Source organism: Peptoniphilus sp. HMSC062D09, from assembly GCF_001811425.1.
In the GTDB taxonomy this organism is placed as follows: domain Bacteria; phylum Bacillota; class Clostridia; order Tissierellales; family Peptoniphilaceae; genus Peptoniphilus_A.
Genome location: NZ_KV804746.1, coordinates 7,412 through 65,082, shown reverse-complemented (window position 1 = coordinate 65,082; position 57,671 = coordinate 7,412). Strand labels below are relative to the sequence as shown.

Genomic DNA, 57,671 nt, shown 5'->3' with positions numbered 1-57,671 from the left:
AAGGATGCAAGGGAAAAAACGGAATATCGTTTCAATCACACAAGTTATATTCCAGACAATGACGAAGATTTATTCTTTGACAATGTCCTTTGCTATATTGCTACTCACACTTCACTTATGAGACATATTGGTCACATAAAAAAAATTAAAACTCCTACTAGGACGATTTACGAGCAATACGGAAAAGATTTGAGACCGGCTGAAATGTTTATCGGAACTGGTGGATCGCTTATTAATTCTAATGAGCCGAAAAAAATTCTCTCAGCAATAGAGGATTTAGACGATAAATATTTAATCAATAGGAAGATAAAATATTATTTAGATAAAAATTATATTTTATCATCAGCTGGACTAATCTCTACTGTAGATGAAGAAGCTTCCTACAAATTATTAAATAAATATTTAAAAGAATTATAAAATACTTTGAGAAGTTGTCATTATGGCAACTTCTTTTTCTTGCAATAAAAAATTTTTGAAAGAATAAAATTTTCTTGAAAAATTTATTTTTTACTGAAATAATTATTTTGGGTATAAAAAACTTGGGAGGTTTTTATGAAACTTAGAAAAATTTTTGCTTTGACGTTTTTACTTTTCTTGGTGCCAGCTTTTGTATTTGCAGAAGATTTTAAAGAAATTAGCCTTGATGTAAGTATAGATAAAAAGGGCATAGGAGAAGTAAAAGAAGTTTGGAAAATTGACGAAGACAATGAAGATTACACAGAGAGATATAAAGCCATAAACAATTTGCAGGGAATTAAAATTGAAGATTTTTCTGTTAATGCTCTTGGAAGAGATTTTACTGAACTCATGCCCTGGAATATTGATGCAAGTTTTGAGGACAAGGCATACCGCTTTGGAAGAATTGACAAGGATGAAGGAGTGGAACTAACATGGGGCATCAGTGAATTTAGTGACAACACTTATAACTTGTCCTACAAGATAAATCCTCTTGTAGTGGGACTTAATGACAGCGACATGTTGTTTTTTAAATTCGTGGGAGAAAATTTTGACCCGAAACCTAAAAACGTGCAAATAAAAATTAAAGGCTTTGAACCCTTTAAGGATGTAAAAATGTGGGGCTTTGGCATGGAAGGAGAAATCCACAATGTTGATGGAGAAATCCTCATGACTTCATCAGGCTATGTTGACTATGCAACGGTTATGCTAAAATTCCCAAAGGGTTATTTTAATACAGCCTATAAGATTGACAAAAATTTTGAAGATTATGCAAACATGGCTGCCAAGGGTTCTGATTGGGAAAATAGAGAAGGAGAAGCTTACCAAAAGCCAATGTCATTTGCAGAAAAGTCATTCCTTGGCGGGATAGCTTTTGCAGTTGTTTTGGTTATTTATTATCTTGCTCGTGCCATTAGTCTTGGTTTTAACAAGAAGAAAATTCAAAACAGAAAAGATCTTCCTTTTTTAAGTGATTTAGAGGGAGAATATTTTAAAGATGTACCTTACCATGGACCAATTGAAGATTTGGCATTTTTTATCAGCCAATCTCATTTAGTTATGGATGATTTAGTTGCAAATTATATTAATTCATACATTTTAAAATGGAATCTCCAAGGGGCAATAGAATTTGTTGAAGAAGGCAGTAATTTTTCTAAAAACAAAATAAAAATTATTTCAGTTCCAAAGGATATGGGGCCGGCAGAAGAGGAACTTTTTGAAATGATTTCTAAAGCAAATAAATTAAATGACGAAGAATATATGACAGCTAAGGATTTCAAAAAGTATGTCAAAAAGAATAAATCTCTAATGGAAGATTATTATAATGAATTTGAAGATAAGTCTATTGAAGCCCTAAAGGCAGGGGGTTATTTAGAAAATTATAGGTATGAAAAGAAATTTTTATTTTCTAAAAAAACTGGAACAGAACTTAGAGTAACAGAAAAGGGAAAAGACCTTTGGGAAAATCTCATAAAATTCAAAAATTATTTGGAAGAATATGGAGAAGATGTTGCAAAGGAAGTTGATTTTAATAAGTGGCAAGAATTTTTAATTTATTCATCAATATTTTTCTTAGATGAAGAATTTGCAAGAGGAGCAGAGAATTATCCAACATATATAAATAATTATGCTCTTTATAATACTCACATATTGGCTTCAAGAAATTTTTCTAAAACTATTAATAAAACTTATCAAGATGTAACTGGTTATAGTAGTTCGGGTGGAGGTGGCTCTACTTCCTTTGGCGGAGGCGGTGGATCCTTCGGCGGAGGCGGCGGAGGCGGTCGCTAAAGGAAATTAAACTCTTGGCTGTTAAAATTTGCAGCCAAGAGTTTTTTTATGTACTGAAAAATTTTTTATAATGAAAATTAAAACAAAAAATTTTTATAAATCTAATTTTTCTAATTTGTGTAGACTATTAATAATAGGGTAAATAATAAATATGTTAAATCAATACATTGTTAGATTGTAGGAGGTAAAAAATGGCTGACGATAAAAAGAAAATGGACCCTACTGAAAAAAATAAGGCTGGAGACCCAATCCCTAGCAGAAACGAAAATGTTGATGAGGATCCTACTCTCAGACGAGCTGGTGGACAAGTTGTTGATAATGACGAAGATTCCATGACAGCAGGTATGAATGGTCACCTTTCCATTCAAGATTTGTGGCTTTTTGAAAAGCAAGCCCATTTTAACAGGGAAGTTATACCTGAAAGAAGAATGCACGCTAAAGGCTGGGGTGCTTGGGGTGAATTTACTGTAACTCATGATATTACAAAATATACTAAGGCAAAAATATTTTCTAAAGTTGGCAACAAGTGCAAAGTATTTTCAAGAATGTCAACTGTTGCTGGTGAAAGAGGAGCAGCTGATGCTGAAAGAGATATTCGTGGCTTTGCTGTAAGATTTTATACAGAAGATGGCAACTGGGATGTAGTTGGAAATAACACTCCTGTTTTCTTCTTCAGAGATCCAATGAAATTTATAGACTTAAATCACGCTGTAAAAAGAGATCCAAAGTCACATTTAAGAAGTCCAAATACAAACTTCGACTATTGGTCATCTTTACCTGAATCACTACTTCAAACAACTATAATAAATAGTGATAGAGGTATTCCTTCTTCCTTTAGATATATGCACGGATTTGGTTCACACACTTACTCTATGTATAACGAAGAGGACACAAGAGTTTGGGTTAAGTTCCACTTTAGAAGTCAGCAAGGTATTTTAAATTACACTGACCAAGAAGCTGAAATGGTAAATGGTAAGGACAGAGAATCTTCTGGTCGTGATTTATACGAAGCAATTGAAAATGGAAATTATCCAAAATGGAAGATGTATATACAAGTTATGACTGAAGAAGAAGCTAAAAATCATCCAACAAATCCTTTTGACTTGACTAAAATGTGGTTAAAAAAAGATTTTCCACTTATTCCAGTGGGCGAATATGTGCTAAATAAATATCCAGACAACTTCTTCCAAGATGTTGAACAAGTCGCCTTTTCTCCTGCAAATATTGTGCCAGGAATTGCACTTTCTCCAGATAGAGTTCTTCAAGCAAGAGCATTTTTCTACTCTGATGCACAAAGATATAGACTTGGCGTAAATCACCACCAAATTCCTGTAAACTCACCACTTGGTGTAGATCATCCTCACGACTATCACAGAGATGGTCAAATGAGAGTTGATGGAAATAAGGGTGCAGAACTTCACTACAGACCAAATTCCTATGGCGGATGGCAAGATAATCCAGACCTAGAAATACCTCACGATGAAGGTGGAGAAGTTAAGAGATATGACTTTAGAGCTGATGACCACGACTACTTTACTCAACCAGGCATGCTTTTTAACAGAATGACAGATGAACAAAAATTAGTTTTATTTGAAAACACTGCGAGAAATATGGGTGACTCAACTATGCAAATCAAGCATAGATATATTAGAAATTGTTATGCGGCAGACCCAGAATATGGCAAGGGAGTAGCAAAGGCTCTTGGCATTGATATTGACACAGTTGATCTTGAAATGATAGAGCCAAAATCTCGCCAAGAGTGGGAAAAATTAAATGCAAGGGATGCTGACTTAAATTATCCAACAGAGGCAGCTGAACCAGAATCTGCAAAGGACCTTCCACCAGAAGGAAGAGATACAAATGCAAAAGACCCAAAATCATTAATAGATTGGGAAAACGACCCATATCTACTATAATTAATATAATTAAATGCTGGGAAATCTTAGTTTTTTCTCAGCATTTTTTTATTGATAATATTTTACTTAAATAAAGTCTTCTTAATCTTTTAAAAACTTAATAAATGGTGTAAAATAACTATAAGGAGTTTTGTCGTGGAATATTGGGATGTATATGATAAAAAGGGAAAATGGAAGAGGCGCGCCATAAGAAAGGGCGAAAGGCTAAAAAATGATGAATACCATATTATCGTAGAAGGATGGATTTTGCGAGATGACGGAAATTTTATAATCCAAAGAAGGGCTCTCGATAAAAAATCCTTTGCTGGCATGTGGTACTGTTCTGCTGGTGGATCTGTTATTTCAAGAGAGACGCCAAAGGAAGGCATGGTGCGCGAGTTCAAGGAAGAACTTGGCATCGACATCAGTGAAGAAGAGCTTCATTTAAAGAGGATTATCACAGAAAAAAACACAATTTTTTATATTTTTCTAGTTCGCAAAAATATTTCCCTTGATGAGATTAAACTGCAAGAGGAAGAAGTCATGGATGTTGACCTTGCAGATCCAAATAAGATAAGAAAAATGGTAGAAGACAAAACTTTTATAGGACTTGATTACTACGAAAAATTTTTCAAAGGTATATAATCGTCTCACAGGAGGCGTTTTTTTATAGGAGGATTTATGAAATTATACAATACTCTAAGTAGAACAAAGGAAGATTTTGTGCCAATTAAAGAGGGCGAAGTTGGGATTTACAACTGTGGTCCAACTGTTTATAACTTCATTCATGTTGGCAATGCAAGACCCCTTGTTGTCTTCGACACCCTAAGAAGATATTTTACTTACAAGGGAATGAAGGTAAAATTTGTTGTGAACTTCACTGACATTGACGACAAGATGATAAATAAGGCTAATGACGAAGGTGTCAAGGTTTCTGACATTGCTGAAAGATACATCAAGGAGTTTAAACAAGATGCAAATGGTCTTCACCTTTACGATTATGAAACCCTAAACCCTAGAGCAACAGAGCACATAGATGAAATTATTTCTTTTATCAAGACTTTGATAGACAAGGGCGCTGCCTATGTTTCCAATGGCGATGTTTACTTTGACATTAATTATGCCAAGGACTACGGCAAGCTTTCTAAGAAGAACATTGAAGATTTAATTTCTGGCCACAGAGTTGACATTAACGACAACAAAAAGAATCCAAGTGACTTTGCCCTTTGGAAGAACAAAAAGGAAGGGGAGCCTTTCTGGCAAGCACCTTGGGGAGAAGGTAGGCCTGGCTGGCACATTGAATGTTCTGTAATGGCAAAGACATTAATTGGCGACAACATAGATATTCACACTGGCGGCGAAGACTTACAATTCCCTCACCACGAAAATGAAATTGCACAATCAGAAGCTTGCAATGGAGTTCCCTTTGCAAATTATTGGCTCCACAATGGCATGATAACTGTTGACAACGAAAAAATGTCTAAGTCCAAGGGCAACTTCTTTACTGTAAGAGAAATTGCAGATGAATTTGACCTTGAAGTCTTGAGATTTTTCCTATTGACAACTCAATATCGTTCACCAATTAACTTCTCAAGAGAAGTAATGGAACAAACTAAAAATTCCAGCAAGAGACTTTACAATGCAAAGTATAAGCTTGAAGATGCAATTGAAAAGTCTAGTGTAGATAAAATCACTGATGAAGAAGAAAAATTATATAAGTCTTTTGACAGGCACATTGAAAAGTTTGAAAATGCCATGGATGACGACTTAAATACAGCTGATGCCATTACTGCAATCTTTGATTTAGTTAAGGACATAAACTTAAACCTTGATGAAAGTAATTCTAAGGAGATGTTAGAAAAGACTCTTGAACTTTTGAAGAAACTTACAAGAGTCCTTGGCATCATGGAAGGTGAAAGAGAAGAAATTTCTGAAGACATAGAAGGTCTTATTGCTGAGAGAAATGCTGCTAGAAAGAACAAGGACTTTGCCAAGGCTGACGAAATTAGAGACAAGCTTAAGGAAATGGGCATTGAAATAGAAGATACGAGAAGTGGAACAACTTGGAAGAGAATTTAAATTTTTTAGAAGTTAAAAACTACACAGAGGCAGAGGTTAGGGAGCTAAGTCCCCTTGCCCTTGCCTACATAGGTGACGCCTGCTTTGAAATTTTAGTTAGAAGTGAAATTTTAGATGTAAGGAAAAATCCCAACAAGCTTCACAGAGAAAGCATAAGATTTGTCCGTGCAAAATCCCAGAGAGAACTTTTTGAAAAAATAGAAGAAAATCTCACAGAAGAAGAGATTAAAATTTTTAAGAGGGGGAGAAATGCCAAGTCTCACACAGTTCCCAAAAACGCAGATCCTATTGACTATAGGATTGCGACGGGAGTGGAGGCCCTTTTTGGCTACCTCTATCTTTTGAAAAGGTATAATAGAATTAGAGAAATATTTAAGGAGATGATCAGATGAAGGTAAAAATTATTTCACACACAATGGATCCAGATAAAACCATTGCTGCAGCTGCAAAACTTTGCTATTCAAGAGTTGGTGTTGAAGAAATCACAGAGAATTTGACAGAAGAATCTACAGAGAAGTTTTTAAATAGACTTATGTCCTTTTCTCACCTTTCACCTCTTGAACATGTGAGCTTTACCTTTGCCATTGAAGGTGTTTCTAGGACACTTACTCATCAACTTGTGAGACACAGAATTGCCTCTTACTCACAACAATCACAAAGATATGTAAAACTTGACAGCTTTGAATACATTATTCCACCTCAAATAGAAAAAAATGAGGAAGCCAAGAAAGTTTTCCTTGAAGCTATGAGAAGAGACCAAGAAGATTACGACAAATTAGTTGAAATTCTTGTAAGGGAAAATGCAAGACCTCTAATAGAAAGTGGAATGGAAGAAGAAAAGGCAAAAAAGGCAGTGGAAAAAATGTCCATAGAAGATGCAAGATATGTCTTTCCTAATGCTTGCGAGACAAAAATTGTTGTCACAATGAATGTAAGAACTCTTCAGCATTTCTTCACAGTTAGATGTTGCGAAAGGGCTCAATGGGAAATAAGAGAGCTGGCAACTGAAATGCTAAGAGAGGTTAAGGAAGTTGCTCCCCTTTTATTTAGAGACGAGGGTCCAGCTTGCGTTAAGGGTCCATGTCCAGAAGGCAAGATGACTTGTGGTAAGGCAGCAGAAATTAGAGAGAAGTTTAAAAATCTAAAATGAAATATATATATGGAAGGGGCCCAGTTATTGAGGCCCTAAAGAATGAAGAAGTAGAAAAAATTTATGTGGGAAAAAATGCCACAGGTTCCATAAAAAAAATTATTGCCATGGCGAGAGACGCAAAAGTTCCCGCAGTTACTAGCGACAATGAAAAGTTGGAAGAACTTGCTGGCACAAAAAACCACCAGGCAGTTGTGGCTCTTGTAAGTGACTTTGTCTACCTTGAACTTGAAGATCTTATAAATAAACTAAGGGACAAGGAAGATGCGAAAATTTTTATCTTAGATAAAATTGAAGACCCCCACAATTTTGGTGCTATAGCAAGAAGTTCAAACTTCTTTGGCGTAGATGGAATTATTTTTCCAAATAGGAGGGCAGCTACTGTTAATGACACAGTTGTAAAGTCCTCTGCTGGTGCAATTTACGACATTGATGTTTCAAAAGTTACAAATATTTCTCAGGCAATAGAAAAATTAAAGGAAGCTGGATTTTGGATTTATGCCACAGACCTTGAAGGAGAAGACATAAGAAAGTGTGACTTCTCTGGCAAAGTTGCAGTAATTATTGGCAACGAAGGCAAGGGAGTTTCAAAAAATATTTTGAAAAACTCTGACAAAATAATAACTATTCCAAATTTTTCTGACTTTGATTCCCTTAATGCCTCAGTTGCAGCTGCAATAGTAATGTACGAAATTTTTAGATAGTTTTTTAAAATGAAGAGACAAAGAAGTAGGTATAGAAGAGATGTGTCCTATCTCTTTGTAGATGGATACAATATTATAAATTCCTGGCAAAATTTAATAAAATTAAAAAACATTTCTCTTGAAGACGCAAGAAATGAACTCATAGATACTATGGTTGAATTTTCTCACAGCACCAAAGAGCACATAATACTTGTCTTCGATGCCTACTTGGTGAAAAAATCTGGCGGCAAGAATTACCACAGGGATGGAATCGATATAATTTTCACTAAGGAGTTTGAGACGGCAGACCACTACATTGAGAGGCAACTTGACGAAATAGGAAAGCTTACCAATGTGCGGGTGGCAACAAGTGACAACATTGAGCAGCAAATCATTTTGTCTCGGGGAGGCACGAGAATTTCTGCAAGAGAACTTGAAGCTGAAGTACTAAATTCAAAAAATAAAGTTTCTCATGTTGCAAAAAAATTAAAGGAAGAGAAGGTTACTGCTCTCGATGAAGAAATTATTCATAAGCTAAAAATTTTTCGAAGAGATATTTCCAATAAAAACAAAAATAAAAAATAGTGAGGAGGCTTATAAATGAGATGTAAGAATTGCGGAAAAGAAAATGCAGAGGGCGCCCTATTTTGTATGGAGTGTGGCCAGCCTTTGAGAGAGGACATGGATTTTTCCAAGACTCAAAAAATAAACAGAGATTATGACTATGAAGACGAAGAAAAAATCATAAAAAACAATTCCTTTAAAGATGATTCCATGGGAACAAAGCAAAAGGGTCTAGTCTTTGGATTTGTCATCCTTGGCTTAATAGCCTTTTCTCTCTTATTTAATTTTGGCTTTGGGAAATATAAATTTAACAAATTGGAAAGTTCTGCAAGGGCAAATTTAGAAGCCAAGAACTATAAGGAAGCTAGAGAAAAATTTAGCCAGCTTTACGAAAAATCTTCTGACAAAAAATACTTAGATGAAATAAATAAAATCGACAAGAACCTTGAAGCCAAAGATACCTTTAACAAGGCCAATCAAAAATTTGAAGGCAGAGACTACGAGGCCTCTCTTGCTTATTTAAAGGACTTAGAAAGTGACGACGATGAATTAAAAGAAAAGAAGGACTCCCTTATAGAGAAAAACTATTCTGCAATTAAGGCTGAAATTTTACAGCTAACTAGCAGCAATAATTATGAGGGTGCAATTAAGAGGCTCAATTCTTATTTGGCAGTGGACCCAGAAAATGCTGACTTCAAAAAAATGTTAGAGGACATAAATGCGCAAAAGTTAGACAGTGAAAAGAAGGCAGAAGAGGAAAGCGAAGCCTTAAAGGAAAAGGCAAGGGCTGACGAATTAGAAGAGCAAATTGCAAAATTAAAAAATGCAGAGGCATCAAACTTAATTGGCACTTATCAATTTGTAACTTCAGGCAGAGCCAATGTAAGAAGTGGACCAGGATTTGACTATGGAGTTGAATTTAGCCTCTTTAAGGGTGACCCTGTCTATGTCTATGACACTAGAAGAGCCGATGGAAGAACTTGGTGTAATATAGGCAACGGCTGGATAAGTTATAGAACCCTAAATGGGGAAGCAAAATAAAATAAATTAAGGCAGTCTTAGGACTGTCTTTTTTAATGTTTTTTTAGAAATTTAATCCTACAGCTTATCAAAAATGAGTGAGATAAAAAATTTAATAGGAAGTATATAAAGATTATAATAAAAAATTTTTAATGATGAGAAAATCCTAAAAGAATAGAAAAATAATTTTAAGAAGTTAATAGATCAAATTTTTTATTTTAAATAATCTTAAAAAGATTTAAAGCAATTCTCTTAATATTTTTAAAAGAAAAATATGGGTAAATTGATTTGAATTTTCAATTAGCTGTGTTATAATGAATTAAGAAATTGATAATCAAATTCAAATATTGAAGTCATTTAAAAAATTGAAGTCAATTCAATTATAAAAGTCAATTCACATATATTTTTAGTTAGTTGGTGTTAATATGCTTAGTTTAATAATGGCGCCCTTAAATGTTAATTTTAAAATTTTAAGAGTTAAGACTTTAAAAAATAGCAGCGTCACTGAATCCCACCTTGCAAATCTTGGTTTTGTTAAGGGAGCGGTAATAAAGGTTGTAAACGAGAACGATGGTAATTTAATTGTTTCTATTAAGGATGCAAGAGTTGCAATTGGCAAAGATATTGCAAAGAAGATTTTAGTTGAGGAGATGTAAATTTGCAAACATTAAGAGATGCAGTTGTTGGTAAATACTACATAGTAAAAAAGATAAATGGTTCAGGTCCATTAAAGAGAAGAATAATGGACATGGGCATCACAAAAAATGCTGAGATATACATAAGAAAGGTGGCACCTCTAGGGGACCCCGTACAAATTAATATTAGAAATTATGAACTCAGCATAAGAAAGGCTGATGCTGAACTTATTTCAATTGAAGAGATAGAAAAGAAGGAGGACTAAGATGGCTATTACTATTGCACTTGCCGGAAACCCCAACAGTGGTAAGTCCACTCTTTTCAACAATTTAACAGGCTCAAACCAATATGTTGGTAACTGGCCTGGTGTAACTGTTGAAAAAAAGACTGGCAAGTATAAAAAGGATAAGGAAGTTCACTTCACAGATTTGCCTGGCATTTATTCTCTTTCGCCTTACACTTTGGAAGAAGTTGTTTCAAGAGATTATTTGGTAAATGAGAGACCAGATGCAATTATTGATGTTGTGGACGCTACTAATATTGAGAGAAATTTATTTTTGGCGACTCAGCTTGTGGAACTTGGCATTCCTGTTGTCCTTGCTCTTAATATGATGGATGTCGTAAGAAAAAATAATGACTTCATAGATATTAAGATGCTAGAGGAAAAGCTTGGCTGCAAGGTTGTTGAGATTTCTGCTTTAAAAAATGAAAACATTGATAAGTTAATTGAGACGGCAAAGGAAGCTGCCCACAAAAAAAATACTCATTATCACGAATTTGACCCTGATATTGAAAACTACATCAAGGAAATTGAAAACTTCAGCGTCATAAAAGACAATCCAGCTAAGAGATGGCTTGCTGTTAAATTTTTTGAAGAAGACGAAAAAATTATCGAAGAGTATCCTCTTTATGGCAAGGAAACTAGAAGGCTTAATGAAATTATTGAGGAAGCTGAAGAAAAATATGACGACGATGGCGAAGGCATAATCACAGATGGAAGATACAATTTTGTGTCTGAAGTAACTAAGGATGCTGTCAAAAAAGGCAGAAAGGGAATGACTACTTCTGACAAAATTGACAGGGTAGTTACTAATAGATTTTTGGCTCTTCCTATATTTATTGGCGTCATCACTTTAGTTTACATTTTGGCAATAAATTATGTTGGCGGACCTGTAACGGACTGGGTAAATGAAAAATTCTTTACAGAAATTATTGGCGAAAACTTTAGAGGTTTCTTGGAAAATGCTGGCACATCAGAATTTTTGACATCTCTTTTAGTTGATGGAATTATCGGCGGCGTTGGTGCTGTTCTTGGTTTCTTGCCAGTTATTGCTACTTTGTTTTTATTCATAGCAATCCTAGAAGACATTGGATATATGTCAAGAATTGCCTTTATCTTAGATAGAATTTTTAGAAAATTTGGCCTATCTGGCAAGTCTTTCATTCCGATTTTAATGGGAACTGGCTGTTCAGTGCCTGCCATTATGGGAACGAGGACCATTGAGTCAGATAACGACAGAAGGATGACTATTATGACTGCATCCTTTATGCCTTGCGGTGCCAAGCTAGATGTTATTGCAATGTTTGCTGCCTTCTTGGGTGGCAGCTGGTGGTATGCACCTCTTTGGTACTTTGGCGGAATCCTTGCCGTTATAGTATCAGGAATTATTTTAAAGAAGACAAAATATTTTTCAGGAGATCCTGCTCCTTTTGTAATGGAACTTCCTGAGTACCACATGCCAAGTGCCCACAATGTTTTAAAGGCAACTTGGTTTAGATGTAAGGCCTTTGTTGTAAAGGCTGGAACAATAATTCTTCTTGCAACAGTTGTAGTTTGGTTCTTGCAAAGTATTTCTGTTACAGGACACTTCATGGACTTCAATGCAGATCCTGAAGATTCAATTCTTGCAGTAATAGGAAAAGCTATTGCACCAATATTTGCTCCTCTTGGCTTTGGCGATTGGATAGCAAGTGTTGCTACAATTCTTGGACTTGTTGCCAAGGAAATTGTAGTGGGAACTTATGGAGTTCTTGCAGGCATTGGAGAAGTTGGAGCAGAAGATGCGCCAATGGTTGCACTTGTAGCTGAAAGATTTACAACAGCATCAGCCTTTGCCTTTGTTTTCTTCAACCAACTTACAGTTCCTTGCTTTGCAGCAACGGGAGCTATAAAGGAAGAAATGGGTTCAAAGAAATGGTTTGGTTTAGCAATAGGCTATCAAATCTTGTTCTCCTACACAGTTGCCTTTATGATTTATCAATTTGGCAGATTATTTGAAGGTGGATCCTTCAACCTAATGACAGCCTTGGCTATACTTGTTCTATTTATCTACGGCTATCTCCTATTTAGAAAGGATAGGTCAAAGCTAAATGAAAGGGATTTTGAAAAGAATAAGGATGAGGTGGTAAAGTATGAGTCCAATTAATATTTTAGTCGCCCTTGTTATAATTGCTGCAATTGCCCTTGCAGTTAAAAAAGTAATGCACAAAAAGAGCGGATGTGGTTGTGGCTGCCAGTCATGTCACAGCACCTGCTCAGTAAATGAAAAAAAATAATTTTTTGAGAATACTTCCTAGGAGGTATTCTTTTTTTGTCCTTAAAAATTTTTTAGCCTATAAAAGTAGGAGGGAGAAAATTGGCCATGCCTTTATTCAAATTAAAGTACAGATTTTTATAAATTCATTATTACATCTGCTAAAGCGTGGGAAAAAGCCCGGGACAAATGCCAGGACAAAGTAAATTTTTTAAGAATCATTAGAAAATAGTTATAAATAAAAATTTTCACTATGCAAAAAACTTCTTCATTATGTGAAATGTGAAAAATGGGTGAAATTTTTAAATCTGAACAAATTCCCTTGAATTAGAATTTCAAAGTAATATAATGAGAAATGCACAAGGAAAAGAAAAGAGTGGTGATATTTTTGAAAGAAAGTATAGATAGTATTTTAGCAATAGATAAAAAGACTAGAGAACTTGTCGAAAGTACTGAAAAAGAAATTGAAGGTATAAAAAAAGACTTGAGAGAAAAGTTGACTGACATTGAAAATGAATCAATTGAAAAGTCAAAGGCCCTTGGAAAAGAAAAGAGCGATGAAATTTTAGCAGACTTTGAAAAGAAAGCTGACAATTTGAGAAAAGACAACGAGAGAAATTTAAAGGAAATCGAAGAATTTTACAATAACAATTCTGACAAATTCATAAAGGATGCCTTTGACATGGTGATTGGAAGGAAATCAAATGCTTGAGGGTCTAAAGGCTTTAAACGCTAAGATTTCAAAAATGTATTCTGATTTCTTGGTTTATGAGGATTTTGAAAAAATTGCCGAAAAGGACAATGTCAGAGACTGCCTTTCATATCTAAAGGAGAAGAAATTTCCAAGCATTGATTCTTTTTCAGATATTTATGAAATTGAAGAGTTCTTGGAAGACTACAGAAGGAGTCAAATTATAAAGCTTCGTGGTTTTTTGCCACTGAAGTATGCTGATTTTTTGAAGGCTTATTTAGAGAGAATAAATGTTGAAAAAATCACTAAAATCTTGAGAGCCCTCCGAATGAATAGGGAGCCAAAGGTTGACAAGCTAGTCATTTCGGGCAAAAATATTAATTTTAATGATGAGACTTTTGAATCCTTTATAGATAATTTAAGGGACACTCACTACTATGACTACCTAAAAAATTATAAGTCCTCCAAGGATGAAGATGCTCTTTTTTCCATTGAGATGAACTTGGACAAGTTTTATTATAGAAATTTAACTGAGTCTATAAAGTCCCTATCCAAGGAAGATGTTGATGAGTTTAAAAATATTTTTGGTGTAAATATTGATTTGCTAAATATTATTTGGATTTACAGAGCCAAGAAGTATTACAATATTGCTCCAGAAGAAATTTTTAACTTTACTATTTTTGGTGGAAATTATAATTCTGAAAAACTTCTTCAGCTTTCCTACTTAGATGAGGCTGAATTTGAAGAGGAGATAAAAAATTCTAAATACGCTGTTCTTTTCGAAGCAGGCAGAGTTATTAGAACTGGTAGAACTGCCAAGAAGACCATGTATGGCATTGCCAAGAAGAACTTTAGAAGGACTGATGGCATAGGCAAATTTATGAGTTTTTTAGTTCTTTTGGATTTTGAAATAGCAAATATTGAGAGAATCTTGGAAGGCACGAGATTTGGCTTAAGCAAAGAAGAAAAGTTAAAATATATGATTATTGATAGAGAGGGAAGTGAAGAAATTGGCCGTTGAAAAAATGAAGGTCACTAATATCATTGGCAAGATAGATGATATGGATTCTGTCATTCTTGACATTTTGAATTTAAAATGTATGCAGTTTATGTCTGCTGAAGCCAACATGGCAGAAAACAAGTTCACATTTAGTTTGGACAATGAAGAAAATTTAGAGAGAAATCTTGAACTAAATTATATTTCACCTATTGAAGAAGATGAGGCACATAAGTCCTCTGCCAAGGAAGCAGCTGAAATTATGGACTTCATGGGAATCGACAAGATTGAAGATTCCTATTTCGAAAAGGTTAATGTCAATGAAGATATTGATGCTTTTGTGAAAAACATCAGTGAAAAGATCAATGAATATGAACAAACTAAGGAAAATTTAAAAATTCTTGACACCTTAAAGGAAAACTATGAACTCTTTAAGAATGTTGACATTGATTTGAGGGACATAGCAGACCTAAAGTACTTCAACACTAGATTTGGTTTCTTGGACAAGGATGCCAGATATAGACTGAAGAAAAATTATGGCAATATTCTCGCCATGATTTATCACACAGGCACAGTTGACAACAGGGAACTTTTCCTTGTTATTTATCCTAAGGAAACTGAAAAGGATGTTGACAGGGTCCTAAATAGTTTGAACTTTACTGAAGTTGAACTTCTTGGAGAAAATGTAGAGGGAACGGCTAGTTTAATCTACAAAAATCTTGAAGAAGAAGAGGAAAATGTAAAGAGAAAAATTTTTGAAATAGAAGAATACAAAAAGAATCTTTTGGAAAGCAGACATGAAGAGCTAAAGACTACTCTTGCTCACATGCTTTCCTATGAAGAAATTGAAAAAGCTAAGAAGTTTATGCTTAGGTCAAATAAATATTTTTATCTTTCAGGTTGGCTTGGTGAATCTGACAAAAAGAAGTTAGAAGAAAAGCTCGCTAAATACAAGAATATTGATATTGAATATTTTGACCCCAAAAGCGAAAACATGAAGACACCGACAAAGTTAAAAAACGCAAATTTTTTTAAGCCCTTTGAGCTACTAATAAATATGTATGGAACGCCTAATTATGGAGAATTTGACCCAACTGTAATTTTTGGCATAACCTACATGATTCTTTTTGGAGCAATGTTTGGCGACTTGGGTCAAGGGGCTGTATTTGCAATTGCCGGACTAATGCTGGGAAAGAAGAACAAGGACTTTGGTGGACTTCTTCTTAGAATGGGCGCATCTTCCATGTTTTTTGGTTTGATGTACGGTTCAGTTTTTGGAAGCGAAGAAATTATTCCCGCAATTTGGTTCAGACCCTTTGAAAATATAAATGATACTCTTGTAATTGCAATTTACTTTGGCATTATTTTACTTGCCCTAGCCTATGGCATTGGCATTTACAATAGACTAAAAAGTGGCAGACCAGATGAAGCCTTCTTCTCTAAGGAAGGTTTTTTGGGAGTTTTAATTTTTGTGGCAATGATTAATATTGGCATGTCAGTTATGGGAGCAAGTGCTCCTCTTCCTATGAATATTTCCCTTGGAATCTTAGTGGCAAGTCTTGTGATCATGCTACTAAAAAGGCCTATTCTTAAAGTTTTATTTAAGAAGGAAGGGGAAGGCTCTGCCTCAGATTATTATATTGAGTCCTCCTTTGGTCTACTTGAAGCTCTTTTATCAACTATGTCTTCAATAATTTCCTTTATAAGAGTTGGCGCCTTTGCAATAAACCATGTTGGTTTGTTCTTGGCATTTAAGACTCTGGGAGAAATGGTTGGTTCAAGTGGAGGAAATATTGCAGTTTTAATTTTTGGCAATATTTTAATTTTGGGACTAGAAGGTCTAATCGTATTTATTCAATCTCTAAGACTTGAATATTACGAAATGTTTAGCAAGTATTATAGTGGTGACGGCGTACTTTTTGAAGCCGATAAAATTTATTAATGAGGAGTTTAAAGATGGAAAAAATTATTATTTTCGCAGTTTTAACAGTATTTTCAATGGTAGTAACAGGTTTTTATTTCATATACAAGGGTACAGACAAGAACAGAAAATTTGCTCGAGCTGTTTTGAAGCTTAATCTATTTGTTTTCGCACCAGTTTTTGTTTTCGGATTAATTTCCCTTGTACCACAAATGGCATCAGCTGCAGCAGCTGCTCCAGCATCAGGTAACGGTCTTGGCTTTTTAGCAGCAGGTCTTTCAACTGGTCTTGCATCTCTTGGTGCAGGTGTTGCCGTTTCTAATGTAGGTTCTGCAGCTATTGGCGCTGTATCTGAAGACCCTAACATTCTTGGTAAATCAATGATCTACCTAGGACTTGCAGAAGGTATTGCTATTTATGGTCTTATCATTTCAATCATGATTCTTGGAAGACTATAATGAGATCAATTCTTTTAACATCAAATGAGGATATAATTAACGGCCTTCGCCTTGCAGGTGTAAGGTCTGTTAAATGTAATGACAGAGCTGACCTATTAAAAAATTTTAGGACTTTTACAAAAACTGAAGATATTGGAATAATTATCTTAACCTACTCTTCCTTTAAAGAAATTAAGGATGAAGTTTTGGAATTTAAACTCACAGGAGACCTTCCTCTAGTTGTAACTATTCCAGATCTTGACGGCGGGATGGAAGATGATTTTATTTTGAAATATGTCAGAGAATCTGTTGGTGTGAAAGCTGTAGGTGATTAAATGATTTTACTTGAAAACAAAATTGCCATATTCAACAAAATTGTTTTTCTAAAGCAAAAGGAAGAATGTGAAAAGAGGATAAGAGAGGAAAGGGAAAAGGCTGATAAGATTTTGGCTGAAAAAATTGAATCTCTTAAAAAGGATGAAGAAGCCTTCGTCAATAGGAGGGTTACTCTTGCCAAGAGAAGGGGGTATGAACTTATTGCCTCTGTTGAAGAACAAAAGAGAGTTCTCTTCTTGGAAGAAGATGAAAAGTTACTAAATGAACTTTTAGAAACTCTTTCACAAAAACTTTTGGAATTTACCAAGACAGATGAATATGTAAATTTAGAAGCTGAAAATTTTAAGAATATTTTAGATGAAATAGATGAAAAAAGCATTTATCTTTATGTTAAAAACAATGAAAATGAAAGTCTCATTGAAAAATTTAAAGAAATTGCCAAGGAAAAGGGCGTTGACTTAATAATTGACGAACTTTTTGAATACCATATTGGCGGTTTTATAATTTCTGATATGGATAGGACCTACAATATCAACTTGTCTTTAAAAAATAAACTTGAAGACATGAGATATGAAATTGGTTCTATGTTACACGAAAAATTAAAAGAAAGAGGTGAAGTCATTGGAAAAGGCAACAATTAAATCAGTTGACGGACCCGTTGTAATTGGAAAAAATATGGCTGACTATAAAATCAGAGAAATGGTTCTTGTTGGCGAAAAAAAATTAATTGGCGAAGTTATTTCAATTGACGGAGACCTTGGCACAGTGCAAGTTTATGAAGAAACTGAAGGCCTAAGACGCGATGAAGACATAATCTCAACTGGAGCTCCTCTTTCTGTTAAGCTAGGACCTGGTATGATTAGGGGTATCTTTGATGGTATAGAGAGACCTCTTGAAGTTATTAAAAAGAACCACGGGTCCTTTATGCCTGAAGGTCTTGGACTTATTTCCCTTGACGAGGAAAAACTTTGGGATGTAACTTTTAAGGTTGCCCTTCATGACAAGGTTCATGGCGGACAAATTTTTGCAGAAGTTCCTGAAACTGATATTATCACTCACAAAGTCATGATTCCGCCAGAAGTAAGTGGCGAAGTGGTAGAAATTCTTGACAATGGAAAATATAATATTGAAACTGTTTTATTAAAGGTAAAAGACGAATACGGCAAGATAAATGAAGTGAAGATGTACCAAAACTGGCCAGTAAGAATTCCTAGACCAGTTAAGGAAAGACTTCCCATTGACAAACTTCTTGTAACTGGACAAAGAGTCTTCGATGTATTTTTCCCAATTGCCAAGGGTGGAACTACAGCCATTCCTGGTGGATTTGGTACTGGTAAGACTATGACTCAACACCAAATCGCCAAGTACTGTGATGCCGACATCATCATCTACATTGGCTGCGGCGAAAGAGGAAATGAAATGACAGAAGTTTTGGAAGACTTTCCAAAGCTAATTGACCCTAACACAGGAAAGGCCCTTATGGATAGGACTATCTTAATTGCCAACACATCTAATATGCCCGTTGCCGCTCGTGAAGCTTCAATTTATACTGGCGTAACTATGGCAGAATACTTTAGAGACATGGGCTACCATGTTGCCCTAATGGGCGACTCAACTTCTCGTTGGGCAGAAGCTCTTCGTGAAATTTCTGGTCGTCTTGAAGAAATGCCAGCAGAAGAAGGATATCCTGCTTATCTTCCATCAAGAATTGCAGGTTTCTATGAAAGAGCTGGTTATGTAAAAACTTTATCTGGCTCTGAAGGTTCTGTAACTCTTATTGGTGCAGTTTCACCAGCAGGTGGCGACTTCTCTGAGCCAGTAACTGAAAATACAAAGAGATTCGTAAATGTATTCTTGGCACTAGATAAGGAACTTGCCTACTCAAGACACTATCCTGCCATTAACTGGATGAACTCTTATTCTGGCTACATTCCACTTCTTAAAAATTACTACGACATGAGACTTGACGGAGATCTTCCTGATCTAAGAATAAAATATTTAGACTTACTTCACAAGGAAGCCAAGTTAAATGAAATTGTAATGCTAGTGGGAGAAGATGTCCTTCCAGATGAAGAAAGACTTGTCCTAGAAATTTGTCGTGTTGTAAAAGTTGGATTCTTGCAACAAAATGCCTTTAACCCAATTGACACCTTTGTGCCTCTTGAAAAGCAATTTGAAATGTTAAAGACAATAGACAATCTTTATGAAAAGGGAAAGGAAGCCTTAAAGCTTAAAATTCCAATTTCAGTAATAAAGAACGATGGTCTTTACGGAAAAGTAATTAACATGAAATATGATATAGAAAACGAAAACTTAAAGAAATTTGTAAGCTTAAACAATGAAATCAACGATTTTTATGGAGAGCTTAGTGCAACTTATGGTGATGTAGAATGAAAAAAGAATATTTAACACTTGATAGAATTGAAGGATCGCTACTAGAACTTTCAAATCTTCACAGAGTTAGTTACGGTGAAGTTGTAAAGATTATATCAAAGGACGGCAAGAGATCAGAAATTGGTCAGGTTATAAAAATTGACGACGACAAGGCAATTGTCCAAGTTTTTGGCAACAATTTAGGCGTTTCCACAAAAAATACTAAGGTAGAATTTTCTGCCCACCCCTTTGAAATTCCTCTTTCAGGAGAAATTTTGGGAAGAGTATTTAACGGAACAGCTGAGCCTATAGACAAGGGCGGCGCCATCTACTCCAAGGATGTCTATAACATCAATGGTAGACCAATTAACCCATCAGCAAGAGAATACCCAAGAAACTTTATTCAAACAGGTATATCTTCCATTGATGGACTAATGACCCTAATTAGAGGTCAAAAACTTCCAATCTTTTCTGGTTCTGGTCTTCCCCACAATGAAGTTGCTGCACAAATTGTAAGGCAAGCAAAAATTGCCGACGAGGGCGGAGAAAATAACTTTGCCATAGTCTTTGCTGCCATTGGTGTAAAGCATGACGAAGCAGACTTCTTTAGAGAAAGCTTTAAAAACTCTGGCGTAATTGACAAGGTAGTAATGTATATAAACTATGCCGACGACCCAATTATGGAAAGACTTATTGCACCAAAGTGTGCCCTTACTGCAGCAGAGTATTTAGCCTTTGAAAAAAATATGCAAGTTCTTGTAATAATGACAGACATCACTTCCTATGCTGAAGCCCTAAGAGAAGTTTCATCATCAAGAGAAGAAGTGCCATCAAGAAAGGGCTATCCAGGACACCTTTATTCAGACCTAGCATCTCTTTATGAAAGGGCAGGTATGATTAAGGACAGCTCTGGTTCTGTAACCCTTATTCCAATTTTAACTATGCCTAATGACGACATCACTCACCCAATCCCTGACTTAACTGGTTATATTACAGAAGGTCAAATTGTAGTAAGTCGTGATTTATTCTCCAAGGGAGTTTATCCACCAATTGATGTACTTCCATCTCTATCAAGACTTATGAAGGACGGCATTGGAGAAGGCTACACAAGAGAAGATCACCCAGACCTATCTTCTCAGCTTTTTGCATCTTATTCAAAGGTACAAGAAACCAGAGCTCTTGCACAAATTATTGGTGAAGATGATATTTCTGATGACGAAAAATTAGTTTTAAAATTTGGCGAAGAATTTGAAAAGAAATTTTTGACTCAAGACCAAAATGAAAATAGAGATATAGAAGACACCCTAAATTTAGGTTGGGAGCTATTAAAGATACTTCCTCCTGAAATGATTGATAGAATTGATCCTAAGTTAAAAGAAAAATATTTAGGTGATAAGAATGGCAATTAAGGTCACACCCACTAAGGCAAATCTAATAGCATCAAAAAATGCCCTTATCCTTGCAGAGAAGGGTTATGACCTCCTTGACAAGAAGAGGACAGTCCTCATTAAAGAAATGATGGACTTAAATAAAAATGCCAAGAAGCTTCAAGCTGAGATAGAAGAAAAATTTGCAGCATCTTATGGAGAACTGGTTGAAGCCACAATTTCTATGGGCGCCCTTTCCCTAAAGGAAATGGGAGAGGCAGCTCCTAATGAAATGGAATACCAAATAATTTCTCGTTCAGTAATGGGGCTTGAACTGCCTAAAATTAAATATGACAAGGCGGAAGTGAAGGCAGACTATTCACTTCATAAGTCTAATGCAGCCTTTGACAGGGCAAAGATAAATATTTCTGAAATCCTTCCTGTCATTTATGAACTTGCAGAGATTGAGACATCTGTCTTTAGACTTGCCAACGAAATAAAAAAGACTGCCAAGAGAGCAAATGCCCTAGATAAAATTCAAATACCTAAGTACAATCATATAATTAGTGAGATAGAAGAGATTCTTGCAGAAAAAGAAAGAGAAGACTTCTTTAGGCTTAAAAAAGTTAAAAATAAAAAGAATAGAAAAAATAAAGAAGTTAAAGAAAATAAATAAAGAAGAATAAAATCCTAGAGCCATTAAGGCTTTAGGATTTTTTCTTTGCCTTCTTTAAATTTTTTGCCGTAAAAATTTTTCAAAAATTTTTAATTTTTCTCTTGCATTTTTTTGTAAGTTGTATATAATAATTATTGTATTAAGCAATTGGTACAAAGGTACAAAATATTTTATTTTGGTTTAAAATAAAAGCAAAGGAAATATTAGCTAATAAAAAATATATGAAGGAGGTAAATATGGAATTTGATAATAATAGACCTATTTATCTACAACTTCTTGAAGATTTCAAGTTAAAAATTTCAAGTGGACAGTGGAAGAGTGGGGACAAGATGGACACTGTTAGGAACTTGGCAAAAATTTATGGAGTAAATCCAAACACAGTGCAAAGAGCTCTTCAAGAGCTAGAAAGAGAAGGTCTCGCTAAATCAAATAGGACTAGCGGAAGATTTATAACTGATGATGAGGAAAAAATTAATGAGTTGGCAAAGGGAGCTTTCTATAGGTCCTGCGACGATTTAATCAGTGTGGCAGATGAACTTAAGCTCACAAAGGAAAAGTCGCTTAAACTTTTAGATGAATATTGGAGGGAAGTATGAGCAAATTAGAAATAAAAAATTTATCTATGGGCTACAAGCACAAGGTCCTAGATGATTTAAACTTAGAACTTGAAAAGGGACAAATCGTTGGACTAGTTGGTCCCAACGGTGCAGGCAAGTCTACTCTTTTGAGAATCCTTGCAGGATTAGAGATGACTTATAAGGGAAGTGTAATCATAGACGGTGAAGAAATTTATTACAAGACGGGAGAAATTTTATCCTATCAGCCAGACAAGTTTGCCCTTAGCGAAAAACTTTCTGTGAAGGAAGTTGTTAAGACCTACAAATTGTTTTTCAAGGATTTCGATGAAGAAAAATTTTATAAACTTTTCAGAGAATTTAACTTGCCAGAAAAGGCAAAGGTGAAGGAAATGAGTAAGGGCATGAGAGAAAAAATGCAAATCGCCCTTAGCCTTTCAAGAAAAGCAGAAATATTTTTACTTGACGAGCCAATTTCTGGCGTTGATCCTTCTGCTAGAAAGGCAATAATTGAGACTATTTTAAATAATTTTGAAGAAGATAATCTCATCATAGTTTCAACTCACCTTATAAATCAAATCGAGCCCCTACTTGATAGAGTTTTATTCCTATCAGATGGAAAGATTATGATAAATAAAACCGTTGATGAGATAAGAAGTGAAGAAAATATGAGCATAGAAGACTACTTTACGGAGGTATTTTAATGGGAAAATTACTTGGACATCAAATAAGAAATCATTTTAGAAGTAATTGGTTTATTCCAGTTTTGCCAGTGGCCCTAATTATTTTTGGATTATTATTTTCAAATGTTAATAATTCAATTGGTGATAGTGCAATTGTCCTAGGCATGATGGCGCTAATATTTGGCTACATGGCAGCAGCAATAACAGTAATTGTTGGCGATTACAATATGTTTTTTGGTGATAGCGCCCTATTTTATGAATCAACACCAATAAGTCCATCAGCAAAAACTTTTTCAAGATTTTTATATTATCTTATAATGTTTATTATCTATTCAATTTATTTTGGATTAATTATTTTCCTATTTATGGCTGTTCCATCTGTTGATGGTGGAGTAATAGATATAACTTGGGAAGATATAAATGAGATAATAAATGAAATTGGGATAAGAAACATATTAGTGCTTATTGCTTGGTGCTTGCTATTTTTATTTAACAACATAATTAGCATAATCTTTTCAGTGACACTTGGTGGTGGAAAAAAACTTAGAAGATTTGGATTTGGTGGACCAGTCCTTATTTATATAGGACTAGGACTAATAGAAGGAGCAGTCCTATATTGCTTAGATAAATTAGACTTATTTACTAATATTGAACTCCTTCAAAACAATGGAGATGTGTTCATGAGGGGGATGGGAATAGGAATACTAATCCCAATGCTTTTAGAAACAATAGCCTTATTCTTTGCAGTTTATTACATGCACAAAAATAGAATTTCTGTAAATTAAAATTTAAAATAAATTTAGAGTTCACTAATTTTTTAGTGGACTTTTTTATTTGCAAAAAATGATTGTTTTGCAAAAAATTTAAAATAAAATTCTCCACTTTACAAATTCTTTACCTTTTATATATTTTTTCTATTTAATTAATAAGTAGAATAGTTGAGGTGAAAGGAGGAGGGCAATTGTCCAAAATTAGCTTAAAAAATATTTGTAAAAAGTATGAGGAGAATGAGGATTATTCTGTAAAGGATTTTTCAATTGACATAAAGGAGAATGAATTTATCGTCTTTGTTGGTCCTTCTGGCTGCGGCAAGTCAACAAGCCTTAGAATGATTGCAGGTCTTGAAGATATTACTAGTGGAGAACTTTACATCGACGGCAAATTATCTAACGATATTGCTCCAAAGGACAGAAACATTGCCATGGTTTTTCAATCCTATGCACTTTATCCTCATTTGTCTGTCTACGACAACATAGGATTTGGATTGAAGATTAGAAAACTGGACAAGAAAATAATTGACGAAAAGGTTAGAAGCACTGCTGAAATTTTAAGTCTTACAAATTATTTAAATAGAAAGCCCAAGGATCTCTCTGGCGGTCAAAGGCAAAGAGTTGCTTTGGGAAGAGCAATAGTTAAGGAATCTGACATTTTCTTAATGGATGAACCTCTGTCAAACTTAGATGCAAAATTAAGAGTTGAAATGAGAGAGGAAATTGTAAATTTAAAAAACAAGTTGGGCTCAACTGTCATCTATGTAACTCACGACCAAACTGAGGCAATGACTATGGCAACGAGGATTGTCTGCTTAAATGATGGAATCATTCAACAAATTGGCAGTCCAAGGGAACTTTACACCAATCCAATTAATGCCTTTGTGGCAGGATTTTTAGGTTCTCCTCCAATGAATTTCATTTATGGCGAAATAAAGGATGCTGCCTTCTATGACAATGAAGGAAATAAAATTTTAAGTGGAATAAGTTTGGAAGATAGACCTATTACTCTTGGCATAAGACCTGAAGCTCTGGAGCTTTCAAATAGTGAAGGTTTGCCCTTTAGCGTCAATTTAATAGAACTTTTGGGGTCTGACTACAATATCTCTGGCAAATTATTTGGCAATAAAATAATTTTAAAGTGCGATCTTGAAAAAAATCCAAGGGACAAGGGTGAACTCTTTGTAAAAATCCCAAGAGAAAAAACTTATTTCTTTGACAGGGATTGTGGAGATCGGATTTTTATAGGTGAAAGCTATGAAGACTAGGGCAAGAAAATCCTATGAGAGAAGGCTTGGACCTAAAGAATTTTTTATTTATTTTTTCCTTCCCTTGGCTCCACTTATAATTTTTTGGTTTCTGCCAATGCTTGCATCTTTTTTAATTTCCTTTACCAACTGGAATTATGTGAGCCCCAACTTTGACCTAGTGGGAGTTGAAAATTACAAGTACATCTTGCAAGATGAATTTTTTTGGCAAGCTTTAAAGAACACTCTTGTCTTTGGTCTTGGCACAGTAGTGCCTGTCCTATTTTTTGGCTTTGTATTTGCCCTCTTCTTGCAGGGAAATTTTAGGGGAAAGTTAATTTATCAGGGCTTTTTGTTTTCGCCCTGGGTCACTCCCATGGTTGCCATGTCAATTGTCTGGTCTTGGATGCTTAGAGGCGATGTTGGCCTCATAAATAGGTGTCTTGCCATCTTTGGCATAAATGGACCTGATTGGTTGTCCAAGGAAAACACAGCCATGCTAGCAGTAATTATGGTAACTATTTGGAAAAATTCTGGCTGGGCAATGTTATTTTACACCGATGCCATGAGCAAGATTCCAAAAAGTTTATTTGAAGTGGGAGAGCTTGAAGGCATAAATATTTTTGAAAAAATAAAATATATTTACTTTCCAATGACAAAGGGGACAACTTACTTCCTACTAATTATGAATTTAATAACATCCATTCAAGCCTATGATCAGTTCTCAGTTCTCACAAGAGGGGGGCCTGCAGGCTCAACAAGGACACTACTCTACTTGTTTTACCAAATGGCCTTTGAAGAGTTTAACATGGGCAAGGCAAGTGCAGTGTCACTTATTATAGTAATAATAACGGCAATATTATCACTTCTTATGATTTTTATGAGAAAGAAGGTTCAGTCATGATGAAAAAAATAGGAAGGCACCTGGTCCTCATAATTTTATCAATAATTACTTTTTTCCCACTTATGTGGATGATTTCAAATTCTTTTAAGACTACAGAATCAATTATGCGAAAGCCTCTTAGCTTTATGCCAGATTTTTTAGATTTTAGAAATTTTATGGGAGCCTTAAATTTAGCCCCCTTTGATTTATACATCATAAATTCAATTGTCACATCAATTGTAATAGTAATTCTTCAAATTGTAACTGGAGTCTTGCTCGCCTATGGCATGTACAGATTTTCCTTTAAACTGAGGGGACTTATGTTTAAGGGAATCCTCTTGACTTACATGCTGCCAGCTGCCACAACCTATGTGCCAAGCTATGTAATAATTGCAAAATTAAACTTAATCGACACCCTAACGGGGATTATTGTTTCCAATGCAGTGGCAGTTTTTACAATTTATATGCTCTACAATACCTTTAAGACAGTGCCAAAGGAGTTAATAGAGGCAGCGGAAATGGACGGTGCAAGTGACTTGGACATACTTTTAAAGGTTGTCCTTCCAATTTCAAAATCAACTATCCTTACAAATGCACTGATCCAATTTGTGACCATGTATAACAACTATATGTGGCCTTCACTTATTACAAATTCAAAATCAAAGTATTTAATAAGCGTGGGTTTAAATAAATTTTTTACCTCACAGGGAAATTTTGGAGAAAACTTGCCCCTTTTAATGGCGGGCAACACTATATCAGTTCTTCCCCTCTTAATTCTATTTATTGTTTTACAAAAGTGGTTTATAAAGGGAATTTCTGATAGCGGCATTAAGGGTTAATATTAATTAACATAAAAAATTTAAAGGAGAAAAAATGAAAAAACTATTCAAAACAGCATTACTTATGCTATGCGGACTTATGCTTTTGACAGGCTGCTCTAGTTCTGCAAAAGATGCAATGAAGACAGAAGAAAAGACAGCAGACTCCAAGGGAAAAACTGAAATTCAATTTTGGTATGGACTTGGTTCAGTTGCTGGCGAAACTATGGAAGAAATTATCAAAGAATTTAACGAATCACAAGACAAGGTAAAGGTTGTTGGCGTTCAACAAGCTGACTACAATGAAACTTTCCAAAAGGTTCAAGCAGCTATTGCAGCCAAAGAACCACCAGCAGTTTACATCGGCTCAAACATTGAACTTAGAGTTAAGGATGGCATGCTTGCAGATTTGACAAAGTACATGGATGACAGAACTCCACTTGATGATTACCTTGATGTATTTATGAAGCCAGCCATTGTAGACGACAAGGTTTATGGATTCCCAGCTTATGGCACAACCCAAGTAATTTATTACAGAAAGGACTTACTTGAAAAGGCAGGTCTTGATCCAAAGGAAGTTTACAGCACTTGGGAAAATACTTTTAAATATTCAAAGGAAATTCAAGACAAGGGCATAGCAAAGTGGGGACACCTTGTAATGTATAACCACGAAAACTTAATGGATATTGCCCTATCTAATGGTGGCAAAATTTTATCTGATGATGGCAAAAAAGTTTTAATCAACAGTAAGGAATGGGTTGATTCATGGAACTTTGTCAGACAAGAAATTTTTGACAACAAAACTACAAAAATCGAATCTGGTGGACAAGGCTGGGAATACTGGTACAGAACTATTGACAATGTAATGAATGGCGAGGCAATGTCCTACACTGGTTCATCAGGAGATAAGGGAGACCTTGACTTTACAAAAATTTCTTCTCTTCCACAACCAGGACTAAATGGCAACCCAGGAAAGCCAGTGGCAAATGCTCACTCACTACTTGTTCCTGCAGCAGCAAGTGAAGAACAACAAAGGGCAGCCTATGAATGGATAGCCTACTTCACAAGTCCAGAAGTTTCTGCTAAGTGGTCAGAAAAAATTGGCTACATTCCAGTTAGAAAATCTGCAGCAGATGTTGCTGAATACAAAAAATTCATAGAAGAAAATCCTTATGCAGGAGTTCCTTATGAACAAGCAATGCAGGCATCACCTGCCTTTATAGACCCAACAGATGGAAAAATTACAGATGCACTTTCCATTGCAGCAGATAAGGTTGAACTTCAAAATGTAGATGCAAAGACTGCCCTTGACGAAGCAGCTAAGACTGCCCAAGCAGCCCTTGACGAAATAAACAAGTAAGAAAAATTTTTAAAAGCAAGCTTTGGGTTATGCCCAGAGCTTTTTTTAAGGAGAAATATGAAAAATATTATAGAAAATTTAAAAGAAGGCTTTAGTGAAATTAATTTAAAAATAAATTTAAAGGATTTAAGGGAAGACTCACTAAGATTTTCCATTAGTGGAGAAAGTTTTTTTATAAGTCTCTTTGTCTATAGGGAAGATAAAATTGTGGGCAGCATCACTGCAAATAGAGATGCAGAAAGATTTATGGCAGTGGACATGGAAAAGTCTTCCAATGGCTTTAAAAATTTAGAAGATGGCGACTATAGGATAGCTTATCTTCTCTACAAAAGTGGAGATGTCCTCCTAAAAATTGAAGAGGCAAAAAGTCCTATAGACTCAAAGGGAGAAGTGGACATAGAAAAAAATGAGGTCAAGTGCAGGAAAGAAAGCTGGTACGCTGGCGACTTTCACACTCACACCCTTTACTCAGATGGAAAGTTATCGCCAGAAGAAAATATTGAAGTTGCAAAGAAGAGGGGACTAGACTTTTTTTCTCCAACGGACCACAATTTTAATCAGACGAAATTCCCTGACACAGACTTATTGATTATTGAGGGCACAGAAATCACATCGAAGTTCGGTCATGTAAATGTATTTTTTACTAATGAATCAGTTTTTGAAAAAAATTCAGTTAAGGGACTGAATACAGAAGACTGGCTTTTAGAAGTTTTAAGAGAATTAAGGGGAGAAGTTTATTCCATCAACCATCCCTTTATGGAAACCTATGAATTTTTAGTTGGCGACTATGATTTAGAGGACTTAAAATTTATGGAAATAATAAATGACCCAACTTACATGACTTCTCTTGATGCCATGGAAAAGGCTTTAAGGGCATGGGACATCCTCCTTCAAAATGGTTATGTGGTCTATGGACTTGGCGGCAGCGACTCTCACCTCTACCCATATGAAAAATACGAAAAGGCAGACTATCCCTCTCTACTTGGAGATCCAAAGACCTTTGTTTTTGCAAAAAATCTTTCCAAGGATGAAATAAAAAAAGCCATGTTGGAGGGGAAAATTTCTGTCTCTCGCGAAAATTTACTTGACCTTAAAAAAATTGGAGACAGTGAATTTTCCATGAACTTAAAAGAAAATACTTTTCACGGCAAAAAACTTCATATAGAATTAATAGTAGATGGCGAAGTTTATAAGGCTTGCGAAAATAGTTTGCAGGTTAAATTAAATTTTGACGAAAATTATCACTATGTCAGGGCAAATGTGAGGTGTGAAGATGGAGAACTCTACGGCTTTACCAATCCACACTTCTACAATTTGGACAAAAGTGAGAAAAAAATAAAAACTTGGAAGGAACTTCAAGACTTACTATGATTAAGGCAATTTTATTTGACAAAGACGGAACCCTACTGAAATTTTCAGATATTTGGGTGGACTCAATTGTAAAATATTTAAGTAAAAAAAATTTAAACCATGATGACAAGAAAAAGCTATTTAAAAAAATTGGCGTAAGGGAAAATAATGAAGTGGAGGAAAATTCCATCTTGTCATCGGAAACTGTGGAGGACTTGGCACTTATTTTTTCTGAATTTATGGATGAGAGCCCAGAGGAAATTTATAAAGATATAGACGACTTCCTCCTAGAATTTTTAAAGGAAAATAATAGCGAAATAAAAGAAACTTGTGACCTTAAAAGTTTATTTACTGACCTTAAAAATAGGGGCATAATTATAGGACTTTTCACTTCAGATAATTATAGGCAGGCAAAATACTCTATGGAATACTTGAACTTAGATAGCTTCATAGATTTTTATGCAGCTGCAGATTTATATGAAAAGAAACCAAGCACAGAGAGCCTAGAAATTTTTAAGAAAAAATATGCTCTAATGGACCAAGAAATTATTATTGTTGGCGACTCCAAGGTTGACATGATTTTTGGCAAGGACACCCTAAAGCTTGGCGTCTTGTGTGGCACAGGCTCGAGAGAAATGCTTGAAAAATATACAGAAAATATAGCAGAAGACCCAAGAGGAGTTTTAAAATTTCTTTAAAACTTATTGGATAATAATTTTTAAGAAACAAAAATTAAAAGATAAAATAAAAATAAAAATTTGTAAAAAAATAAGGGCTCTTGGAGCCCTTTTAAAATGTAAATTTTTAAAATATAAATTATTCTTCTTCAGCTTCTTCTTTTTCTTCAGTTTCAGAAACAGTAGGAACTTCTGCAGAAACTTCTTCTGCTCCTTCTTCTGGTTCTTTTTCTTCTGTTGGTTCAACAAGAGTTGCAACAGTTTCTTCAGCATCCATGTCAATCTTGATGTTTTCGTCGCCATAGATATCTAGGTCAGCAACAGTTACTACATCGCCAATTTGCATTTCAACAACATTTACAACAGCTTCAGATGGAAGATATTTTGGAAGACAAGTTACACTTACTTCGTTTAATACTTGGATTAATGAAGATGGTTGAACCTTAACTTCGTCTCTACCTTCAAGAACTACTGGCACTTCAACAGTAAGTTCAGAGTTCATATCAACTTCATATAAGTCAAAGTGAACCATTGCATTTTTGATGTGGTGCATTTGAACTTCTTTGAAAAGTACGGAAATAGTTTCTCCATCAACTTCGATTTCAAAAATGTTTGAATATCCTTCGTCAGAAAAAGCCTTTAATAAATCTTTTTCTAGACCATAAAGTAATTTTGCTTCTTGTCCCTTTGAGTAAAGAACTCCAGGAACTTCTCCCTTAGCTCTAAGTTTATCAACCTTGTTTTTACCCTTAGCTTCTCTTTTGTTTAAAAGTAATTTCATATATACCTCCAAAATTTATTTTATAATACCTGAACCAAGACATATAGCGCCTTGATAAAAAACACAAACTTGACCAGGCGTTACGCCCTTAAGTGGTTTTTTCAGTTTAACAACATATTTACCCTCATTATTTTCTAGCCTTGCATCTTCATCCTTTGCCCTATATCTTATTTTAACAGATAAATCTAGGGGAAGAGAAGGATTTTCTGTAATCCAAAAAATATCTTCAACTTCAAATTCATCCCTATAAAGGATGGGATTATTAATTCCTTGAGCCACAAGCAAAAGATTGTTTTTCAAATCCTTATCATATACGAAGAAGGGCTCGCCACTGCCAACTCCGCCAATGCCTATTCCTCGCCTTTGACCTATGGTGTAGTGCATAAGACCTGAATGCTCTCCAATTACCTTGCCCTTTTCGTCCACAATTTTTCCAGGCTTAGTAAAGAGAAATTGGTCTAAAAATTCATTAAAATCTCTTTCGCCAATAAAACAGATTCCAGTAGAATCCTTTTTTGAAGCAGTAGAGAGCTTGTATTTTTTGGCGATAGCTCGCACTTCATCCTTGGTCAAATCACCAACGGGGAAGAGAGTTTTTGCAAGTGCCTCTGATTTAACTCTGGACAAAAAATAAGACTGGTCTTTATTAAGATCGGCTCCCTTTAAAAGATAGGTTTTTCCATTGACATTTTTTGTCCTGGCATAATGACCCATTGCAATATAATCAGCATCAAAATCCATTGCATAGTCAAGGAAGGCCTTGAATTTAATTTCAGTATTGCACATCACATCTGGATTGGGAGTTCTGCCTTTTTTGTATTCACTTAAGAAGTAAGAAAAAACTCTATCCCTATATTCCTTTTCGAAATTGACAGTAAAATATTTTATGTCAAGTTGCGAACAGACAGAGACCACATCGATGTAATCTTCTCTTGCAGTGCAAGCTCCGTCATCTTCAGCCCAGTTTCTCATAAAAACAGCTGTGACATCGTAGCCGGCTTCTTTTAAGAGAATTGCAGACACAGATGAATCTACGCCGCCACTCATTCCGAGAATGACTTTTTTCTTTTTTTGCATCAATACCTCCAATCCACTCAATAACAATACATAATTATACAATAGTTGCCTTGAAAAATCCACCCTTATTTCACAAAATGCAAGTTCTTAGAGCTTTTTAAGGGAAAAAAATAAAAAATCAGACCAAAAAATATTATTATAAAAATAATTGTGAGAAAAATTAAAAATAATTAAAAATATTTTAAAAATTAAGCATAAAATTTATTGACAAAGAAAAATTTATGGAGTAAAATTATAGATTTATTTGACAGGAATCCATTTTTATAGTATAATTAACGAGTATTAAAAGTCTTTGGAAGGAATTGATATGGAATGAATCAAATGCAATTAATCAAGAAAGAGCTTGAGAATCATATAGGGAAAAAAGTTATTGTAAAGGCCAATAAAGGCAGAAAAAAAATTGTCACTCGCAAGGGAGTTTTAAAGGCAATTTATCCAAGTCTTTTTGTACTTGAAGTCTTTAACGGAGAAGAACTTGTAACTGCATCATACACTTACTCTGATGTACTTACTTCTACTGTAAAAGTTACAGTTTTAGACGAAGATGTAACTTATAAAGACGCAAAGATGATTTCATAAAATAAGAGCTGCTTAGGCAGCTTATTTTTTTACCCAAATTTAAATTTTATTAAAAATATTATCAATAAAAAACTGGGGTTTACAATGATGCAAAATAATAAATTATGAATTATAATTAACTTGAGGTGTATTATGATTAAAAAAAATGCTCATGCCAAGTTAAACTTATCTCTCGATGTCACAGGCAAGAGAGAAAATGGATACCACGACATAAAAACCTTAATGGTCATGACAGATTTATGTGACGAGATGATTTTTTCTAAAAGCGAGAGACTAGAAATAATACCAGAATTTTCCTTTGACTTAAAAAGCAATTTAATTTATAAGGTCTATGAACTTTTAAAAAACAAGGTGGGCTATGACCTTCCCTTTAAGGTTGAAATTAAAAAGAAAATTCCCATTGCAGCAGGTCTTGCTGGGGGAACTTCCAATGGAGCAACCTGTCTTTACGCCTTAAATGACCTTTACGACTTAAATATTCCAAGAGCTGAACTAATTGAGATGGCAGGGGGCCTTGGAGCAGATTTTACATATATGATGACTGGCGGAAGCAAAATTGCAAAGGGAATAGGAGACATATTAGAAGGAGTAGAACCAATAGAGCTTGATCATGTTTTAATCATAAACCCCGGCTACGGCGTCTCCACTAAGGAAGTCTACCAAAAAATAAATATTGACAAGGAGAGAATTGATTTTTCTAAAATTTTAGAAGGTCTTTATAATCTTGACATAGAAAAATTAAATTTTTATCTCAGAAATAAAATGGAAGATGTAGTTTTTTCTTTGCACCCAGATTTATTGGATATAAAAAAGAAATTAAGAGCCTTTAATTCGGCTCCTCTTATGAGCGGAAGTGGTGCCACAATTTTTGGCATCTTTGCAGATGAAAAATCTCTGGAAGAGGCTTATGATTATTTTAAAGAAATTTATAAGTATACATATAAAGTGAGAGTAGGTGAAGGCTTTGGCAGTTTTTGACACAGGTCCTGGCATAGTTGGACTTTATGAAGCCCATAGAGATTATTTAAATTATTATGTTGACGACAAGTTTGAATACTATGGACTTTACAAGAGGGAAGCTGTAAACGCAAGAATAGAATTTTTGGAAAAATTTTTTAAAAAAGATAAAAAGATTTATGTCCTAGACTTTGATGCCATAAATTATTTTAAGGACGATGAGCGGGCAGACTTTGGAGAAAAAGCCCTCAAGAAACATTTAAAGGATAAGAAAATTTTGTGCCTAGGGACAGATCTTACTTCATCTGAAAAAACTTTAAGAAACTTCACAGATTCTCCAGTGACCTACATGAGCCTGCCCCTACTTATTAATGCTTGTAACGATGGTCTTGCCCCTGAAATAGTAAGAATGATCTCTGATGAATACTTTTCTGACGAAGACTTTAGGGATTATGACTTAATCTTTTTGGCTTCTAGTGGTCTTCATCTAAAAAAAGATTTTTTCAGGAAATATTTTGCCGATAAGTCTAGTAATATTGAAATTTTTTCAAATACTGATGCCATTTTGGAAGATTATGACTACAAAAAGGAAAATTACATAAGAGATTATTTTTATGTGACTGGCTCAAAGAGGGGATTTTATTCCAGGGCAGAGAAATATTTGAGGGAAAAGAAGGTTTTAAAGGATGGAGAACTTTTAAATGTCTCCAATTTTTTAAAAAAGGGCAATAAAAAAAGTCCCAAATAAATGGGACTATATGTAGCCATGCACCCATTGTCGAAAGTTAACCTCACACGTTACCCTTACAGTTAGCTCAAACCAGGCGACCCTTGCGGCACACAAAAGATCTTACTTAGTGCTGCTTCGATCAAGACCTGACACGGTTCATAAGTTTCTGTTGCGCAGGACCCAATCATCAACACCACTTATAAGGGGCAGACTGCAAAATTAAAGTCCTCGAATGGGAATTCAGCCCTGCTGTAGCGAATCGCAGGTACAGGACATCGCTAATTTCCCGCTTAGCATGGCGATGGCGGAGAGAGGGGGATTCGAACCCCCGATACATTTTCATGTATACTCGCTTTCCAGGCGGGCTCCTTCAGCCTCTCGGACATCTCTCCATAGCCTAGAAAATTATTTTACAGTAGATTTACAAAAATGTCAAGAATAAGGTGATATATTGAAAACAAAGGATATTGTATTAAGAGAATTAGAAAGAAATAGGGCAAATTATATTTCTGGTCAAGAGTTGGCAGAAAGATTAAATATTTCAAGAACTGCAATTTGGAAGGCTATTAATTCTTTAAAGGAAAGTGGATTTCAAATTGAATCACAGACAAAGTTAGGCTACAAACTTGTAGAAAGTGACGACAAATTATCTGACGAAGGCATAAGAAAGGGTCTTCGAGATGAATTAAAGGACATTGACATATTTATCTATGACGAAATTGATTCCACAAACACAGAAGCAAAGAGGAGACTTTATTCTAGTGATGTCAAAGATTTTACTGTAATTGTAGCTGACATGCAAAAGGGTGGACGAGGAAGAACTGGCAAGAGCTTCACATCACCTAAGGGCAGCGGAGTTTACTTCAGCATAATCCTTCACCCCAAGGACTCCTACGACTTTTCCTACTTTGACTTAACTACAGTTAAGGCAGCCGTAGCCGTTGCAGAGGGAATTAAGGAGTCTACAGGCAAGCAAGCAGAGATAAAATGGGTAAATGATTTGTTTTTAAAGGGCAAAAAAATTTGTGGAATTTTATCTGAACTTGATGCAGACTTTGAATCCAGAAGCGTAAAGTCTGTCATAGTAGGCATTGGAATTAATGTTAACAAGCCAAGAGACGACAGCTTCAAAGATTTAAAGGACATTGCAGGTTACATTGGCACTGATGTCATAAGAAATGAAATTTTATCCTGCGTCTTAAATGCCTTTTACGAAAATAATTATGTAAAAAGTGATAAGGAAATAATTGACTACTACAAAAAACACTCTCTAGTAATTGGAAGGGGCCTTTCCTTTGTATTAAATGGCAAAAAATATTCTGCCAAGGGAGTGGACATTAACGACAAGGGCAATTTAATTGTAGACACTGGCAGCGAAAGGCTCACTCTTTCCAGTGGCGAAGTTTCTATAAAGGGAGATTTTTATAAAAAGGGCTAACTTTTAAATGCCTCTAAATTATAGTATAATTAAAGGAAGTTGAGGAGAAAAGATGAAGACCCCTTTGAAAAATGAAGTGGATAAAGTAAAAAATTTAATTTCTTTTGGCATGCCAGGTCACAAGGGCAAGGACTTTTTTGACTTGGACATAAAAAATGATTTGACGGAAATTTTAGGCACAGATAATCTTTTAAATCCAAGAGGAGCAATAGAGGACCTACACAGAGAGATAAAAAAATTATTTGGCTCAAGGGAGTCCTTTATAACGACGAATGGCTCAACTGGTGCCCTTCACATTGCCATAGCCATGGCGACAAGACCAAAGGATAAAATTTTAATTCAGAGAAATGCCCACAAGTCTATTTACAATGCTTTACTATTAAATGATTTAGAGCCAATTTACTTAAATACAATTTATGACGAAGATCGCGCCATGTATTTTGGCATTGATGAAGAAGAACTTCTTGATAAAATAGAAAAGAATAATATTGTAGCCTGCGTCCTAGTTAGCCCAAATTATTTTGGCGGAATTTTAAAGTTAAAAGAACTTGTAAAAATTCTTCACGACAAGGACATAGCAGTCATAGTTGATGAAGCTCATGGCGCCCACCTTTATTTTTCAGGCTTAAAAAAATATTCAGCCCTAGATGCCGGTGCAGACTTAGTTATAAATTCAACTCACAAGATGATTCCATCACTGACACAGACTGCTTTAATTCACAGGGGGACAGATAGATTTTCTCACCAAGAACTTTTAAAATATGTAAATATTTATAACTCCACATCGCCTTCCTACTTATTTATGCTTTCCATTGAGGCTGGCTTAAAATATATGGAGGAAGTGGGAAGAAGCGAGCTTGAAAAGAGGACGAGAGACCTTGAAAATTTAAAGAGAGCCATAAATTATAAGATAGATTTAAGTCACGACTCTATAGTAGCCAATGACCCCATGAAATTTTTATTTAGAATTGGGGGCATGAGTGGCGAAGAGGTTCTTGAAGATTTTTTAAAAAATAAAAATATAAGGCTTGAGATGGGAGATCTCTACTATGCTCTTGCTATAATTTCACCAATAAATACTAAAGATGAGATAGAAAAGTTAAGGGACGCAATTTTATCCTATGATAATTGTGATTTTAAGAAAATCTTGCCCTTTAAATTTGAAATTCCAAAGATGGCAATGACTCCAAGAGAAGCCAACTTATGTCAGGGGGAATATATTTCTTATAGAGAAGCCTCTGGCAGGATTTCCAAGGAAATTATTGGAGCCTATCCACCAGGAGTGCCTCTTGTGACTTTTGGCGAAATTATTGATGATAAAATGATAGAAAATATTGACAGATTTTTAAGTGAAGGAATAGAAGTAATTGGACTTGAGGAAGATAAAATTGAGGTAGTTAAATGAGTGCATTTATTACATTTGAAGGACCTGATGGGTCTGGAAAATCAACAATTTGCAATTTAGTTTATGAAGAACTTTTAAAGAATAATAAAAAAACTATAAAGACTAGAGAGCCTGGCGGTACAAGAATTTCTGAAAAAATTAGAGATCTTATTCTTGATAAAGATTTAAGGGAAATGGATATGAGGACAGAAGCCCTTTTATATTCTGCATCAAGGGCTCAACATACTTATGAAAAAATAATCCCTGCCCTAGAGGAGGGAGCCATAGTTCTCTGCGAAAGGTATGTCCTTTCCTCTCTTGCCTACCAAGGCTATGCCAGGGGACAAGACCTAGAAGACATTCTTTCCATAAATAATTTTGCAACGGGAAAGCTAAAGCCCGATGTGGTATTTATCTTTAGAAGTAGTGGAGTTACCCTACACAGGAAGGACCAGTCTTCTTACGACAGACTTGAAAGAGAGCCTGACGAATTTCACAAAAAAGTTCGCGACTACTACAATAATTTAGGAAAAGAAGACAACTATTATTTTATAGATGTAAATAAAAGCATTGAAGAAGTTTTTTGCGACTGCATGAAAGTTCTCAAAGAAAGGATGATTGTGTGAAACTTATAATCGCAATAGTTCAAGACGAGGATAGCGATAATTTAGTAAAAATCCTCAACAAAAACGATTTTAAAGTTACAAAAATAAGTTCCACTGGTGGATTTTTGAAATCTGGAAATGTCACACTTCTTTCAGGTATTGAAGATGAAGAAAAGGACAGGTTTATGGCAATTTTGGAAGAAAACTCAAGGACTAGAGAAGTTAAGAGAACTATTCAGCCCATAAATATTCCTGGTCAAGCCATGATTCCTGTGCCAATTACTGTAAAAGTTGGCGGAGCGACAATTTTTGTCATAGATGTATTTGATTTTAAAAAGTTTTAGGTGATATTATGAATACGAAAATGATGATAGCAATAGTGCAAGAAAAGTACACAGATGCAATAATTGATAGATTTTTAGACGAAGATATATATGTTACAAGACTTTCTTCTACGGGTGGTTTTTTCAAATCTGGAAACACAACACTTTTGTTGGGCTGCGAAGAAAGTGAGCTTGATAAAATTTATGGAATATTTAAAGACCTAACTGAGCCTGAAGATATTCACATAGAAAAGGGAGACTTTAAGGTTTCTGGGGCCACAATTTTTGTCGTTGACTTGGAAGAGTCTAAGAGAATTTAATGTTTTTAGAAAATAGAGAAATTATAAATAGCTTGGAAGGGGATTTAGTCAACAAGTCTTACAGCCACGCCTATCTTTTTTGTGGTTCAAGAGGCATTGGCAAATTTTCTCACGCAAAAAACTTTGCCAGGGCTATTTTAAAAGATGACAGCGAAGCTATTAGATTTTTTAGTGGCATAGATGACTATGAAGACGCCGATCTTTATATTGTTAAAAACCAGGGCAATATAAAAAAAGAAGAAATAGAAGAAATTATTGAAAATTCTTTTTCCAAGCCCTACAGTGGCAGCCACAAAATTGTAATTATTGACGACTTCGACAAGGTTACAGTGGAGGGGCAAAATGCACTTTTGAAAACCTTGGAAGAGCCCATGGACTACTTGATTTTAATTTTAATTTCAAGCACCATGAAAAAAATTCTTCCAACAATTATTTCCAGGTGCAGGGTTTTAAAATTTTCTGATGTCACTGGAGATAGAATAGAAGATTTTTTGAAGAAGAAAAATATTACAGAAAAAAATGCAAGGCTTTTTTCTCGCCTTTCCAATGGAAATGTCAGCCTTGCCCTTAAATATTCTGAAGACCCAGAACTTTTGTCAAAAAGAGAGGACCTAATAAAGGTTCTTGATAAAATTATTAGAAATACTGAATTTATTTTTGATGAATTTACTTTTTTTAAGGACAATCGAGAGGATTTTGCAGAGATTCTAAATTTTATGTTGACTTGGTATTTGGATTTAATTTATTTGAAAACTGGCAGAGAAGAAAAAATTGTAAATACAGATAAAATTGACTTGTTAAAATTAGAAAATGTCAATGTGGATAGGGCTATAAAATCCTATGATGCAATTATAAATGCCCTTGTCCGCAATGAAAAAAATATAAATTTTGATTTAAATGTAGAAACACTTTTAATGGAATTAGGGGGAGTTAGATGATAGAAATAGCTGGAATTAGGTTCAAGAGAACTGGCAAAATCTATTATTTTGATCCCGTTGATATAGATATAAAAATTGGAGATTATGTAATAGTGGAAACTGTGCGTGGACTTGAGTTTGGTGCAGTGGAACTTTTAAAGGAAATAGATGAAGAAAGTATTAAGGGTGAATTAAAGCCTGTTATTCGTCTTGCCAACCAAGAAGATAAAAATATCAATGTGGAAAATAGAAATAAGGCCAAGGAAGCAATTATAATTTGTGAGCAAAAAGTGGAAGAGCATGGTCTGGACATGAAATTAATTTCATGTGAATACACTTTTGACCGCTCAAAATTATTATTTTACTTCACAGCTGATGGAAGAGTTGACTTTAGAGAATTGGTAAGAGATCTTGCCTCAATTTTTAAGACAAGAATTGAGCTTAGACAAATTGGAGTTCGCGACCAAGCAAAGTTTGTTGGAGGATTAGGCTGTTGCGGCAGACCAACTTGTTGCTCCACATTTTTAAGTGAATTTTCTCCTGTGTCAATAAAGATGGCAAAGGACCAAAACCTTAGCTTAAACCCTACAAAAATTTCTGGCATCTGTGGCAGACTTATGTGCTGTTTAAAATATGAACAAGATGGCTACGAATGCATCAACAAGAAAATGCCAAGAGAAGGCGAAATTGTAAGGACAGATAGGGGCAAGGCAACAGTTGTCTCCACTTACACAATACAAGAACTTGTAAAGGTAATGTATGAAGTGGATGACGAAAAGGAAATTGTCTATCTTGAACTTGATGAAATAAAGAGAACTCGCGAGTTTAACAAAACTTTTATAAATGAATCCAAGTCACTTAATGTTGAAGAGTACGACGAAAGTGAACTTGTAGAATTAGAGAGGGATTAGGGATAAGTTTGGGCTTATCCCCTTATTATGAAAATAAATAATTTTTTAATAAAAATATCAAACAAAATAAATAGTTTTTTCAAAAAACATTTTGGAAGGGCAAGTGGTTTTGCCTATATAATTGTGGCGATAATGTCTTTATTTTCTGCCACATTTTTTTATTATTACATAGAAGATTTTAAGGTGCCTAAAATTCTAGCCTTTATAATTTTTGTCCTTCTATTTTTTGTTTTTTATATTATGGCAGGCTTTTTGCTTAAATTTGTTTTTCTACTATTAAAGAGAATTAGGACAAAAAATTTAGCCATCTACGCCCTACTCATCTATGGAATAAAATATTTTTATGATGAATGCCTTTATTATGTGGACACAGATTATTTTGAAATAATTTTTATAGGGGCAGCTTTTATTGTCATAGTCGCCTTTGCAAAGTCCTTAATTTCCTTTGCAAAAAATAAAAAGAAAAAGGCACTGATATTTTTACTTCCGACCACAATTATCCTTGGGGCTTCAATTTATTTTATGGTCTTCCCAGGCTTTGACAGTGGAGAAATTTATGATTTAGGCGTGGAAAAAAATAAAATTGCCTCAAAGCCAGAAAAGTATGAAGTAGAAATAATTGACTATAGGGGAAAGCCAGTGGATCTATCAGACTTTGTAAGATACAGGGGCAGGACAAAAAAAGTTAGGGACAAATTTTTCGGAAAGACCCTAAGGGAGACAGAGGTCAAGGGAAGGGTTTATGCACCAAAGGATTTAGATAGGGCTCCAGTTTTATTTGTCCTTCATGGCAACCACAGATTTACAACAAAAAATTATTTGGGCTACGACTACCTAGGCAATTACCTTGCAAAGAGGGGTATTGCCATGGTATCAGTTGATGAAAATATGTTAAATGGATTTTTTAAGTTTGGCCTTTCAAATGAAAATGACGCCAGAGCAGTCCTCTTACTTGAAAATATAAAAAATATTTTATCAAGAAATAAGGTTAAAGATAGCGAACTTTACAACAAATTCGACCCAGAAAACATAGCTCTCCTTGGTCACTCTCGTGGCGGAGAAGCAGTAGCCATTGCCTATAATTTTAACCAGCTAAACCTTCATCCCGACGATGGAAATATTTCTCACAAATACAAGTTTAACATCAAGGGAATAATAACTGTTGCACCAACTTACGACCAATATGAGCCTTCAGACAAGAGCATAATTTTAAGAGATGTAGATTACCTCGCAATTGGTGGCAGTAACGACGCCGATGTTGATGGCTTCGAGGGCATGCTCCTCTATGACAATGTAATTTTTTCTGGAGAGAGGGACAACTTTAAGGCAGCTCTTTATTTTGCCTATGGCAATCATGGCAACTTCAATTCACTTTGGGGCGACTACGACTTAGACCCAGCAGAGGGATTTTTCTTAAATCGAAGAGAGCTACTTGATGGAGATGACCAAAGGGAAATTTTATCAATTTACACCTACAACTTTTTGGAAAATGCCTTTGGAAAAACTTACAACAGAGAAATTTTTAGGGAGGGATCAAATAATTATGAGGACCTTCCAAAGACTAATTACTACTCTAGATACATGGACTCAAGCTTTTATAAAATTGCAGATTTTGAAGAAGACTACGATTTGACAACAACATCAGTTGAAGGTGGAATAATAAATTTTAATAGCTTAAATGAAATTTATGAAGACAGCCACGACTATGGCGAAAGCAACTCAAATACAACAGCAGTTTTTATGAAGGCAAAAAAAGATTCAAGCTATGGAATTAGGTTGACAGAAAAAATTCCAGGTGGAAAGTTTTTGCAATTTGACATGGAAAATTTAACTTATGAGGATAAAAGAGATGCAGTAAGAATAGAAATTCAAGACACTTGGGGCAATGTAGCCTCATTAAATGCATCCAAGTATAAAATTTTAAGTCCCATGACAAAAGCTTTTATCTACAAGACTGACTATCTAACTGATGATTTTGTGGACAGGTTTGTGCCACAGACAGTTTTAATTCCACTGGAAGATTTCAAAAAGAAAAATAAGGACTTAAATTTAGAAGAAATAAATAAAATTGAGTTTAAGTTCATGGATAATATAGAAATCTCAATAGATAATTTAGGGATTTCAAATTAATTGTTTTAAAAATAATTTTACGGGTAACATAAAATTATGAGAAACAAAGCTTACAGCTTAGTAAATTTATAAATAAAATCACAGGAGGTTTTTTATTATGGAAAGTAAATTAATAAAGGGATTAAACGAACAATATAATTTTGAAGTATCTTCAGGATATATTTATTATTCAATGGCAAATTATGTAAAAGATAAGGGAATGGACGGATTCGCTCACTTCTTTAACAAACAAGCAGAAGAAGAATTTGCACACGCAGAAAAATTAAGACATTTTTTATTTGAAATAGATGTTAGACCAGAACTTGAAGCAATTGAAAAACCAGAAGTTGAATTTGGAACATTTACAGAAACTTTCAAGACAGCTTATGAACATGAACAAGAAGTTACAAAAAGAATTAACGATCTTTATGAACTTTCAGTAGAAGAAAAAGACCACAGAGTAACTTCACTTCTACAATGGTATGTTGACGAACAAGTTGAAGAAGAAGATAACTTCAGAGGAATTATCGAAAGACTTGAAAGAATCAACGAAAGCTGGTCAGGTCTTTACATCTACGATGCAGAACTTGGCAGAAGATAAGAACTATGAAATTGAGATACCCTTCGGGGTATCTTTTTTTTATAAACTTTTATTGACTTGAACCCAAGGGGCAGGCTTAGACTATAAGTGGAGGTGGATTATGAAGAGAAGCGAAGTAGAAAAAATTACTGGACTTAGGCGAAAGGCAATTTTATATTATGAAGAGAAGGAGTTGATTTCGCCAGCCTTTGAGGAAAATAATTACAGAAATTATTCAGAAGAAGACCTTAATAGACTTATAAAAATTTCTCTTTATAGAAGACTTGGACTAAATATAAGCGAAATAAAAAATATTTTAGATTCTAATAACAAGGAAATTGGAAAAATTTTAAGAGACCGAGACTATAAAATTGAACTAGAAAAAAATAAAAAGAATTTGTTGGAAAGAATAATTAGGGGCGATGATTTAAAAGAAATCACTGATGAATTAAGTACTTTGGAAAAGGAAGAGAGCATTTACGAGAAACTTACAAGAATTTTCCCAGGATATTTTGGTCAAGCTTTCTTTATGACTTATAAGCCCTTTTTAAAAGAAAAATTAAAAGAAGATGAAGAAGAAGCCTTTAATGAATATGTAAATTTTTTGGACAGTCTTCCTGAAATTGATTTTACAGAAGAGGAAAAGAGTTATATAGAAAATTTGACTAGTGATTTTAAAAATGAAGACTTGGAAAAAATAAACATTGAAAAAATCAAGGCGGCCTATAATTTTGAAGACTGGCTAAGGGAAAATGAAAACAATGTAAAAGCCTATGAAAAATTTTTAGAAAGCCATGAGTATAAAAATAGCCCACTAAAAACAATTAGGGACAAGATAAAGAATTATATGATAAAAAATAACTATTACGAAGTGGCCTTACCACTAATTAGAAAAATGAGCCCAGCCTATGATGACTATTACAAAAAACTTTTAGAAAGCAATGAAAAGTTTTTAAGGCAAGTGGATTTTAAGGAAAACTAAATTTAAAAGAACATTAAACTCTATTCTTTTACTAAGAGAATGGAGTTTTTTATTATATTTTTTTAAATAATAGAGAAGTTAATATTTATGGCCTTTAATGATATAATTATGGTAATAATATTTCGAGGTGTTATATGAAATTTAATATAAATGAAAATTTGGGAGATTTTTTTTATGACGAGCCCATGACAAACCACACTTCCTTTTGCGTTGGTGGACCGGCTAAGCTTCTCATAAAGCCAAAGGACGAGGAGTCTCTCATTGAAATTTTAAAAGAAATTAAAGAAAATAATTATAATTTTTATATCCTTGGCAATTGCACAAATATTATTGTGAAGGACAAGGGCTTTGATGGAATTATTATTAAGCTTAAAAATAAATTAAATGAAGTGAAAAAAATCTCTGACACAGAAATTTATGGAGGAGCAGGTGCCAGCCTAAAGAAGATCAGCGAGTTTGCCATGGAAAATTCTCTTACTGGACTTGAGTTTGCTCACGGCATACCAGGTTCTCTTGGCGGCGGCGTTGTAATGAATGCTGGTGCCTATGATGGAGAGATGAAAAATGTCATTAAGAGCGTGAGACTTTTAGACGAAAATTATGAAGTGATAGAAGTGCCCTGCCAAGATATGAATTTTTCTTACAGGCATTCTCTTGTGCAAGAGAGAGATTTAATTGTCCTCGGTGCGACTTTTTCTTTAAGTCCTGGAAGTAAGGATGAAATAAGAGAAAAGTACGAGGAATTTGACCGAAGACGAGCTGAAAAGCAACCTCTCGATATGCCTTCTGCTGGCTCTACCTTTAAGAGACCAACTGGATATTTTGCTGGCAAATTAATTGACGATTCAGGTCTAAGGGGCTTTACTCACAAGGGGGCAGGCATTAGTGAGAAACACTGCGGCTTTGTTGTAAATAAAAATAAGGCAACTGCAAGTGACGTCCTTGAAACTATTGAGATTGTGCAAAAAGTTGTCCATGACAAGTTTGGCGTAAATTTGGAGAGAGAAGTTAAAATTATTGGAGATTAATTTGGTGATTTTATGGAACTTATAATTATTACTGGAATGAGTGGCTCAGGCAAGTCCTATGCCCTAGATGTTTTTGAAGACTTGGGCTATTATGCCATGGACAATCTTGCACCTGCTCTTCTTCCAAAATTTTGCGAGATGGCACTTGATGCCAAGAGCAAAAATTTTGATAAGGTTGCCGTGGTTGTAGACTTAAGAAGTGGCGAGTTTTTCAATTCCTTTTTCTCTAGCTATGAAGATTTAAAGGGAATGAATGTAAAGACAAGACTTTTATTTCTCTACGCCGACATGGAAACTATTGTGGCAAGGTATAAGGAGCTAAGACGCCCTCACCCCATGAATTCCTCCATAGTTGAGGGCTACAAGTTTGAGGAAGAGACCCTATCTAAGGTAAAGGACAATGCTGATTTTGTCATTGACACAAGTGGGCTTTCCACAAAAAATTTGAGGACACAACTTATGGCCTTTGTTTCCTATGATGAGAAGGACAATTTTGCCATTGAAGTTACAAGTTTTGGTTACAAGAGCGGAATTTTAATGGATGCCGACCTTGTTTTTGATGTTAGATTTTTGCCAAATCCTTTTTATATCAAGGAGCTAAAAGATTTAAATGGAAAGACTGAGGAAGTCAAAAATTATGTGATGAAGTGGGATGTGACAAGGACCTTTATTGACAAGACCATTGATTTACTTGAATTTTTGATTCCCAATTATATGGCAGAGCAAAAGAGAGTTTTAACTATTGGCATTGGTTGCACTGGTGGTTTTCACAGGTCAGTGACTATTGCCGAAGAGATTGGCAGACTTCTAAAAGAAGAATACAAGTCAACTTATGTCACTCATAGAGATATGGAGAAAAATTTATGGAAAAAAAGATAGCAGTCCTTGGTGGAGGTACGGGAATCTCCACTATTTTGCGTGGACTAAAAAATTACACAAAGGACATTTCTGCTGTTGTCTCCATGTCCGATGACGGTGGCGGCAGCGGTATCCTCAGGAAGGAATTAAATATTCTCCCGCCAGGTGATGCCAGGAGATGTTTAATTGCCCTATCCAACACTGATGAAACCCTAAAGGAACTCTTAAACTACAGATTCGCTTCAGGGACCTTAAAAAATCAAAATGTGGGAAATATTTTAATCGCTGCCTTAACAGATATTTTTGGGTCCTTTGACAGGGCTCTAATAGAAATGAGCAGCGTCTTTAATGTCACAGGAAAAATCATACCAGTAACCTTAGATGAAACCCATCTCGTTGCAGAATTTGCCTCCAAGGACAAGGTAGTTGGCGAGTCCTACATTCCAAAGATGTGTTATAGATTAAATACGAGAATCGAGAAGATGAGCATGATTCCTCATTATCCAAGGGCAAATGATGATGCCCTTAGGGCAATTTTAGATGCCGACATAGTTATAATTGGTCCAGGCTCCCTTTACACTTCTATTATTCCAAATTTTTTAATAGCAGGAATAAATGAAGCCCTAAGAGACACAAGGGCACATGTAATTTACATTGCCAATGCCATGACCCAAAAAGGGGAGACAAAAAACTATTCCCTAAAAGACCACTTTGATGCAATTTTAAAACACACAGACTACGAATTTATAGACGAAGTCATTGCCAACGATTTTAGGGCAAACCATGAGGTTTATGAAAATTATTACAATAAGGATGAGTCCCTTCCAATTTTTGTAAGCCATGAAGACAGAGCTTATTTTAAGGAGAAAAAAGTAAAGCTTACAGAGGGCGAATTTATCGACATAAAGGATGGCTTCATCAGGCATGACGGCGAAAAAATTGGAGCAAGTATTTTTAAGGAAGCCTTATTGTAAAAAAATTTATAAAATGATATGATTTACTTGTTAAAGGAGGATGCAATGAGGAAATATAGAAAGACAGAGCATATAGAAAATTTTCTTCGCACAACTTATGTTGGCGATACACTTTTTTCTGATATCTTTTTGTATAATGACTCTATTCCAGAAATAGATTACGACGAAATTGATACAAGCGTAAATTTTTTAAATAAAAAAGTAAACTTCCCACTTATGATTAATGCCATGACTGGTGGCAGCAATCTTTCAGAGGAAATAAATAGAAATCTTGCCAATGTGGCAAAGGAATTTGATTTGCCTATGGCTGTTGGCTCACAGACAATAGCCCTTGAAGATGAAGATTCAAGAAAATCCTTTGAAATTGTAAGGGAAATAATTAAAGATGGAATTGTAATTTCAAACTTAAATGGATTTTCTACAGTTGAAGATGCAAAAAAAGCTGTAGAATTTTTGTCTGCCGATGCAATTCAAATCCACCTAAATCCTGCCCAAGAACTTGTGCAAGTTGAAGGCGAGAGGAACTTCTGTGGCATACTTAAAAATGTAGAAGAAATAGTAAAAAAATCTGAAGTGCCAGTTATAGTAAAAGAAGTTGGCTTTGGCATGTCACCAAAAACAGTAAAAAAACTTTACGACATTGGTGTTAGATATGTGGACATATCAGGCTACGGTGGCACAAACTTTTTTGAAATAGAAAATCTTAGAGACCCAAATTCAGATATATCAGATTTATTTTCTTGGGGAATACCAACTGCCCTATCCTTAATCGAAGCAGATAGACTAAAGCTAAAAGACCTCTATATAATTTCTGCTGGCGGCGTAAAAAATTCCATGGACATAGTTAAGAGCCTAGCAGCAGGAGCATCAATGACAGCAATTAGCGGCGAAATCTTATCTTACATCGTTCGCGGCGGTTATGAATACACCTTAAAATATATTGAAGGACTAATCGAAAAGACTAAGATGCTAATGATGCTTTCAGGTGTCAAAAATATAGAAGAACTAAAAAAAGTTGACTACAAAGTCACTGGAAAATTAAAGGATTTATTAGGTGATTAAATGAAATTCATAAAAAAAGATGACTTTAAAGATTCAAAATGGTCAGCAGGAGTAACAACAGAAGTCTTTATTTATCCAGAAGGCGCAAGTGTTGGTGAGAAAAACTTCGATTTTAGAATTTCCACTGCAACTTGCAATGAAAAAATTTCAAACTACACACCTTACAAGGGCTTTAACAGATACATTGCCCCAATAAATAATGTAATGAATATAGAAACAGCAGGCGAAAAATTTGTCTTGACTCCATATGAAGTTTTATTTTTCAATGGCGATGACGAGACAAAATCCTCTGGCGATGTGAGAGACTTCAATTTGATTTACAAAAAGGGGCTTGACGCAAAGATGTACACCCTTAACATCAATAACTTTGAATTCGAGGCAAAGTCTCGTGCAGTGATATTTAATTACGATGCTGACTTAAAAGTAGATGGAAAAGAATTTGAAAAATTTTCAGCAGTATATCTTGAAAAAGAAAAAATTAACATAGAAGGCCTTGGCAAAATAATAATTTGCGAATTTTGATAATATTTATAAGATGATCTCCTTACTTTAAAAAGTAGGGAGTTTTTTTATTTTAAATCCTATATAAAAAAATATTTCTTATTTCAATTGAAATAAGATGTTAAAGTGGTAAAATTTTATTAAAGAGAATATATTTTTTATATTAGCAAGAGAAAAATTTTAAAATTATCAGGAGAATATTATGATAAATAAATTTTTTTGGGCGAAGAAAGAAGAAAAGGGTGGACTTTTTAAATGGCTGCCTCTCAAACAGCATCTCGAAGATACAAAAAATGTAATTTGTTGTCTTTGGGAGCATTATTTAAGCCTTGGTCAAAAATTTCATCATAAATTCCTTGAACTTTAATTCAGTAGATCTTAGTGGAGAGGAAATTGCAAAAAACCTCTCTATTTTTTTGGCTTTGACACATGATTTACATAAGTGTTCCCCAGCCTTTCAAACTATGCCAGGCTACAATAATTCAAGGGATTTAGATGATTATTTAATCGAAAGATTAGAATCAAATGGATTTTATGACTTAAAAAATTTTGACAGAGCATCAGCTAATAAAAGTCATCACGCTCTCGGTTCAGAGTGCCTCCTTTCTTGGTATGGAGTGGGCGATGATGTAGCATCCATAGTTGGTGCTCACCATGGCAAGCCAATTGACAGCAAGAGAATAATTGACATTCAAAAATCTTCTTATGCTTCAAATTATTTCCAATACGAAGATGAGGAAAATGAGTTACATAAAAAATGGGACGAAGAGCAGAGAAAAATTTTTAAATATGCCATGGATGAAGCTGAGTTTAAAAGTATAGAAGATATTCCAAAAATTTCTCAAGAAGGAGCCTTTCTTCTTTCTGGTCTTCTAATTATGGCAGACTGGATCAGCAGTAATGAACATTATTTTCCACTTTTTGACATAGAAAGTTTTGTGCCAGAGGATAGTTACCAGCGTTTTATAGAAGGTTGGAGCAAGTGGTATAAAAACGACCCAATAATTATTAATAATTTTTCTGAACCAAGAGAAATTTTTAAAAATAGATTTGGTTTTGACTCTCCTAATGAAATTCAAGAAAAATTTGTAGGTGCAATTTCTGATACAAAGGATCCAGGACTTATAATTTTGGAAGCGCCAATGGGCATTGGAAAGACAGAGGCATCTCTTGTTGCTGTAGAAGAATTAATTTACAAAACCAATAGGAGTGGGCTTTTCTTTGGACTGCCAACTCAAGCTACTTCAAATGGAATGTTTACAAGAGTGGAAGATTGGCTTGAAAGTTTATCAAAAGACCTTGAGTCAAATGCAAGCATTAGGCTTGCCCACAGCAAGGCATCATTAAACGATAATTATACCAGTCTTGCAAAAAATGTGGATCCCGAAAATGAAGAAGGCAGCGTAATTATTAATGAGTGGTTTTCAGGTAGAAAGCAAACTGCCTTAGACGATTTTATTATTGGAACTGTGGACCAATTTTTACTTCTTGCACTAAAACAAAAACACTTGGCACTTAGGCATCTCGGTTTTACGAAAAAAGTTGTAGTTATAGATGAGGTCCATGCCTACGATTGCTACATGATGCAGTATTTAAAGGAAGCTCTTAGGTGGATGGGTGCATATAAAGTTCCTGTAATAATTTTATCGGCAACTCTTCCTAAAAAAAGGAGACTTGAACTTGTGGAAAACTATATGAGAGGTGGCGGCCTCAAGTGGAAGGAAATAAAAAAGCCTGAAGAAGTTTTATCCACTGCCTATCCCTTGATTACCTATACTGATGGCGACGAGATAAAAGTTCAAAATAATTTTAGAAAAATAGCAAATAAAGAGATAGAAGTCATAAGAGAAGACAAGGAAAATTTATTAGATTTGTTGAAACAGCTTTATGAAAATGAGGGCGTAATAGGAGTAATTTTAAACACTGTAAAGGATGCACAAGAACTTGCAATAGAGTGTGAAAAATTATTTGGAAGTGATTCTGTTGAACTCTTGCACTCCAATTACATTGCAAGACATAGGGTTGAAAGAGAAAATTTATTACTCAGCTTAGTTTCAAAAAATGCAAAGAGACCAAAGAGAAAAATTATAATAGGAACTCAAGTTATTGAACAAAGTCTTGATTTAGATTTTGATGTAATGATAAGCGACCTCTGCCCCATAGATTTACTTATACAAAGAGTGGGAAGACTGCAAAGACACGACATAGATAGGAGTGAATTTTACAAAGTCCCAAGACTTTATGTCCTTGGCACAAGTGAAACTTTTGAATATGAGGAAAAGACCAAGGCTATTTATGACGAATATATTTTAATGATGAGTGATTACTTTTTGCCTCAAGTTATAAAAATTCCAGAAGATATTTCTACTTTAGTTGATAAAGTTTATGAAGGGGGAGAAGTAGACTTAGCAGAAGATTCTTTGAGATTAATGGATGAGAGATCCCTTAAAAGAAAAGTTAACATTAGCAATAAAGAAGAAAGGGCGAAGACTTATAAGCTGGGGAAACCAGATAGCACTGGCAAAAAATCTCTCATAGGTCTTTTGGAGACTCCAGTACCACTTAATACAGAAGAAATTGGATATGCCAGGGTAAGAGACATTGACGACACAATAGAAGTTATTGCCCTGAAAAAAGTTTCTAAGGGCTATGGAAGCTTTAGTGATGGCGTGGATCTTTCTATGGATATAGATAATCCAGAAACTGCAAAAATTATTGCCAGAGAAACACTAAGACTACCCCTAGTCCTAAGCAAGTTTCCAAAGGCTTTTGAAAACACTATAAAAGAACTTGAAGTATATAATAAAAAGAACCTTGCAAGTTGGCAAAGTAAAACTTGGCTCAAGGGATCTCTTGGAATTATTTTTGATGAAGATAGTAGCTTTATATTAAATGGTTATAAATTAAGATACGATAAAAAATTTGGTTTATTTTATGAAAGGGTGTGAAAATTTGGGACGATATAATTTATTGGAAGAAAGTTGGATTTCAGTTGTTGAGGCGAAAAACTCAGAGAGTAAAAAAGTTTCACTTATTGAAATTTTTGAGAATGCAGAAAAATATACAGACATTGCAACAGACACTAAGACTCAAGATTTTGCAATAACTAGACTTTTATTAGCTATTTTGCAAACTGTTTTCTCTCGCTTTGACTACCAGGGGAATCCTCACATAGGAATTGAACTTGATGAGAAATTTAGGCAAGTTCATGATGTAGATGAAGATGACATTGATGACTATACAGATAGTTTAAGAGAAACTTGGGAAAACTTGTGGGAAAGAAAAAAATTTCCAAAAATAGTTTCAGATTACTTAAATGTGTGGAAGGATCACTTTTACTTTTTAGATGACCAGTATCCTTTTTACCAAGTGAGGAAGGAAGATATTGGCGAGAAAAATATTAACAAGAAAAATCCAAGTTCAATTAGTGGGAAAAACATAAATAGAATGATTTCTGAAAGTGGAAATAAGGTTGCACTCTTTTCTCCTAAGTCTGATGCAAATTCAAACAAGGAGATATTAAAAGAAGATGAGGCCTTAAGATGGCTTTTGACCTTCCAAGGCTACTCTGGACTTTCTGATAAAGTAATTTTTGGCAAAGATAAATATGATGTTCCAAATTCAAAGGGTTGGCTATTTGACATTGGTGGAATTTATTTATCTGGCAAAAATTTATTTGACACACTTCTTTTGAATTTAATTTTGCCAAATCCAGATGAAAACTTTATTGGAAAAATAGAAAGACCTTGTTGGGAATATGATAGCTCAGAAATTATTAGAAACTACTTATCTAATAAAAACCCAGATAATTTGTCAGAACTATACACAAATTGGTCAAGAGCAATCTATGTTGATCCTAAAAAAGATTTTAATGAAGCTTTTTATTTTGACATCGTTAAGATACCAGAGATAAATCATCTGGATGCATTTTTAGAAGCAATGACACTTTGGAAAATTGATGCCAGTGGACCAGACAAAGATAAATTCAAACCAAGAAAACATACTTTTGGTGAATCGCTTTGGAGGTCCTTTGGATTAATTTCAAACCTAGATGAAACAAGTGAATCAAAGACAAAAGTACCTGGAATAATTAAGTTTAACAATAATTTAAAGGAAACCATTGGCGAATATGAAATTGTCATAAAATCCATAAGTATGAAAGATGATGGCAATGCAACTTCTTGGGTACCCGTAGATGAAATTTATGACGACATGGCGATAAAGGAAATGGTACTTAGTGATACCTATAAAAATGGTTGGGTGCCTAGAATAAATGATGAGGTTGAGCTTACCAAAAAAGTTGTATCTGGAATTTTTGGATATTTTATTTCTGACCTAATGACAGTTAGAAATGACAAGAGTAAAACTTTTAAAAATCAAAAAATTGAGGAACTTTATTACAAACTCAATGAGCCCTTTAAGGTATGGCTTGCTAGCATAGAGAAAAATGATGACAAAAATAAAAAGACTAGAGAGTGGAGAGATGAATTAAAATCTCTTGTAAAAAATGAAGCAAAAACAATTATTTTTGAGGCAAGTTCAAGAGATTACAGGGGCATCGAAAAAGATGGAAAAGTTATGAATATTGCTACTTGTTACAACAAATTTATAAATATTTTAAATAAAACTATAGGATAGGAGGATAAAATGGTTAAAGAAAAGAGCAAGACCTTTAGAGTTGAATCGGTCACAAGAAATATATTAAGTGAGCTTGAATCTGAAATTAACTCTAGTAATGGCAGGGCAAATTTAGCTAATATTAGAAATTCTATTAATAGACCGCTGACTGAATCTATTGATCTTTTGCCTTTGCTTTTCAGATATTTGCCGGAGGATTTTTTAAGTTCTGATGGAAAATTATCTCTAGAAGAAAAAGCAATAGTGACAACAATTCAGCTTTATGCACTACATCAACAAGCTGAATCAGATAGTGTTTTATTAAGTAAAGATGCAGAAAAGTGGAAAAATTTTGGTTATTCACTAAGTTTTCTCAGAAAGGGAGAGGATTCTTTAGCAGCAGACAGAAGATTTAACACTATGATTACTTCATCAACCTTTGAAGAATTGTCACATCACATGAGACAAATGATAAAACTTTTAAAGTCAAAGACTGATGCGAAAGTTAATTATACAAAACTTTCAGGAGATTTATATAAATTTTTAACTGGATATGGAGAAGAAGTAAAATTCTCATGGGCAAGCAGATACTATTTTGTAAAAAATGAAAAAGAAGAAGGAGTAGAAGAAAATGAAAACTAATAATTTATTTATGGATGTTAACGCTATTCAAACTTTGCCACCATCAAATATAAATAGAGATGACACTGGTAGCCCTAAGACTGCACAATATGGTGGAGTTAGGAGAGCTAGAGTAAGTTCTCAAAGTTGGAAGAGAGCAATAAGAAGTTATTTTTTGGAAAATTCTGAAGACGGCAATGTTGGAGTGAGAAGTTATAAAATTCCTGATTATATCGCTTCAAAAATAAAGAAAATTGATTCAAGAATAAATGATGAAGAAGCACTAAAGATGGCTGATGAAATCTTAAAAGATGCTGGAGTAAAGACTAAAAACTTTAAAACTACAGCCTTGTTTTTCTTGGGAAATTCTCAAGCGGAAAAATTAGCAAGAGCTGCAGTAGATGGAGTTAAGGATAAAAACTTATTAAAGGAAATGTTAAAAGATGATCCAGCTGTTGACTTGGCACTTTTTGGACGAATGGTTGCAGACGATCCATCGCTTAATGAAGATGCATCTTGTCAAGTTGCTCACGCAATTTCAACTCACTCTGTAGAAACGGAATTTGATTTCTTCACAGCAGTTGATGACTTGCAAGAAGAAACAAATGCAGGAGCAGGAATGCTAGGAACAATTGAATATAATTCCTCAACTTTATATAGATACGCCAATGTTGCTGTTCACGAATTTGTGAAACAACTATCCGATAAAAAAGAAACAATTAACGCCTTAAAACTTTTTGTAGAAGCTTTTGCAAAATCACTTCCTACAGGAAAAGTAAACACTTTTGCAAACACAACTATACCTTCATTCATTATGATTACTTTGAGAGAGGATAGACCAGTAAACCTTGTAAGTGCCTTTGAAAACCCAGTAAAGGCTTACAAAAATGAAGGCTTTGTAGAAGAATCAGTAGAAAAACTTTTGAAAGAATACAAAAAATCAGAAAAATTTGTAGAAGAACCTCTTGCAACTTTTTGCCTATCACTAAATGAATTTAATAGCATTGATGGAATAAAAGTTGAAGATAATTTTAAAGCTCTATTAAAAGATTTAGAAGAAAAACTTGGAGAAATAATACCTGACGAATTGGGTGAGTAAATTGAAAAGTATTTTATTAAAACTTCAGGGACCTTTGCAAGCTTGGGGCACGGGCTCAAATTTTGAAACCAGGCATACTGATGACTATCCATCAAAGAGTGGAGTTTTAGGCTTGCTTGCAGCCTCTCTTGGATACAGGCGAGATGAAGAAGAAAAATTAAAAAAATTAAATGAATTAGACTTTGGAGTGAGAATCGACCAGGCAGGAGTTCTATTAAGAGACTATCATATTGCGCAAAAATTAAAATCTAATGGCACCCTTGATAGAAACTATGTAACAAATAGATATTATCTTTCTGATGCCATATTTTTAGTAGCTTTAAGTCACAGTGACGATGATTTTATAAAAGAGATTTATGAAAGCTTAAAGAAACCTTACTTCCAAACATTCTTAGGGAAAAGATCTTGCCCAGTTACTTATGATTTTATCATGGGAATTTATGAAGAAGAAGCAATTGAACTGTTAAAAAAGACAGATTGGCAAGCAAGTAAATTTAATAGATTGACTAAGAGCAATAGACTAAAAATTTGTGGCGATTCAAAAATTATAAATAATTCCAGAGAAAAACTTAGAAAGGATAAGGCAATCTCTTTTTCACAAAGAGAGAGAAAGTTTGACTATAGGGGCGAATCATTCTTATACATCGAAGTAGATAGAAATGTGGGCGAAACTGAGCACGATGCCTTTGGAGCAATAGGAGGTTAATATGTATATATCACAAGTTGAAATTGACCTTAACAACAGAAGAAAAATTAGAGACCTCACTCATCTTGGAGCCTACCACAATTGGGTTGAGATGAGTTTTCCAGAGGAAATTAATGAAAATGAGCGCAGCAGGAAACTATGGAGAATTGATAGAATAGGCGATAGAACTTTTCTTTTAATAGTATCAGAAGTAAAGCCTGATTTAAAAGCCTTGGAAAAATATGGAGTAGATAATACTGCAAGGACAAAGGATTATGAAAAGTTTCTAGAAAAACTAAAAGAAGGTCAGACACTTAGATTTAGAGTAGCCTTAAACCCTGTAATATCAAAAATGGATGAAAATACTAAAGGCAGAGGAAAAATATATCCCTGCTACAACATCGAAGACCAAAGAAAATTTTTCTTAGACAGATCCTTAAAAAATGGATTTGAATTAAAAGACGAAGATTTTCAAATAGTTGAAAGAGCACATCCTCTTCTCAAGAAAAGAGGCATGAAACATGTAAAACTAAATAAAGTTGTCTATGAAGGTAAGCTTAAAATAAAAGACAGAGAAAAATTTATAAAGACACTTAAAGAGGGCATAGGAAGAGAAAAAGCTTATGGATTTGGAATGATGACTGTTATACCGGTGATGTAAAATGAATGAAATTGCTGGTGGGAAAAAGCCTGAGCTTACAGAATTACCTCGAATCGAAGATAGGGTTAGCTTTATTTACCTTGAGCACGCAAAGATAAATAGACAAGACGGAGCACTGACAGTTGTTGACAGCAGGGGAATAATAAAAATACCAGCTGCCATAATTGGGATATTGATGCTAGGGCCAGGTACAGACATAAGCCATAGAGCAGTTGAATTATTAGCTGACACAGGCACATCTATAATTTGGGCTGGAGAAAGAGGAGTAAGACTTTACGCTAATGGAAGACCCTTGGCACATTCGACAAAATTCCTTGAAAAACAAGCAGTATTATTTTCAAACAGGAATACTAGATTATTAGTGGCAAGAAAAATGTATCAAATGCGATTTCCAGATGAAGATGTCATGAAACTCACTATGCAGCAGCTTCGAGGAAGAGAAGGAGCCAGAATAAGAAACTTATACAGAAAAGAAGCCAAACTGCACGGAGTTGAATGGACAAAAAGAGATTACGATCCAGATAATTATGAAGAGGGCACAATAGTGAACAAGGCGCTATCAGCGGCCAATGTAGCACTATATGGAGTTTGTCACAGCGTAATAGTTGCCTTAGGAATGTCGCCAGGACTTGGCTTCGTCCACACAGGTCACGATAAATCCTTTGTCTATGATGTAGCAGATTTATATAAGGCTCAATACACAATACCCCTTTCCTTTAAAATAGCAGAAGAAGCATCAGAAGACGACGACATAGGAAGAATGGCTAGACAAATGCTTCGAGACAAGTGTGTGGATGGAAAGTTAATGAAAAAAATTGTGGAAGATTTACAGTATTTAATGGAAATAAATCCTGATGATTTAGTAAATTTAGATACCATAAGTCTTTGGGATGACAAGGGAAAATTAGTAAAATATGGAGTGAATTACACAGAAGGTGATAACTAATGCCTTTCACAGTAATAACACTATCAAAAGTTCCCAATTCCCTTAGAGGAGATTTGAGCAAATGGCTGCAAGAAGTTGCTACTGGAGTATATGTTGGAAATCTCAACACTAAAGTTAGAGAAAAACTTTGGGAGAGAGTAAAAGATAATTTAAAAGATGGCGAGGCGACAATATCTTATTACAACAGGAACGAAATTGGCTATAACTTTGAAACCATAAATGGAATTAGAGAAGTAATAGATTCGGAGGGTATTCCACTGGTTCTTGTAAAAAAAGAAGAAAAAGAAAGAGAAAATACCTTAAAAGAAGGATTTTCAAAAGCAGCTCAATTTAAAAAAATAAAAAATATAGAGCATAGCAAATTAAAAAAAGAAGTAGAGAAAGAAAAAGCAAAAGAATATGTAGTAATAGACATAGAAACAGACGGGCTAGACATAAATAATAATAAAATTATTGAAATAGGTGCAGTGAAAGTAGGAAAAAACAGAGAAGAATTTCACAGATTGATAAAAATTCAAGAAAAATTGCCAGAAGAAATAGTAAGGCTCACTACTATAGATGATGAAATGCTAGAAAGAGAAGGAGTACCTTTAGGAAAAGCCTTAAAAGAATTTTCTGAATTTATTGGCGAAAATAACCTTGTGGGATATAACGTAAACTTCGACATACAATTTTTAAACGAAGCCTTGGATAGAGAAAATTTGCCAAAAATAAAAAATAAAGTTTATGACATCATGCAATTTGTAAAAAAAGAAAACTTATTTCTTAAAAATTATAAACTTAAGACAGTTTTGAAAACCTATGGAATTGAGGAAGAAGTACCTCATAGAGCATTGGAAGACTCAAGATTGGAAGAAAAATTAATTTTGAAAGTGAAAAAATTATTGGACACTTTAAAATAAAAAAGGCAAAATCATGGGATCTTTTAAGTGTAGTCCCCGCGTGGGCGGGGGTGAT

Annotated in this window: 61 protein-coding genes, 1 tRNA gene and 1 other RNA gene (1 of these 63 cut by a window edge); 59 read left to right on the top strand and 4 right to left on the bottom strand. The window is 34.5% G+C overall.

All coding sequences use genetic code 11. The features are described from left to right. From glmL to HMPREF2801_RS08730, 32 genes are all read left to right on the top strand, one after another. On the top strand, positions 1-417 hold the 3' portion of the coding sequence (gene glmL / locus HMPREF2801_RS08880) for a methylaspartate mutase accessory protein GlmL (protein WP_070612004.1). 927 nt of this gene lie to the left of the window's left edge; 417 of the gene's 1,344 nt are visible here — the last part of the coding sequence; its start codon lies off the left edge, out of view; its stop codon occupies positions 415-417. Between the two features lie 135 nt (positions 418-552). After that, a complete protein-coding gene (locus HMPREF2801_RS08875; RefSeq protein ID WP_070612002.1) occupies positions 553-2,247 on the top strand; it encodes a DUF2207 domain-containing protein in 1,695 nt (564 codons plus the stop codon). Between the two features lie 332 nt (positions 2,248-2,579). Beyond that, on the top strand, positions 2,580-4,163 hold the full coding sequence (locus tag HMPREF2801_RS08870; protein WP_246830014.1) for a catalase: 1,584 nt from the start codon (positions 2,580-2,582) through the stop codon (positions 4,161-4,163). 135 nt (positions 4,164-4,298) lie between these two features. Continuing rightward, positions 4,299-4,787, top strand: a complete 489-nt coding sequence (locus HMPREF2801_RS08865; protein ID WP_070612000.1) for an NUDIX hydrolase — start codon at positions 4,299-4,301, stop codon at positions 4,785-4,787. Between the two features lie 36 nt (positions 4,788-4,823). After that, positions 4,824-6,221, top strand: a complete 1,398-nt coding sequence (cysS, locus tag HMPREF2801_RS08860) for a cysteine--tRNA ligase (protein WP_070611998.1) — start codon at positions 4,824-4,826, stop codon at positions 6,219-6,221. Beyond that, a complete protein-coding gene (locus HMPREF2801_RS08855; RefSeq protein ID WP_019124891.1) occupies positions 6,206-6,613 on the top strand; it encodes a Mini-ribonuclease 3 in 408 nt (135 codons plus the stop codon). Before cysS ends, HMPREF2801_RS08855 begins: the two co-directional genes overlap by 16 nt. Further along, positions 6,610-7,371: an FAD-dependent thymidylate synthase gene (gene thyX / locus HMPREF2801_RS08850; RefSeq protein WP_070611997.1), complete on the top strand. Its 762-nt coding sequence runs from the start codon at positions 6,610-6,612 to the stop codon at positions 7,369-7,371. The genes HMPREF2801_RS08855 and thyX overlap by 4 nt, the downstream gene beginning before the upstream one ends. Next, positions 7,368-8,075, top strand: coding sequence for a 23S rRNA (guanosine(2251)-2'-O)-methyltransferase RlmB (gene rlmB / locus HMPREF2801_RS08845; RefSeq protein ID WP_070611995.1), 708 nt, complete (start codon positions 7,368-7,370; stop codon positions 8,073-8,075). The genes thyX and rlmB overlap by 4 nt, the downstream gene beginning before the upstream one ends. 9 nt (positions 8,076-8,084) lie before the next feature. Next, on the top strand, positions 8,085-8,639 hold the full coding sequence (locus tag HMPREF2801_RS08840; protein ID WP_070611993.1) for an NYN domain-containing protein: 555 nt from the start codon (positions 8,085-8,087) through the stop codon (positions 8,637-8,639). 15 nt (positions 8,640-8,654) lie between these two features. Continuing rightward, complete coding sequence (locus tag HMPREF2801_RS08835; RefSeq protein WP_070611992.1) at positions 8,655-9,659, top strand: zinc-ribbon domain-containing protein; 1,005 nt, start codon at positions 8,655-8,657, stop codon at positions 9,657-9,659. A 404-nt stretch (positions 9,660-10,063) separates the two neighbouring features. Next, entirely contained in the window at positions 10,064-10,294 is a 231-nt protein-coding gene (locus HMPREF2801_RS08830) for a FeoA family protein (protein ID WP_070611990.1), read from the top strand. A gap of 2 nt (positions 10,295-10,296) precedes the next feature. Then, on the top strand, positions 10,297-10,539 hold the full coding sequence (locus HMPREF2801_RS08825; RefSeq protein WP_070611988.1) for a FeoA family protein: 243 nt from the start codon (positions 10,297-10,299) through the stop codon (positions 10,537-10,539). Position 10,540: 1 nt separating this feature from the next. After that, on the top strand, positions 10,541-12,700 hold the full coding sequence (gene feoB, locus HMPREF2801_RS08820; RefSeq protein ID WP_070611987.1) for a ferrous iron transport protein B: 2,160 nt from the start codon (positions 10,541-10,543) through the stop codon (positions 12,698-12,700). Then, positions 12,687-12,830 carry a FeoB-associated Cys-rich membrane protein gene (locus HMPREF2801_RS09130; RefSeq protein WP_083303745.1) on the top strand — a complete coding sequence of 48 codons (144 nt, stop codon included), beginning with the start codon at positions 12,687-12,689 and terminating at the stop codon, positions 12,828-12,830. Before feoB ends, HMPREF2801_RS09130 begins: the two co-directional genes overlap by 14 nt. 366 nt (positions 12,831-13,196) lie before the next feature. After that, positions 13,197-13,520 carry a hypothetical protein gene (locus HMPREF2801_RS08815; RefSeq protein ID WP_070611985.1) on the top strand — a complete coding sequence of 108 codons (324 nt, stop codon included), beginning with the start codon at positions 13,197-13,199 and terminating at the stop codon, positions 13,518-13,520. Next, on the top strand, positions 13,513-14,520 hold the full coding sequence (locus tag HMPREF2801_RS08810; RefSeq protein WP_070611983.1) for a V-type ATPase subunit: 1,008 nt from the start codon (positions 13,513-13,515) through the stop codon (positions 14,518-14,520). The genes HMPREF2801_RS08815 and HMPREF2801_RS08810 overlap by 8 nt, the downstream gene beginning before the upstream one ends. Next, complete coding sequence (locus tag HMPREF2801_RS08805) at positions 14,501-16,438, top strand: V-type ATP synthase subunit I (RefSeq protein WP_210394475.1); 1,938 nt, start codon at positions 14,501-14,503, stop codon at positions 16,436-16,438. The genes HMPREF2801_RS08810 and HMPREF2801_RS08805 overlap by 20 nt, the downstream gene beginning before the upstream one ends. Before the next feature lie 14 nt (positions 16,439-16,452). Continuing rightward, positions 16,453-16,875 (top strand): ATP synthase subunit C, encoded by a 423-nt coding sequence (locus tag HMPREF2801_RS08800; protein WP_019124869.1) that lies wholly within the window; start codon positions 16,453-16,455, stop codon positions 16,873-16,875. Then, positions 16,875-17,189, top strand: coding sequence for a V-type ATP synthase subunit F (locus HMPREF2801_RS08795; RefSeq protein WP_070611981.1), 315 nt, complete (start codon positions 16,875-16,877; stop codon positions 17,187-17,189). The genes HMPREF2801_RS08800 and HMPREF2801_RS08795 overlap by 1 nt, the downstream gene beginning before the upstream one ends. Next, positions 17,190-17,831 carry a hypothetical protein gene (locus HMPREF2801_RS08790; RefSeq protein ID WP_070611979.1) on the top strand — a complete coding sequence of 214 codons (642 nt, stop codon included), beginning with the start codon at positions 17,190-17,192 and terminating at the stop codon, positions 17,829-17,831. Continuing rightward, on the top strand, positions 17,812-19,584 hold the full coding sequence (locus HMPREF2801_RS08785) for a V-type ATP synthase subunit A (RefSeq protein WP_070611977.1): 1,773 nt from the start codon (positions 17,812-17,814) through the stop codon (positions 19,582-19,584). Before HMPREF2801_RS08790 ends, HMPREF2801_RS08785 begins: the two co-directional genes overlap by 20 nt. Continuing rightward, positions 19,581-20,972 carry a V-type ATP synthase subunit B gene (locus tag HMPREF2801_RS08780; RefSeq protein WP_070611975.1) on the top strand — a complete coding sequence of 464 codons (1,392 nt, stop codon included), beginning with the start codon at positions 19,581-19,583 and terminating at the stop codon, positions 20,970-20,972. Before HMPREF2801_RS08785 ends, HMPREF2801_RS08780 begins: the two co-directional genes overlap by 4 nt. Beyond that, a complete protein-coding gene (locus HMPREF2801_RS08775) occupies positions 20,962-21,606 on the top strand; it encodes a V-type ATP synthase subunit D (RefSeq protein ID WP_070611973.1) in 645 nt (214 codons plus the stop codon). The genes HMPREF2801_RS08780 and HMPREF2801_RS08775 overlap by 11 nt, the downstream gene beginning before the upstream one ends. A 236-nt stretch (positions 21,607-21,842) precedes the next feature. Beyond that, complete coding sequence (locus tag HMPREF2801_RS08770) at positions 21,843-22,202, top strand: GntR family transcriptional regulator (protein ID WP_070611971.1); 360 nt, start codon at positions 21,843-21,845, stop codon at positions 22,200-22,202. Further along, the gene (locus HMPREF2801_RS08765; RefSeq protein ID WP_070611969.1) at positions 22,199-22,885 is read left to right on the top strand and encodes an ABC transporter ATP-binding protein; all 687 of its coding nucleotides are present in this window, start codon (positions 22,199-22,201) and stop codon (positions 22,883-22,885) included. Before HMPREF2801_RS08770 ends, HMPREF2801_RS08765 begins: the two co-directional genes overlap by 4 nt. Further along, a complete protein-coding gene (locus HMPREF2801_RS08760) occupies positions 22,885-23,649 on the top strand; it encodes a hypothetical protein (protein ID WP_070611967.1) in 765 nt (254 codons plus the stop codon). Before HMPREF2801_RS08765 ends, HMPREF2801_RS08760 begins: the two co-directional genes overlap by 1 nt. 176 nt (positions 23,650-23,825) lie before the next feature. Continuing rightward, positions 23,826-24,902 carry an ABC transporter ATP-binding protein gene (locus HMPREF2801_RS08755; RefSeq protein WP_070611965.1) on the top strand — a complete coding sequence of 359 codons (1,077 nt, stop codon included), beginning with the start codon at positions 23,826-23,828 and terminating at the stop codon, positions 24,900-24,902. After that, on the top strand, positions 24,892-25,785 hold the full coding sequence (locus HMPREF2801_RS08750) for a carbohydrate ABC transporter permease (protein ID WP_070611963.1): 894 nt from the start codon (positions 24,892-24,894) through the stop codon (positions 25,783-25,785). The genes HMPREF2801_RS08755 and HMPREF2801_RS08750 overlap by 11 nt, the downstream gene beginning before the upstream one ends. Beyond that, a complete protein-coding gene (locus HMPREF2801_RS08745; protein ID WP_070611962.1) occupies positions 25,782-26,603 on the top strand; it encodes a carbohydrate ABC transporter permease in 822 nt (273 codons plus the stop codon). The genes HMPREF2801_RS08750 and HMPREF2801_RS08745 overlap by 4 nt, the downstream gene beginning before the upstream one ends. 34 nt (positions 26,604-26,637) lie before the next feature. After that, on the top strand, positions 26,638-27,942 hold the full coding sequence (locus tag HMPREF2801_RS08740; protein WP_070611961.1) for an ABC transporter substrate-binding protein: 1,305 nt from the start codon (positions 26,638-26,640) through the stop codon (positions 27,940-27,942). Between the two features lie 57 nt (positions 27,943-27,999). Beyond that, positions 28,000-29,313: a CehA/McbA family metallohydrolase gene (locus HMPREF2801_RS08735; protein WP_070611960.1), complete on the top strand. Its 1,314-nt coding sequence runs from the start codon at positions 28,000-28,002 to the stop codon at positions 29,311-29,313. Next, positions 29,310-29,990, top strand: coding sequence for an HAD family hydrolase (locus HMPREF2801_RS08730; protein WP_070611958.1), 681 nt, complete (start codon positions 29,310-29,312; stop codon positions 29,988-29,990). Before HMPREF2801_RS08735 ends, HMPREF2801_RS08730 begins: the two co-directional genes overlap by 4 nt. A gap of 118 nt (positions 29,991-30,108) precedes the next feature. On the opposite strand, the gene HMPREF2801_RS08725 is transcribed toward HMPREF2801_RS08730, so the two are convergent. Continuing rightward, positions 30,109-30,750, bottom strand: a complete 642-nt coding sequence (locus HMPREF2801_RS08725) for a 50S ribosomal protein L25 (RefSeq protein WP_070611956.1) — start codon at positions 30,748-30,750, stop codon at positions 30,109-30,111. Positions 30,751-30,765: 15 nt separating this feature from the next. Continuing rightward, complete coding sequence (gene mnmA / locus HMPREF2801_RS08720) at positions 30,766-31,827, bottom strand: tRNA 2-thiouridine(34) synthase MnmA (protein ID WP_070611954.1); 1,062 nt, start codon at positions 31,825-31,827, stop codon at positions 30,766-30,768. A 312-nt stretch (positions 31,828-32,139) separates the two neighbouring features. Between mnmA and HMPREF2801_RS08715 the strand changes: the two genes are divergently transcribed. The 3 genes from HMPREF2801_RS08715 to HMPREF2801_RS08705 all read left to right on the top strand — a co-directional run bounded on the left by HMPREF2801_RS08715 (position 32,140) and on the right by HMPREF2801_RS08705 (position 34,111). After that, a complete protein-coding gene (locus HMPREF2801_RS08715; RefSeq protein WP_070611952.1) occupies positions 32,140-32,406 on the top strand; it encodes a Veg family protein in 267 nt (88 codons plus the stop codon). Between the two features lie 132 nt (positions 32,407-32,538). After that, a complete protein-coding gene (ispE, locus tag HMPREF2801_RS08710; RefSeq protein WP_070611950.1) occupies positions 32,539-33,384 on the top strand; it encodes a 4-(cytidine 5'-diphospho)-2-C-methyl-D-erythritol kinase in 846 nt (281 codons plus the stop codon). Beyond that, entirely contained in the window at positions 33,371-34,111 is a 741-nt protein-coding gene (locus HMPREF2801_RS08705) for a hypothetical protein (RefSeq protein WP_070611948.1), read from the top strand. Before ispE ends, HMPREF2801_RS08705 begins: the two co-directional genes overlap by 14 nt. 16 nt (positions 34,112-34,127) lie before the next feature. On the opposite strand, the gene ffs is transcribed toward HMPREF2801_RS08705, so the two are convergent. Both ffs and HMPREF2801_RS08695 read right to left on the bottom strand, forming a co-directional pair. Further along, an RNA gene (gene ffs, locus HMPREF2801_RS08700) (signal recognition particle sRNA large type) lies at positions 34,128-34,392 on the bottom strand. Between the two features lie 3 nt (positions 34,393-34,395). After that, positions 34,396-34,485 (bottom strand) — tRNA-Ser (locus HMPREF2801_RS08695). A gap of 59 nt (positions 34,486-34,544) precedes the next feature. On the opposite strand from HMPREF2801_RS08695, the gene HMPREF2801_RS08690 reads away from it, so the two are divergent. From HMPREF2801_RS08690 to cas2e, 24 genes are all read left to right on the top strand, one after another. Next, positions 34,545-35,531, top strand: coding sequence for a biotin--[acetyl-CoA-carboxylase] ligase (locus tag HMPREF2801_RS08690; protein ID WP_070611946.1), 987 nt, complete (start codon positions 34,545-34,547; stop codon positions 35,529-35,531). A 52-nt stretch (positions 35,532-35,583) separates the two neighbouring features. Next, entirely contained in the window at positions 35,584-36,936 is a 1,353-nt protein-coding gene (locus tag HMPREF2801_RS08685; protein WP_070611944.1) for an aminotransferase class I/II-fold pyridoxal phosphate-dependent enzyme, read from the top strand. Next, positions 36,933-37,541, top strand: coding sequence for a dTMP kinase (gene tmk, locus HMPREF2801_RS08680; protein WP_070611942.1), 609 nt, complete (start codon positions 36,933-36,935; stop codon positions 37,539-37,541). Before HMPREF2801_RS08685 ends, tmk begins: the two co-directional genes overlap by 4 nt. Beyond that, on the top strand, positions 37,538-37,864 hold the full coding sequence (locus HMPREF2801_RS08675; protein WP_070611940.1) for a cyclic-di-AMP receptor: 327 nt from the start codon (positions 37,538-37,540) through the stop codon (positions 37,862-37,864). The genes tmk and HMPREF2801_RS08675 overlap by 4 nt, the downstream gene beginning before the upstream one ends. Before the next feature lie 8 nt (positions 37,865-37,872). Continuing rightward, positions 37,873-38,163, top strand: coding sequence for a cyclic-di-AMP receptor (locus HMPREF2801_RS08670; RefSeq protein WP_019124845.1), 291 nt, complete (start codon positions 37,873-37,875; stop codon positions 38,161-38,163). Then, on the top strand, positions 38,163-39,101 hold the full coding sequence (locus HMPREF2801_RS08665) for a DNA polymerase III subunit (RefSeq protein ID WP_070611938.1): 939 nt from the start codon (positions 38,163-38,165) through the stop codon (positions 39,099-39,101). Before HMPREF2801_RS08670 ends, HMPREF2801_RS08665 begins: the two co-directional genes overlap by 1 nt. Then, entirely contained in the window at positions 39,098-39,991 is an 894-nt protein-coding gene (locus HMPREF2801_RS08660; RefSeq protein WP_019124843.1) for a PSP1 domain-containing protein, read from the top strand. The genes HMPREF2801_RS08665 and HMPREF2801_RS08660 overlap by 4 nt, the downstream gene beginning before the upstream one ends. 252 nt (positions 39,992-40,243) lie before the next feature. After that, positions 40,244-42,121 (top strand): alpha/beta hydrolase family protein, encoded by a 1,878-nt coding sequence (locus HMPREF2801_RS08655; RefSeq protein ID WP_246830011.1) that lies wholly within the window; start codon positions 40,244-40,246, stop codon positions 42,119-42,121. A gap of 97 nt (positions 42,122-42,218) precedes the next feature. Next, the gene (locus HMPREF2801_RS08650) at positions 42,219-42,701 is read left to right on the top strand and encodes a ferritin (protein WP_070611934.1); all 483 of its coding nucleotides are present in this window, start codon (positions 42,219-42,221) and stop codon (positions 42,699-42,701) included. Between the two features lie 100 nt (positions 42,702-42,801). Beyond that, positions 42,802-43,662, top strand: coding sequence for a MerR family transcriptional regulator (locus HMPREF2801_RS08645; protein ID WP_070611932.1), 861 nt, complete (start codon positions 42,802-42,804; stop codon positions 43,660-43,662). Positions 43,663-43,796: 134 nt separating this feature from the next. After that, on the top strand, positions 43,797-44,690 hold the full coding sequence (murB, locus tag HMPREF2801_RS08640) for a UDP-N-acetylmuramate dehydrogenase (RefSeq protein WP_070611930.1): 894 nt from the start codon (positions 43,797-43,799) through the stop codon (positions 44,688-44,690). Positions 44,691-44,702: 12 nt separating this feature from the next. Next, positions 44,703-45,569: an RNase adapter RapZ gene (gene rapZ / locus HMPREF2801_RS08635; RefSeq protein ID WP_070611929.1), complete on the top strand. Its 867-nt coding sequence runs from the start codon at positions 44,703-44,705 to the stop codon at positions 45,567-45,569. After that, on the top strand, positions 45,554-46,522 hold the full coding sequence (yvcK, locus tag HMPREF2801_RS08630) for a gluconeogenesis factor YvcK family protein (RefSeq protein ID WP_070611926.1): 969 nt from the start codon (positions 45,554-45,556) through the stop codon (positions 46,520-46,522). Before rapZ ends, yvcK begins: the two co-directional genes overlap by 16 nt. Positions 46,523-46,567: 45 nt before the next feature. Further along, positions 46,568-47,584, top strand: a complete 1,017-nt coding sequence (gene fni / locus HMPREF2801_RS08625; RefSeq protein WP_070611924.1) for a type 2 isopentenyl-diphosphate Delta-isomerase — start codon at positions 46,568-46,570, stop codon at positions 47,582-47,584. After that, the gene (locus tag HMPREF2801_RS08620; protein ID WP_070611922.1) at positions 47,585-48,106 is read left to right on the top strand and encodes a HutD family protein; all 522 of its coding nucleotides are present in this window, start codon (positions 47,585-47,587) and stop codon (positions 48,104-48,106) included. A gap of 181 nt (positions 48,107-48,287) precedes the next feature. After that, positions 48,288-48,452, top strand: coding sequence for an HD domain-containing protein (locus HMPREF2801_RS09555; RefSeq protein ID WP_256387808.1), 165 nt, complete (start codon positions 48,288-48,290; stop codon positions 48,450-48,452). Further along, positions 48,415-51,033 carry a CRISPR-associated helicase Cas3' gene (gene cas3 / locus HMPREF2801_RS08615; protein ID WP_371327454.1) on the top strand — a complete coding sequence of 873 codons (2,619 nt, stop codon included), beginning with the start codon at positions 48,415-48,417 and terminating at the stop codon, positions 51,031-51,033. Before HMPREF2801_RS09555 ends, cas3 begins: the two co-directional genes overlap by 38 nt. Positions 51,034-51,037: 4 nt before the next feature. Continuing rightward, a complete protein-coding gene (locus HMPREF2801_RS08610) occupies positions 51,038-52,723 on the top strand; it encodes a type I-E CRISPR-associated protein Cse1/CasA (protein WP_070611919.1) in 1,686 nt (561 codons plus the stop codon). Positions 52,724-52,732: 9 nt separating this feature from the next. After that, positions 52,733-53,344 carry a type I-E CRISPR-associated protein Cse2/CasB gene (gene casB, locus HMPREF2801_RS08605; RefSeq protein ID WP_070611918.1) on the top strand — a complete coding sequence of 204 codons (612 nt, stop codon included), beginning with the start codon at positions 52,733-52,735 and terminating at the stop codon, positions 53,342-53,344. Continuing rightward, on the top strand, positions 53,334-54,422 hold the full coding sequence (gene cas7e, locus HMPREF2801_RS08600; RefSeq protein WP_070611916.1) for a type I-E CRISPR-associated protein Cas7/Cse4/CasC: 1,089 nt from the start codon (positions 53,334-53,336) through the stop codon (positions 54,420-54,422). Before casB ends, cas7e begins: the two co-directional genes overlap by 11 nt. Then, entirely contained in the window at positions 54,415-55,128 is a 714-nt protein-coding gene (gene cas5e / locus HMPREF2801_RS08595) for a type I-E CRISPR-associated protein Cas5/CasD (protein WP_070611913.1), read from the top strand. The genes cas7e and cas5e overlap by 8 nt, the downstream gene beginning before the upstream one ends. A 1-nt stretch (position 55,129) precedes the next feature. Next, on the top strand, positions 55,130-55,768 hold the full coding sequence (cas6e, locus tag HMPREF2801_RS08590; protein ID WP_070611911.1) for a type I-E CRISPR-associated protein Cas6/Cse3/CasE: 639 nt from the start codon (positions 55,130-55,132) through the stop codon (positions 55,766-55,768). Position 55,769: 1 nt separating this feature from the next. Beyond that, a complete protein-coding gene (gene cas1e, locus HMPREF2801_RS08585) occupies positions 55,770-56,714 on the top strand; it encodes a type I-E CRISPR-associated endonuclease Cas1e (protein WP_070611909.1) in 945 nt (314 codons plus the stop codon). After that, positions 56,714-57,616 (top strand): type I-E CRISPR-associated endoribonuclease Cas2e, encoded by a 903-nt coding sequence (gene cas2e, locus HMPREF2801_RS08580; RefSeq protein ID WP_070611907.1) that lies wholly within the window; start codon positions 56,714-56,716, stop codon positions 57,614-57,616. Before cas1e ends, cas2e begins: the two co-directional genes overlap by 1 nt. Positions 57,617-57,671: the final 55 nt, after the last annotated feature.

What these genes read in the sequence shown, in the direction of transcription:
- HMPREF2801_RS08875 (WP_070612002.1), top strand. Translation starts at nt 553, where the DNA reads ATGAAACTTAGAAAAATTTTTGCTTTGACGTTTTTACTTTTCTTGGTG.
- HMPREF2801_RS08870 (WP_246830014.1), top strand. Translation starts at nt 2,580, where the DNA reads ATGACAGCAGGTATGAATGGTCACCTTTCCATTCAAGATTTGTGGCTT.
- cysS (WP_070611998.1), top strand. Translation starts at nt 4,824, where the DNA reads ATGAAATTATACAATACTCTAAGTAGAACAAAGGAAGATTTTGTGCCA.
- thyX (WP_070611997.1), top strand. Translation starts at nt 6,610, where the DNA reads ATGAAGGTAAAAATTATTTCACACACAATGGATCCAGATAAAACCATT.
- rlmB (WP_070611995.1), top strand. Translation starts at nt 7,368, where the DNA reads ATGAAATATATATATGGAAGGGGCCCAGTTATTGAGGCCCTAAAGAAT.
- HMPREF2801_RS08840 (WP_070611993.1), top strand. Translation starts at nt 8,085, where the DNA reads ATGAAGAGACAAAGAAGTAGGTATAGAAGAGATGTGTCCTATCTCTTT.
- HMPREF2801_RS08835 (WP_070611992.1), top strand. Translation starts at nt 8,655, where the DNA reads ATGAGATGTAAGAATTGCGGAAAAGAAAATGCAGAGGGCGCCCTATTT.
- HMPREF2801_RS08830 (WP_070611990.1), top strand. Translation starts at nt 10,064, where the DNA reads ATGCTTAGTTTAATAATGGCGCCCTTAAATGTTAATTTTAAAATTTTA.
- feoB (WP_070611987.1), top strand. Translation starts at nt 10,541, where the DNA reads ATGGCTATTACTATTGCACTTGCCGGAAACCCCAACAGTGGTAAGTCC.
- HMPREF2801_RS09130 (WP_083303745.1), top strand. Translation starts at nt 12,687, where the DNA reads ATGAGTCCAATTAATATTTTAGTCGCCCTTGTTATAATTGCTGCAATT.
- HMPREF2801_RS08810 (WP_070611983.1), top strand. Translation starts at nt 13,513, where the DNA reads ATGCTTGAGGGTCTAAAGGCTTTAAACGCTAAGATTTCAAAAATGTAT.
- HMPREF2801_RS08800 (WP_019124869.1), top strand. Translation starts at nt 16,453, where the DNA reads ATGGAAAAAATTATTATTTTCGCAGTTTTAACAGTATTTTCAATGGTA.
- HMPREF2801_RS08795 (WP_070611981.1), top strand. Translation starts at nt 16,875, where the DNA reads ATGAGATCAATTCTTTTAACATCAAATGAGGATATAATTAACGGCCTT.
- HMPREF2801_RS08790 (WP_070611979.1), top strand. Translation starts at nt 17,190, where the DNA reads ATGATTTTACTTGAAAACAAAATTGCCATATTCAACAAAATTGTTTTT.
- HMPREF2801_RS08780 (WP_070611975.1), top strand. Translation starts at nt 19,581, where the DNA reads ATGAAAAAAGAATATTTAACACTTGATAGAATTGAAGGATCGCTACTA.
- HMPREF2801_RS08775 (WP_070611973.1), top strand. Translation starts at nt 20,962, where the DNA reads ATGGCAATTAAGGTCACACCCACTAAGGCAAATCTAATAGCATCAAAA.
- HMPREF2801_RS08770 (WP_070611971.1), top strand. Translation starts at nt 21,843, where the DNA reads ATGGAATTTGATAATAATAGACCTATTTATCTACAACTTCTTGAAGAT.
- HMPREF2801_RS08765 (WP_070611969.1), top strand. Translation starts at nt 22,199, where the DNA reads ATGAGCAAATTAGAAATAAAAAATTTATCTATGGGCTACAAGCACAAG.
- HMPREF2801_RS08760 (WP_070611967.1), top strand. Translation starts at nt 22,885, where the DNA reads ATGGGAAAATTACTTGGACATCAAATAAGAAATCATTTTAGAAGTAAT.
- HMPREF2801_RS08750 (WP_070611963.1), top strand. Translation starts at nt 24,892, where the DNA reads ATGAAGACTAGGGCAAGAAAATCCTATGAGAGAAGGCTTGGACCTAAA.
- HMPREF2801_RS08745 (WP_070611962.1), top strand. Translation starts at nt 25,782, where the DNA reads ATGATGAAAAAAATAGGAAGGCACCTGGTCCTCATAATTTTATCAATA.
- HMPREF2801_RS08740 (WP_070611961.1), top strand. Translation starts at nt 26,638, where the DNA reads ATGAAAAAACTATTCAAAACAGCATTACTTATGCTATGCGGACTTATG.
- HMPREF2801_RS08735 (WP_070611960.1), top strand. Translation starts at nt 28,000, where the DNA reads ATGAAAAATATTATAGAAAATTTAAAAGAAGGCTTTAGTGAAATTAAT.
- HMPREF2801_RS08730 (WP_070611958.1), top strand. Translation starts at nt 29,310, where the DNA reads ATGATTAAGGCAATTTTATTTGACAAAGACGGAACCCTACTGAAATTT.
- HMPREF2801_RS08725 (WP_070611956.1), bottom strand. Translation starts at nt 30,750, where the DNA reads ATGAAATTACTTTTAAACAAAAGAGAAGCTAAGGGTAAAAACAAGGTT.
- mnmA (WP_070611954.1), bottom strand. Translation starts at nt 31,827, where the DNA reads ATGCAAAAAAAGAAAAAAGTCATTCTCGGAATGAGTGGCGGCGTAGAT.
- HMPREF2801_RS08715 (WP_070611952.1), top strand. Translation starts at nt 32,140, where the DNA reads ATGAATCAAATGCAATTAATCAAGAAAGAGCTTGAGAATCATATAGGG.
- ispE (WP_070611950.1), top strand. Translation starts at nt 32,539, where the DNA reads ATGATTAAAAAAAATGCTCATGCCAAGTTAAACTTATCTCTCGATGTC.
- HMPREF2801_RS08685 (WP_070611944.1), top strand. Translation starts at nt 35,584, where the DNA reads ATGAAGACCCCTTTGAAAAATGAAGTGGATAAAGTAAAAAATTTAATT.
- tmk (WP_070611942.1), top strand. Translation starts at nt 36,933, where the DNA reads ATGAGTGCATTTATTACATTTGAAGGACCTGATGGGTCTGGAAAATCA.
- HMPREF2801_RS08670 (WP_019124845.1), top strand. Translation starts at nt 37,873, where the DNA reads ATGAATACGAAAATGATGATAGCAATAGTGCAAGAAAAGTACACAGAT.
- HMPREF2801_RS08665 (WP_070611938.1), top strand. Translation starts at nt 38,163, where the DNA reads ATGTTTTTAGAAAATAGAGAAATTATAAATAGCTTGGAAGGGGATTTA.
- HMPREF2801_RS08660 (WP_019124843.1), top strand. Translation starts at nt 39,098, where the DNA reads ATGATAGAAATAGCTGGAATTAGGTTCAAGAGAACTGGCAAAATCTAT.
- HMPREF2801_RS08650 (WP_070611934.1), top strand. Translation starts at nt 42,219, where the DNA reads ATGGAAAGTAAATTAATAAAGGGATTAAACGAACAATATAATTTTGAA.
- HMPREF2801_RS08645 (WP_070611932.1), top strand. Translation starts at nt 42,802, where the DNA reads ATGAAGAGAAGCGAAGTAGAAAAAATTACTGGACTTAGGCGAAAGGCA.
- murB (WP_070611930.1), top strand. Translation starts at nt 43,797, where the DNA reads ATGAAATTTAATATAAATGAAAATTTGGGAGATTTTTTTTATGACGAG.
- rapZ (WP_070611929.1), top strand. Translation starts at nt 44,703, where the DNA reads ATGGAACTTATAATTATTACTGGAATGAGTGGCTCAGGCAAGTCCTAT.
- yvcK (WP_070611926.1), top strand. Translation starts at nt 45,554, where the DNA reads ATGGAAAAAAAGATAGCAGTCCTTGGTGGAGGTACGGGAATCTCCACT.
- fni (WP_070611924.1), top strand. Translation starts at nt 46,568, where the DNA reads ATGAGGAAATATAGAAAGACAGAGCATATAGAAAATTTTCTTCGCACA.
- HMPREF2801_RS08620 (WP_070611922.1), top strand. Translation starts at nt 47,585, where the DNA reads ATGAAATTCATAAAAAAAGATGACTTTAAAGATTCAAAATGGTCAGCA.
- HMPREF2801_RS09555 (WP_256387808.1), top strand. Translation starts at nt 48,288, where the DNA reads ATGATAAATAAATTTTTTTGGGCGAAGAAAGAAGAAAAGGGTGGACTT.
- casB (WP_070611918.1), top strand. Translation starts at nt 52,733, where the DNA reads ATGGTTAAAGAAAAGAGCAAGACCTTTAGAGTTGAATCGGTCACAAGA.
- cas7e (WP_070611916.1), top strand. Translation starts at nt 53,334, where the DNA reads ATGAAAACTAATAATTTATTTATGGATGTTAACGCTATTCAAACTTTG.
- cas6e (WP_070611911.1), top strand. Translation starts at nt 55,130, where the DNA reads ATGTATATATCACAAGTTGAAATTGACCTTAACAACAGAAGAAAAATT.
- cas1e (WP_070611909.1), top strand. Translation starts at nt 55,770, where the DNA reads ATGAATGAAATTGCTGGTGGGAAAAAGCCTGAGCTTACAGAATTACCT.
- cas2e (WP_070611907.1), top strand. Translation starts at nt 56,714, where the DNA reads ATGCCTTTCACAGTAATAACACTATCAAAAGTTCCCAATTCCCTTAGA.